Source organism: Pseudaminobacter soli (ex Zhang et al. 2022), assembly GCF_014595955.1.
GTDB classification, from domain to species: Bacteria; Pseudomonadota; Alphaproteobacteria; order Rhizobiales; family Rhizobiaceae; genus Kumtagia; species Kumtagia pseudosoli.
Window position 1 is genome coordinate 112,292 of sequence record NZ_JABVCF010000004.1, and the last position, 48,429, is coordinate 160,720.

General features: G+C 59.5%; 78 protein-coding genes, 25 tRNA genes and 1 other RNA gene (2 of these 104 only partly in view). 39 read left to right on the forward strand and 65 right to left on the reverse strand.

Annotated features, from left to right (window positions below):
- From HUI96_RS08800 to HUI96_RS08900, 21 genes are all read right to left on the reverse strand, one after another.
- A protein-coding gene (locus HUI96_RS08800; protein WP_188254289.1) for a hypothetical protein crosses the window boundary here: on the reverse strand, positions 1-235 show its start. It extends 914 nt beyond the left edge of the window; 235 of the gene's 1,149 nt are visible here — the first part of the coding sequence; the start codon lies at positions 233-235; its stop codon lies beyond the left edge, outside the window.
- Positions 236-293: 58 nt separating this feature from the next.
- Positions 294-536 carry a hypothetical protein gene (locus tag HUI96_RS08805; RefSeq protein ID WP_188254290.1) on the reverse strand — a complete coding sequence of 81 codons (243 nt, stop codon included), beginning with the start codon at positions 534-536 and terminating at the stop codon, positions 294-296.
- Positions 537-619: 83 nt separating this feature from the next.
- A complete protein-coding gene (locus tag HUI96_RS08810) occupies positions 620-1,528 on the reverse strand; it encodes a hypothetical protein (protein WP_188254291.1) in 909 nt (302 codons plus the stop codon).
- A 73-nt stretch (positions 1,529-1,601) separates the two neighbouring features.
- On the reverse strand, positions 1,602-2,741 hold the full coding sequence (locus HUI96_RS08815; protein ID WP_188254292.1) for a hypothetical protein: 1,140 nt from the start codon (positions 2,739-2,741) through the stop codon (positions 1,602-1,604).
- Between the two features lies 1 nt (position 2,742).
- Positions 2,743-2,967 carry a hypothetical protein gene (locus HUI96_RS08820; RefSeq protein ID WP_188254293.1) on the reverse strand — a complete coding sequence of 75 codons (225 nt, stop codon included), beginning with the start codon at positions 2,965-2,967 and terminating at the stop codon, positions 2,743-2,745.
- Positions 2,964-3,176: a hypothetical protein gene (locus HUI96_RS08825; RefSeq protein WP_188254294.1), complete on the reverse strand. Its 213-nt coding sequence runs from the start codon at positions 3,174-3,176 to the stop codon at positions 2,964-2,966. Before HUI96_RS08825 ends, HUI96_RS08820 begins: the two co-directional genes overlap by 4 nt.
- Positions 3,177-3,298: 122 nt before the next feature.
- Positions 3,299-3,937: a 3'-5' exonuclease gene (locus tag HUI96_RS08830; protein WP_188254295.1), complete on the reverse strand. Its 639-nt coding sequence runs from the start codon at positions 3,935-3,937 to the stop codon at positions 3,299-3,301.
- Between the two features lie 77 nt (positions 3,938-4,014).
- Entirely contained in the window at positions 4,015-4,365 is a 351-nt protein-coding gene (locus tag HUI96_RS08835) for a hypothetical protein (RefSeq protein WP_188254296.1), read from the reverse strand.
- Entirely contained in the window at positions 4,362-4,598 is a 237-nt protein-coding gene (locus HUI96_RS08840; RefSeq protein WP_188254297.1) for a hypothetical protein, read from the reverse strand. The genes HUI96_RS08835 and HUI96_RS08840 overlap by 4 nt, the downstream gene beginning before the upstream one ends.
- Positions 4,598-4,813 carry a hypothetical protein gene (locus tag HUI96_RS08845; RefSeq protein WP_188254298.1) on the reverse strand — a complete coding sequence of 72 codons (216 nt, stop codon included), beginning with the start codon at positions 4,811-4,813 and terminating at the stop codon, positions 4,598-4,600. Before HUI96_RS08845 ends, HUI96_RS08840 begins: the two co-directional genes overlap by 1 nt.
- A gap of 1 nt (position 4,814) precedes the next feature.
- The gene (locus HUI96_RS08850) at positions 4,815-4,985 is read right to left on the reverse strand and encodes a hypothetical protein (protein WP_188254613.1); all 171 of its coding nucleotides are present in this window, start codon (positions 4,983-4,985) and stop codon (positions 4,815-4,817) included.
- A 12-nt stretch (positions 4,986-4,997) separates the two neighbouring features.
- Positions 4,998-5,177, reverse strand: a complete 180-nt coding sequence (locus tag HUI96_RS08855; RefSeq protein WP_188254299.1) for a hypothetical protein — start codon at positions 5,175-5,177, stop codon at positions 4,998-5,000.
- Between the two features lie 6 nt (positions 5,178-5,183).
- Entirely contained in the window at positions 5,184-5,393 is a 210-nt protein-coding gene (locus HUI96_RS08860) for a hypothetical protein (protein WP_188254300.1), read from the reverse strand.
- A 1-nt stretch (position 5,394) separates the two neighbouring features.
- The gene (locus HUI96_RS08865) at positions 5,395-5,682 is read right to left on the reverse strand and encodes a hypothetical protein (RefSeq protein WP_188254301.1); all 288 of its coding nucleotides are present in this window, start codon (positions 5,680-5,682) and stop codon (positions 5,395-5,397) included.
- A 3-nt stretch (positions 5,683-5,685) separates the two neighbouring features.
- Positions 5,686-5,961: a DUF3850 domain-containing protein gene (locus HUI96_RS08870; protein WP_188254302.1), complete on the reverse strand. Its 276-nt coding sequence runs from the start codon at positions 5,959-5,961 to the stop codon at positions 5,686-5,688.
- Positions 5,958-6,488, reverse strand: coding sequence for an HNH endonuclease (locus HUI96_RS08875; RefSeq protein WP_188254303.1), 531 nt, complete (start codon positions 6,486-6,488; stop codon positions 5,958-5,960). The genes HUI96_RS08870 and HUI96_RS08875 overlap by 4 nt, the downstream gene beginning before the upstream one ends.
- Entirely contained in the window at positions 6,488-8,581 is a 2,094-nt protein-coding gene (locus tag HUI96_RS30040) for a DNA polymerase (protein WP_188254304.1), read from the reverse strand. The genes HUI96_RS08875 and HUI96_RS30040 overlap by 1 nt, the downstream gene beginning before the upstream one ends.
- On the reverse strand, positions 8,574-9,203 hold the full coding sequence (locus HUI96_RS08885; RefSeq protein ID WP_188254305.1) for a hypothetical protein: 630 nt from the start codon (positions 9,201-9,203) through the stop codon (positions 8,574-8,576). Before HUI96_RS08885 ends, HUI96_RS30040 begins: the two co-directional genes overlap by 8 nt.
- The gene (locus HUI96_RS08890; RefSeq protein WP_188254306.1) at positions 9,203-9,925 is read right to left on the reverse strand and encodes a hypothetical protein; all 723 of its coding nucleotides are present in this window, start codon (positions 9,923-9,925) and stop codon (positions 9,203-9,205) included. The genes HUI96_RS08885 and HUI96_RS08890 overlap by 1 nt, the downstream gene beginning before the upstream one ends.
- A 93-nt stretch (positions 9,926-10,018) precedes the next feature.
- On the reverse strand, positions 10,019-12,325 hold the full coding sequence (locus tag HUI96_RS08895) for an SNF2-related protein (protein ID WP_188254307.1): 2,307 nt from the start codon (positions 12,323-12,325) through the stop codon (positions 10,019-10,021).
- 1 nt (position 12,326) lies between these two features.
- Complete coding sequence (locus tag HUI96_RS08900; RefSeq protein ID WP_188254308.1) at positions 12,327-12,533, reverse strand: hypothetical protein; 207 nt, start codon at positions 12,531-12,533, stop codon at positions 12,327-12,329.
- Between the two features lie 361 nt (positions 12,534-12,894).
- Between HUI96_RS08900 and HUI96_RS08905 the strand changes: the two genes are divergently transcribed.
- On the forward strand, positions 12,895-13,551 hold the full coding sequence (locus HUI96_RS08905) for a tyrosine-type recombinase/integrase (RefSeq protein WP_188254309.1): 657 nt from the start codon (positions 12,895-12,897) through the stop codon (positions 13,549-13,551).
- Between the two features lie 80 nt (positions 13,552-13,631).
- The gene (locus HUI96_RS08910; RefSeq protein ID WP_188254310.1) at positions 13,632-17,381 is read left to right on the forward strand and encodes a hypothetical protein; all 3,750 of its coding nucleotides are present in this window, start codon (positions 13,632-13,634) and stop codon (positions 17,379-17,381) included.
- A gap of 34 nt (positions 17,382-17,415) precedes the next feature.
- Here the strand turns inward: HUI96_RS08910 and HUI96_RS08915 are convergent, their stop codons facing one another.
- The 4 genes from HUI96_RS08915 to HUI96_RS08930 form a co-directional block, all read right to left on the reverse strand.
- Complete coding sequence (locus HUI96_RS08915) at positions 17,416-17,613, reverse strand: hypothetical protein (protein ID WP_188254311.1); 198 nt, start codon at positions 17,611-17,613, stop codon at positions 17,416-17,418.
- A 92-nt stretch (positions 17,614-17,705) separates the two neighbouring features.
- Positions 17,706-18,017: a transfer-messenger RNA gene (ssrA, locus tag HUI96_RS08920) on the reverse strand.
- A gap of 30 nt (positions 18,018-18,047) precedes the next feature.
- Positions 18,048-18,347 carry a hypothetical protein gene (locus tag HUI96_RS08925; RefSeq protein ID WP_188254312.1) on the reverse strand — a complete coding sequence of 100 codons (300 nt, stop codon included), beginning with the start codon at positions 18,345-18,347 and terminating at the stop codon, positions 18,048-18,050.
- Entirely contained in the window at positions 18,347-19,081 is a 735-nt protein-coding gene (locus HUI96_RS08930) for a hypothetical protein (protein WP_188254313.1), read from the reverse strand. Before HUI96_RS08930 ends, HUI96_RS08925 begins: the two co-directional genes overlap by 1 nt.
- Positions 19,082-19,234: 153 nt before the next feature.
- Here HUI96_RS08930 and HUI96_RS08935 point away from each other — a divergent pair, with 153 nt between their 5' ends.
- From HUI96_RS08935 to HUI96_RS08970, 8 genes are all read left to right on the forward strand, one after another.
- On the forward strand, positions 19,235-20,428 hold the full coding sequence (locus tag HUI96_RS08935) for an RtcB family protein (RefSeq protein ID WP_237684043.1): 1,194 nt from the start codon (positions 19,235-19,237) through the stop codon (positions 20,426-20,428).
- Between the two features lie 185 nt (positions 20,429-20,613).
- The gene (locus HUI96_RS08940) at positions 20,614-20,790 is read left to right on the forward strand and encodes a hypothetical protein (protein WP_188254315.1); all 177 of its coding nucleotides are present in this window, start codon (positions 20,614-20,616) and stop codon (positions 20,788-20,790) included.
- Positions 20,790-21,200 (forward strand): hypothetical protein, encoded by a 411-nt coding sequence (locus tag HUI96_RS08945; protein ID WP_188254316.1) that lies wholly within the window; start codon positions 20,790-20,792, stop codon positions 21,198-21,200. The genes HUI96_RS08940 and HUI96_RS08945 overlap by 1 nt, the downstream gene beginning before the upstream one ends.
- Positions 21,193-21,354: a hypothetical protein gene (locus tag HUI96_RS08950; RefSeq protein WP_188254317.1), complete on the forward strand. Its 162-nt coding sequence runs from the start codon at positions 21,193-21,195 to the stop codon at positions 21,352-21,354. Before HUI96_RS08945 ends, HUI96_RS08950 begins: the two co-directional genes overlap by 8 nt.
- Position 21,355: 1 nt before the next feature.
- A complete protein-coding gene (locus HUI96_RS08955; protein ID WP_188254318.1) occupies positions 21,356-21,817 on the forward strand; it encodes an NUDIX domain-containing protein in 462 nt (153 codons plus the stop codon).
- Between the two features lie 48 nt (positions 21,818-21,865).
- On the forward strand, positions 21,866-22,033 hold the full coding sequence (locus tag HUI96_RS08960) for a hypothetical protein (RefSeq protein WP_188254319.1): 168 nt from the start codon (positions 21,866-21,868) through the stop codon (positions 22,031-22,033).
- Positions 22,033-22,275, forward strand: coding sequence for a hypothetical protein (locus tag HUI96_RS08965; RefSeq protein ID WP_188254320.1), 243 nt, complete (start codon positions 22,033-22,035; stop codon positions 22,273-22,275). The genes HUI96_RS08960 and HUI96_RS08965 overlap by 1 nt, the downstream gene beginning before the upstream one ends.
- Before the next feature lie 34 nt (positions 22,276-22,309).
- A complete protein-coding gene (locus HUI96_RS08970) occupies positions 22,310-22,516 on the forward strand; it encodes a hypothetical protein (protein ID WP_188254321.1) in 207 nt (68 codons plus the stop codon).
- On the opposite strand, the gene HUI96_RS08975 is transcribed toward HUI96_RS08970, so the two are convergent.
- The 7 genes from HUI96_RS08975 to HUI96_RS09005 form a co-directional block, all read right to left on the reverse strand.
- Positions 22,517-22,789, reverse strand: a complete 273-nt coding sequence (locus HUI96_RS08975) for a hypothetical protein (RefSeq protein WP_188254322.1) — start codon at positions 22,787-22,789, stop codon at positions 22,517-22,519.
- Positions 22,773-23,258 carry a hypothetical protein gene (locus tag HUI96_RS08980; RefSeq protein ID WP_188254323.1) on the reverse strand — a complete coding sequence of 162 codons (486 nt, stop codon included), beginning with the start codon at positions 23,256-23,258 and terminating at the stop codon, positions 22,773-22,775. Before HUI96_RS08980 ends, HUI96_RS08975 begins: the two co-directional genes overlap by 17 nt.
- Positions 23,242-23,832, reverse strand: coding sequence for a hypothetical protein (locus tag HUI96_RS08985; RefSeq protein WP_188254324.1), 591 nt, complete (start codon positions 23,830-23,832; stop codon positions 23,242-23,244). Before HUI96_RS08985 ends, HUI96_RS08980 begins: the two co-directional genes overlap by 17 nt.
- A 104-nt stretch (positions 23,833-23,936) precedes the next feature.
- Positions 23,937-24,347, reverse strand: coding sequence for a hypothetical protein (locus HUI96_RS08990; RefSeq protein WP_188254325.1), 411 nt, complete (start codon positions 24,345-24,347; stop codon positions 23,937-23,939).
- A 270-nt stretch (positions 24,348-24,617) separates the two neighbouring features.
- Positions 24,618-26,036 (reverse strand): nicotinate phosphoribosyltransferase, encoded by a 1,419-nt coding sequence (locus HUI96_RS08995; RefSeq protein WP_188254326.1) that lies wholly within the window; start codon positions 26,034-26,036, stop codon positions 24,618-24,620.
- 2 nt (positions 26,037-26,038) lie between these two features.
- A complete protein-coding gene (locus HUI96_RS09000) occupies positions 26,039-27,052 on the reverse strand; it encodes a bifunctional nicotinamide-nucleotide adenylyltransferase/Nudix hydroxylase (RefSeq protein ID WP_188254327.1) in 1,014 nt (337 codons plus the stop codon).
- Positions 27,053-27,140: 88 nt separating this feature from the next.
- Positions 27,141-27,680: an HD domain-containing protein gene (locus HUI96_RS09005; protein WP_188254328.1), complete on the reverse strand. Its 540-nt coding sequence runs from the start codon at positions 27,678-27,680 to the stop codon at positions 27,141-27,143.
- Positions 27,681-27,790: 110 nt separating this feature from the next.
- Between HUI96_RS09005 and HUI96_RS09010 the strand changes: the two genes are divergently transcribed.
- Both HUI96_RS09010 and HUI96_RS09015 read left to right on the forward strand, forming a co-directional pair.
- A tRNA-Cys gene (locus tag HUI96_RS09010) sits at positions 27,791-27,865 on the forward strand.
- Positions 27,866-27,879: 14 nt separating this feature from the next.
- The gene (locus HUI96_RS09015) at positions 27,880-28,104 is read left to right on the forward strand and encodes a glutaredoxin domain-containing protein (protein WP_188254329.1); all 225 of its coding nucleotides are present in this window, start codon (positions 27,880-27,882) and stop codon (positions 28,102-28,104) included.
- Here the strand turns inward: HUI96_RS09015 and HUI96_RS09020 are convergent.
- The 12 genes from HUI96_RS09020 to HUI96_RS09075 all read right to left on the reverse strand — a co-directional run bounded on the left by HUI96_RS09020 (position 28,097) and on the right by HUI96_RS09075 (position 31,723).
- Positions 28,097-28,564, reverse strand: a complete 468-nt coding sequence (locus tag HUI96_RS09020) for a hypothetical protein (RefSeq protein WP_188254330.1) — start codon at positions 28,562-28,564, stop codon at positions 28,097-28,099. The two genes, HUI96_RS09015 and HUI96_RS09020, sit on opposite strands and share 8 nt — an antisense overlap.
- Positions 28,565-28,847: 283 nt before the next feature.
- Positions 28,848-29,165, reverse strand: a complete 318-nt coding sequence (locus tag HUI96_RS09025) for a hypothetical protein (protein WP_188254331.1) — start codon at positions 29,163-29,165, stop codon at positions 28,848-28,850.
- Positions 29,166-29,504: 339 nt separating this feature from the next.
- A tRNA-Tyr gene (locus HUI96_RS09030) sits at positions 29,505-29,589 on the reverse strand.
- A 355-nt stretch (positions 29,590-29,944) separates the two neighbouring features.
- Positions 29,945-30,019 (reverse strand) — tRNA-Met (locus HUI96_RS09035).
- Positions 30,020-30,496 (reverse strand): hypothetical protein, encoded by a 477-nt coding sequence (locus HUI96_RS09040; RefSeq protein ID WP_188254332.1) that lies wholly within the window; start codon positions 30,494-30,496, stop codon positions 30,020-30,022.
- Positions 30,496-30,879, reverse strand: a complete 384-nt coding sequence (locus tag HUI96_RS09045; protein WP_188254333.1) for a hypothetical protein — start codon at positions 30,877-30,879, stop codon at positions 30,496-30,498. The genes HUI96_RS09040 and HUI96_RS09045 overlap by 1 nt, the downstream gene beginning before the upstream one ends.
- Before the next feature lie 72 nt (positions 30,880-30,951).
- Positions 30,952-31,025: transfer RNA gene (locus HUI96_RS09050), tRNA-Gln, on the reverse strand.
- Positions 31,026-31,035: 10 nt separating this feature from the next.
- A tRNA-Gln gene (locus tag HUI96_RS09055) sits at positions 31,036-31,108 on the reverse strand.
- A gap of 91 nt (positions 31,109-31,199) precedes the next feature.
- Positions 31,200-31,285: transfer RNA gene (locus HUI96_RS09060), tRNA-Asn, on the reverse strand.
- A 9-nt stretch (positions 31,286-31,294) separates the two neighbouring features.
- Positions 31,295-31,382: transfer RNA gene (locus HUI96_RS09065), tRNA-Lys, on the reverse strand.
- 173 nt (positions 31,383-31,555) lie between these two features.
- A tRNA-Lys gene (locus HUI96_RS09070) sits at positions 31,556-31,643 on the reverse strand.
- 6 nt (positions 31,644-31,649) lie between these two features.
- Positions 31,650-31,723, reverse strand: a tRNA-Thr gene (locus HUI96_RS09075).
- An 85-nt stretch (positions 31,724-31,808) separates the two neighbouring features.
- Here HUI96_RS09075 and HUI96_RS09080 point away from each other — a divergent pair.
- Complete coding sequence (locus HUI96_RS09080) at positions 31,809-31,991, forward strand: Flp family type IVb pilin (RefSeq protein ID WP_188254334.1); 183 nt, start codon at positions 31,809-31,811, stop codon at positions 31,989-31,991.
- Positions 31,992-32,311: 320 nt separating this feature from the next.
- On the opposite strand, the gene HUI96_RS09085 is transcribed toward HUI96_RS09080, so the two are convergent.
- The 20 genes from HUI96_RS09085 to HUI96_RS09180 all read right to left on the reverse strand — a co-directional run bounded on the left by HUI96_RS09085 (position 32,312) and on the right by HUI96_RS09180 (position 38,256).
- A tRNA-Arg gene (locus HUI96_RS09085) sits at positions 32,312-32,388 on the reverse strand.
- A 3-nt stretch (positions 32,389-32,391) separates the two neighbouring features.
- Positions 32,392-32,466: transfer RNA gene (locus HUI96_RS09090), tRNA-Gly, on the reverse strand.
- Between the two features lie 187 nt (positions 32,467-32,653).
- Positions 32,654-32,731 (reverse strand) — tRNA-Arg (locus HUI96_RS09095).
- Between the two features lie 446 nt (positions 32,732-33,177).
- Positions 33,178-33,252, reverse strand: a tRNA-Arg gene (locus HUI96_RS09100).
- Positions 33,253-33,809: 557 nt separating this feature from the next.
- A tRNA-OTHER gene (locus HUI96_RS09105) sits at positions 33,810-33,889 on the reverse strand.
- A gap of 5 nt (positions 33,890-33,894) precedes the next feature.
- Positions 33,895-33,970: transfer RNA gene (locus HUI96_RS09110), tRNA-Asp, on the reverse strand.
- A gap of 91 nt (positions 33,971-34,061) precedes the next feature.
- Positions 34,062-34,133: transfer RNA gene (locus HUI96_RS09115), tRNA-OTHER, on the reverse strand.
- Positions 34,134-34,138: 5 nt separating this feature from the next.
- Positions 34,139-34,220, reverse strand: a tRNA-Leu gene (locus HUI96_RS09120).
- Positions 34,221-34,369: 149 nt separating this feature from the next.
- Positions 34,370-34,452, reverse strand: a tRNA-Leu gene (locus tag HUI96_RS09125).
- A gap of 121 nt (positions 34,453-34,573) precedes the next feature.
- Positions 34,574-34,652 (reverse strand) — tRNA-Leu (locus HUI96_RS09130).
- Positions 34,653-34,710: 58 nt separating this feature from the next.
- Positions 34,711-34,787, reverse strand: a tRNA-Trp gene (locus HUI96_RS09135).
- 640 nt (positions 34,788-35,427) lie between these two features.
- A tRNA-Glu gene (locus HUI96_RS09140) sits at positions 35,428-35,502 on the reverse strand.
- Between the two features lie 4 nt (positions 35,503-35,506).
- Positions 35,507-35,586 (reverse strand) — tRNA-Glu (locus tag HUI96_RS09145).
- Between the two features lie 77 nt (positions 35,587-35,663).
- Positions 35,664-35,739: transfer RNA gene (locus HUI96_RS09150), tRNA-Val, on the reverse strand.
- A 4-nt stretch (positions 35,740-35,743) separates the two neighbouring features.
- Positions 35,744-35,817, reverse strand: a tRNA-Ile gene (locus HUI96_RS09155).
- Positions 35,818-36,100: 283 nt separating this feature from the next.
- Positions 36,101-36,179, reverse strand: a tRNA-Met gene (locus HUI96_RS09160).
- A 131-nt stretch (positions 36,180-36,310) separates the two neighbouring features.
- Positions 36,311-37,162 (reverse strand): prohibitin family protein, encoded by an 852-nt coding sequence (locus HUI96_RS09165; protein WP_188254335.1) that lies wholly within the window; start codon positions 37,160-37,162, stop codon positions 36,311-36,313.
- Positions 37,163-37,281: 119 nt separating this feature from the next.
- Positions 37,282-37,560 (reverse strand): hypothetical protein, encoded by a 279-nt coding sequence (locus HUI96_RS09170; RefSeq protein WP_188254336.1) that lies wholly within the window; start codon positions 37,558-37,560, stop codon positions 37,282-37,284.
- Positions 37,561-38,067, reverse strand: a complete 507-nt coding sequence (locus HUI96_RS09175) for a hypothetical protein (RefSeq protein ID WP_188254337.1) — start codon at positions 38,065-38,067, stop codon at positions 37,561-37,563.
- A gap of 12 nt (positions 38,068-38,079) precedes the next feature.
- A complete protein-coding gene (locus HUI96_RS09180; RefSeq protein ID WP_188254338.1) occupies positions 38,080-38,256 on the reverse strand; it encodes a hypothetical protein in 177 nt (58 codons plus the stop codon).
- A gap of 115 nt (positions 38,257-38,371) precedes the next feature.
- On the opposite strand from HUI96_RS09180, the gene HUI96_RS09185 reads away from it, so the two are divergent.
- From HUI96_RS09185 to HUI96_RS09310, 26 genes are all read left to right on the forward strand, one after another.
- Positions 38,372-38,602 (forward strand): hypothetical protein, encoded by a 231-nt coding sequence (locus HUI96_RS09185; RefSeq protein ID WP_188254339.1) that lies wholly within the window; start codon positions 38,372-38,374, stop codon positions 38,600-38,602.
- Positions 38,603-38,613: 11 nt separating this feature from the next.
- On the forward strand, positions 38,614-38,892 hold the full coding sequence (locus HUI96_RS09190) for a hypothetical protein (RefSeq protein WP_188254340.1): 279 nt from the start codon (positions 38,614-38,616) through the stop codon (positions 38,890-38,892).
- A 243-nt stretch (positions 38,893-39,135) separates the two neighbouring features.
- Entirely contained in the window at positions 39,136-39,312 is a 177-nt protein-coding gene (locus tag HUI96_RS09195; protein WP_188254341.1) for a hypothetical protein, read from the forward strand.
- Positions 39,309-39,686 carry a hypothetical protein gene (locus HUI96_RS09200; protein WP_188254342.1) on the forward strand — a complete coding sequence of 126 codons (378 nt, stop codon included), beginning with the start codon at positions 39,309-39,311 and terminating at the stop codon, positions 39,684-39,686. Before HUI96_RS09195 ends, HUI96_RS09200 begins: the two co-directional genes overlap by 4 nt.
- Before the next feature lie 189 nt (positions 39,687-39,875).
- Entirely contained in the window at positions 39,876-40,142 is a 267-nt protein-coding gene (locus tag HUI96_RS09205) for a hypothetical protein (RefSeq protein WP_210320107.1), read from the forward strand.
- Entirely contained in the window at positions 40,143-40,367 is a 225-nt protein-coding gene (locus HUI96_RS09210; protein WP_188254343.1) for a hypothetical protein, read from the forward strand.
- The gene (locus tag HUI96_RS09215) at positions 40,364-40,552 is read left to right on the forward strand and encodes a hypothetical protein (protein ID WP_188254344.1); all 189 of its coding nucleotides are present in this window, start codon (positions 40,364-40,366) and stop codon (positions 40,550-40,552) included. Before HUI96_RS09210 ends, HUI96_RS09215 begins: the two co-directional genes overlap by 4 nt.
- 3 nt (positions 40,553-40,555) lie before the next feature.
- Positions 40,556-40,783 (forward strand): hypothetical protein, encoded by a 228-nt coding sequence (locus tag HUI96_RS09220; protein ID WP_188254345.1) that lies wholly within the window; start codon positions 40,556-40,558, stop codon positions 40,781-40,783.
- A complete protein-coding gene (locus tag HUI96_RS09225; protein ID WP_188254346.1) occupies positions 40,784-41,092 on the forward strand; it encodes a hypothetical protein in 309 nt (102 codons plus the stop codon).
- Complete coding sequence (locus HUI96_RS09230; RefSeq protein WP_188254347.1) at positions 41,076-41,531, forward strand: hypothetical protein; 456 nt, start codon at positions 41,076-41,078, stop codon at positions 41,529-41,531. The genes HUI96_RS09225 and HUI96_RS09230 overlap by 17 nt, the downstream gene beginning before the upstream one ends.
- A 75-nt stretch (positions 41,532-41,606) precedes the next feature.
- Positions 41,607-42,125, forward strand: coding sequence for a hypothetical protein (locus HUI96_RS09235; RefSeq protein WP_188254348.1), 519 nt, complete (start codon positions 41,607-41,609; stop codon positions 42,123-42,125).
- Positions 42,125-42,364, forward strand: a complete 240-nt coding sequence (locus HUI96_RS09240) for a hypothetical protein (protein WP_188254349.1) — start codon at positions 42,125-42,127, stop codon at positions 42,362-42,364. The genes HUI96_RS09235 and HUI96_RS09240 overlap by 1 nt, the downstream gene beginning before the upstream one ends.
- The gene (locus tag HUI96_RS09245; protein WP_188254350.1) at positions 42,364-42,549 is read left to right on the forward strand and encodes a hypothetical protein; all 186 of its coding nucleotides are present in this window, start codon (positions 42,364-42,366) and stop codon (positions 42,547-42,549) included. The genes HUI96_RS09240 and HUI96_RS09245 overlap by 1 nt, the downstream gene beginning before the upstream one ends.
- 80 nt (positions 42,550-42,629) lie before the next feature.
- Complete coding sequence (locus HUI96_RS09250; RefSeq protein ID WP_188254351.1) at positions 42,630-43,217, forward strand: hypothetical protein; 588 nt, start codon at positions 42,630-42,632, stop codon at positions 43,215-43,217.
- On the forward strand, positions 43,214-43,576 hold the full coding sequence (locus tag HUI96_RS09255; RefSeq protein ID WP_188254352.1) for a hypothetical protein: 363 nt from the start codon (positions 43,214-43,216) through the stop codon (positions 43,574-43,576). The genes HUI96_RS09250 and HUI96_RS09255 overlap by 4 nt, the downstream gene beginning before the upstream one ends.
- Positions 43,566-43,871, forward strand: coding sequence for a hypothetical protein (locus tag HUI96_RS09260; RefSeq protein WP_188254353.1), 306 nt, complete (start codon positions 43,566-43,568; stop codon positions 43,869-43,871). The genes HUI96_RS09255 and HUI96_RS09260 overlap by 11 nt, the downstream gene beginning before the upstream one ends.
- Positions 43,871-44,095 (forward strand): hypothetical protein, encoded by a 225-nt coding sequence (locus tag HUI96_RS09265; protein ID WP_188254354.1) that lies wholly within the window; start codon positions 43,871-43,873, stop codon positions 44,093-44,095. The genes HUI96_RS09260 and HUI96_RS09265 overlap by 1 nt, the downstream gene beginning before the upstream one ends.
- Positions 44,096-44,320: 225 nt before the next feature.
- Positions 44,321-44,527, forward strand: a complete 207-nt coding sequence (locus HUI96_RS09270) for a hypothetical protein (RefSeq protein WP_188254355.1) — start codon at positions 44,321-44,323, stop codon at positions 44,525-44,527.
- Positions 44,524-44,718, forward strand: coding sequence for a hypothetical protein (locus HUI96_RS09275; protein WP_188254356.1), 195 nt, complete (start codon positions 44,524-44,526; stop codon positions 44,716-44,718). Before HUI96_RS09270 ends, HUI96_RS09275 begins: the two co-directional genes overlap by 4 nt.
- 7 nt (positions 44,719-44,725) lie before the next feature.
- A complete protein-coding gene (locus tag HUI96_RS09280) occupies positions 44,726-45,043 on the forward strand; it encodes a hypothetical protein (protein WP_188254357.1) in 318 nt (105 codons plus the stop codon).
- Positions 45,040-45,447, forward strand: coding sequence for a hypothetical protein (locus tag HUI96_RS09285; RefSeq protein WP_188254358.1), 408 nt, complete (start codon positions 45,040-45,042; stop codon positions 45,445-45,447). Before HUI96_RS09280 ends, HUI96_RS09285 begins: the two co-directional genes overlap by 4 nt.
- 6 nt (positions 45,448-45,453) lie before the next feature.
- Positions 45,454-45,720: a hypothetical protein gene (locus HUI96_RS09290; RefSeq protein WP_188254359.1), complete on the forward strand. Its 267-nt coding sequence runs from the start codon at positions 45,454-45,456 to the stop codon at positions 45,718-45,720.
- A 155-nt stretch (positions 45,721-45,875) separates the two neighbouring features.
- The gene (locus HUI96_RS09295) at positions 45,876-46,181 is read left to right on the forward strand and encodes a hypothetical protein (RefSeq protein ID WP_188254360.1); all 306 of its coding nucleotides are present in this window, start codon (positions 45,876-45,878) and stop codon (positions 46,179-46,181) included.
- A gap of 9 nt (positions 46,182-46,190) precedes the next feature.
- The gene (locus tag HUI96_RS09300) at positions 46,191-46,421 is read left to right on the forward strand and encodes a hypothetical protein (protein ID WP_188254361.1); all 231 of its coding nucleotides are present in this window, start codon (positions 46,191-46,193) and stop codon (positions 46,419-46,421) included.
- A gap of 6 nt (positions 46,422-46,427) precedes the next feature.
- Positions 46,428-46,706: a hypothetical protein gene (locus HUI96_RS09305; RefSeq protein ID WP_188254362.1), complete on the forward strand. Its 279-nt coding sequence runs from the start codon at positions 46,428-46,430 to the stop codon at positions 46,704-46,706.
- A 9-nt stretch (positions 46,707-46,715) separates the two neighbouring features.
- Positions 46,716-47,129, forward strand: a complete 414-nt coding sequence (locus tag HUI96_RS09310) for a hypothetical protein (RefSeq protein ID WP_188254363.1) — start codon at positions 46,716-46,718, stop codon at positions 47,127-47,129.
- Here HUI96_RS09310 and HUI96_RS09315 read toward each other — a convergent pair whose 3' ends face one another.
- On the reverse strand, positions 47,130-48,429 hold the 3' portion of the coding sequence (locus HUI96_RS09315; RefSeq protein WP_188254364.1) for a hypothetical protein. The gene runs 155 nt beyond the window's last position; the window shows 1,300 of its 1,455 coding nt (coding positions 156-1,455); its start codon lies beyond the right edge, outside the window; the stop codon is at positions 47,130-47,132.

Consider the following 48,429-nt stretch of genomic DNA (forward strand, 5'->3'; position numbering starts at 1 on the left):
CATGGTTGCGCCGATACTTGCGATCGAGCTTCTTCTTTTCCTCGGCCTGCGCCTCGAAAATAGCCTGCTCTGCGGCCGTTGGCTGAGACTTCGGCGTGCAGGAGGTCCAGCCGGACTCGACGGGTGTACCGTCAACAAGTCCGGAAATTCCGCGCCAGCGAGGGCCGTCAACCTGATACTGCCAGAAGCGCAGGTTGCCCTTGGAGTCGCGGGTGTAAATCTTGTCAGAGATCATCGGGAGCCCCGTGTGTTGGAGAAAAGGTCCCCGGCGTCGGGAGCCGGGGAGACGGGGATCAGGCGTTGATTTTCGGCAGCGTGGCGCGGAGAGCGCTTGCGTCCTTGGCCTTCTCGGCGGCGGTCGAAGCGGTGAGCAGGGCGCGGTCGGCGACTTTCTGCGCAGCGACTTCCTTGGCCTTCTCCTGCGCCTCCAGCTTTTCGATGTAGGCGTCGACGGAGGCGAGTTTGTTCACAGCCTTGTCGAAGGTCTTTCCGTCGATGAGGCCGAGACGGATCAGCAGTCTAACGATGAGGTCCATCGTGAATTACCTTTCAATGTCAGGGATTGATGGGCATGCGGACCGACCGGGGCTCTGAGCCCCGGCCACGCGGTTGACGCGCTTTAGAAGGAGCGACGACGGGTCGTGCGCTCGGCCGGCACCGGCTTGGTGGTGGTCTCGGCCGGAGGAGCCTCCGTGGCGGCGGCAGCCTGTTCGGCAGCAGCGGCCTTGCGGGCGCGAGCTTCCTCCAACTGCCGCATCAGAGCGGCTTCCTCGTCGTCGACCTCCGGCTCGGCGGCGGGAGCGGCCTGCTGCTCGATAGCCTTGGTCTCGCGCGGTGCAGACTTCGGCTTCTCCTCCTCGATGAGGTTCGAGTTGGAGTCGGACTCCGAGACGGTGCGGCCGTCGCCGTACTGGGCGATCAGGTCCTCCTCGGACATCCAGTCGACGATCTTGAAGATCGGGTAGTGCTTCTTCCCGTGCTTCTTCTCCTTGGGCATGTACGAGCCCTTGGTGAACTCCACGACCGGAAGCTCGCCCGGATGGTTCTTGTACTGCCGGCCGTAGTCCTTCAGCAGATCACCCAGCGGGCGCAGGGCCGACTTGGTGGTCGTCTTGTAGACGATCTGGACGCCGGCATGATCAGCGCCGAGCGGGCGAAGGTCGATCGCGAACTGCTCCGACCAGCCGTCCTGCGTGCCGTCAGCATGCTTCTCGTAAGGACCGTGGTCCGTGAGTTCATGCTTGCCGGGCGGCGGACCCTGAAGGATCGGGACCATGATCTCGTCGACCACCTCCTCATCCTTCCAGCAAATCCAGCCGCGACGGGCGTTCGCCACGTCGGCAACGAGGCGTTCTTCGGCCTCGATCTCCTGCGCGCTCTGCCCGTAGGAGAACTCGCCGGAGTTGCCGTTGAACTTGGCGTAGACGGCCGAAGAGCCACCAAGATCGTTACCGGCTGCCGCAAACGGATCGTAGGCGCTCTCCTGAGCGATCTCCGTCCGGGTACGGGTTGCAACTGCTGTACTCATTGTGTCTCCTTTCGTTCAGCAGGGTGTGCTTGACTTCCGACGCCCGGATGTCAAGAATTTCTGGACACGCAGATCACGCGTCTTCGTCGTCGAGGTCCTTGAAGGTGACCTTCAGGATTTCATACGGGTTACCGAGCTTCATATGCTCGGAGACATCGATGCCGGCCGCTTCGAGCGAGGACTTGTCGAGAGTCTGCCGGCCCTGTGCCATAGTGTAGGAAACCGACCAACTGTTTCCTTGCGCCTTGTTCGAGCCATGGCGACGCAGGACCTCCTTGATCTCCTCATTGAGGCGATCCAGTTCCTCCTTCGCCTTCTTCGCTGCCTTGGTCGCAGCGCGGCGGCGGAACAGGAGTTCGTCCTTGAGCAGATCGCCCACGAGCGCCGGGTCCGTCTGGCGTTTCTTGTCCGTCGTCTTGCCCGGCATCGCCTTCACCGTCGTGTCGAGGCACGACTGTTGGTAAGGGCAATACTGACAAGTGCCGTCGATCACACCTTCGCGATGAAGCTTGGACGGATCAGTCGTCTTGAAGACCAATTCCGCGCGATCCTGCGCAATCTTGAACTTCTTCTCGTCGAACTTGACGACGAATACTTCGATGTCATCCAAGAACGACGCGTTGATGTACAGGATCACAGCGTAGTTGGGCTTGAACGCCGTCGTCTGACGCATCAACCCCATCTGAATCTGGGTCTGGCCGTGGTGGATCGCCTTTTCCTCGGACAGGTCCACACGCGGGTCGATCGACTTGACCTCCAGCATGAAGCAGTCGGTGCCGAGATCGACGACGCCGTACTTGGCCAGAGCATTGCGGGCCACACCACGGATCAGACCGTCCGGTGTAACCGACAGCACGCCCTCCGGCCGGCCGTTATCGTCGAAGTCGTCCGGATCGCCGTCGAAGAGGGTGATCTGGTTCTCACCGCCCATCAGGAACTCGAACAGCTTGAGTTCCTTCGCGCCCCACTCCATGGCGGGGACAACGATGTGGTTCTCGATGATGTCGCCGCGCCGCAGCGCGCCCCACGACTCCTCGTATTCCGGATCGGGCTCGAAGCCGTTGCGCTTGTACCAAGCCTTGCGCAGGCAGCCGAACGCCTCCGAGCCGCCGAGCGTCTTGTTGCGGTCGTGACCCCACTTCTTGTTGGTGCCGTCGACCCACGACTGGAAGATCGCCTTGAAATCCAACGGCTCTTTGGTCGTAGTCAGCATGTCAGGACTCAATGGTGATGGTGCCGTAGAAGTCTTTCCAGCACTCAGGGATGAGGGTGTCGCTGTAGACGCCAGCGCGGCCGTGAACGGTCGTGGTGAGGGTGACGCCGGTCCGAGGGCCGGTGAACATCACGACGTGCGGAGGATCATCCGGGAGGCCTCCCGGAACACAGAGGCGCTTCAGGATCGGGTAGGGACGGGTGTTTGGTGTGGCTGTAGTCTTCACTGCGCGTCACCCTTCATGTCCTCGTAGCAGGCGCGGTAGCCGGCTTCGTAGGCATTGGTCAGCATCTCGGAGGTGATCTGCTCAGCCTTGGCGGCGATCTCCGATTCAGCATTCTTGCGGATGTTGGTGATGACGCTGGAGTTGGAAATGGCGGAGCGCTCCACCATAAAATCCAAATATTCCTTGTCGTTCGGTTCCATTGTCTGCATATCGCTTGGCTCTTGTCCAGTAATTCTTGACGCTTATCGAGGCAGACGGCCGGGTCGAAGAGGCAAACTCCCCGGCCGTCTGCCAAGCGCTGGTAACGAACAGCGCTAGGGGTATTGGTGGATCAGGCCGCGTCGGCGGGAGCGGGGCTTGGGAGGGCGATCGCACCCTGCTCCACCAATTTCATGAGCACACGCGCGGTGGCTCGGCAGTCGATGATGGCGTTGTGAGCGCCTTCCAGTTCCTCGTCGAAGAAGAACTTCATGCACTCGGCCAGCTTCGGCCACTTGTAGTCCTCGTTGTGCAGCGGGCGCTTGCCCTTCTTCTTCACGATCGGCGTCGCCGCCTTCATCGTGCAGACGATCGACTTGTCTCCGAACGGGTCGTCGCCGACCGCGCCTTCGAGCGCAAGCTGCACCATCGCCACGGCCCGGCGCATGACAATCGTGTCGAACGCCGTGTTGTGACACACGATCATGTCTGCCGCGTTCACCATGCCAAGGAACACGTTGATGACGTGGTCGAGATCGAGCCCGACTTCCTCGGCAATCTGCTGCGTGACCCCGTGGATCAGTGCGACCTCCTGCGGGATGTCCCACGAGGACGGAAACACGATCAGGTCCGCCGAGCCGAGTTCGCGGCCGGTATTCAGGTCGATCAGCAATGCACCAAGCTGCACGAGCTTGGGCTGCTGCGGGGCGATCGGGTCGGCCTTGAAGTCGGCCTTTCCGGTCGTCTCCGTATCGAAAATCAGAGCTTTCATCGGGAGGTCGTTAACCTTAATTTCTGGGTGGATTGTTAGATTATCTGGACACGAACGTCAAGAAAAAGTTAGGAACATCACCACAGCGGCCGGCCGGTCGGACCCATGCGGCACTGGCCCGTGTTGGGCTCGACGCCCACTGCGATATCGTCCCAGATTTCGATCGTGTCGAAGTCCTTCTCATTCGTGATCTTCAGCGGCGGGATGTCTAGTTTGGCCAACCACGCGTGCATAAGAGTTTGAAGAGTCTGGCGATTTTCCACATCGCACCAGCGCGCGGTGAAGATTCGAACCTCGACCCCATTGGCCAGCCAGCGCTTGATCCGATCGACCATGGGCATGATCGGCTCGCCAAGGTGGTTATACCCCTTCCAGCCGTTGTAGACGGCGAGCGTCCGGTCGAAATCGACGCCAATCCAACCACTCATAGATGCTCTCCTCGAACGATGCGTTTCTCAAATTCTGTCAAGCAATTCTTGACATCGCGGACCTCGGAAAGGAGGCGCTGCATGGGTGTCGTTTCGTCGATCGGCGAATGCGCGTGGAAGCCGAATCGGTGACCCTTGAAAATCTCCTTGATGACCTCGGAGCATTCCTCGCCGAGGCGGGCGATGACCTCCTCGAATGGCGCGGTATCAAGCGGGTATTTGATCAGGTCCATCAGAGCACCACGTCGGCGTAATCGTTCGGGAAGCTTCCCCGATCGGCGAGCCAGTCCATGTCGGGCTCGACGCTCTCCACCTTGGCGATCGTCTGGCCGGAGCCGACAAGCCATTCCAAGAGTTCCATCGGCTGGATTTCATGACCCTCCATCACCAGCTTGCCGTTGGCGTAGAGTCCGACCCAGTCGTCTCCGTTGACGTAGATGATATGCATTTCAGTTTTCCTCAGCGTCTTCCTGCCACTCGCGCAGGATGTCCATGGCGTGTTCATGACCATCCCAGTTGTCGACGCCGGCAGCCTCCAAGGCGTCCAGCTTCATTCCGTCCGCTACGAGCTTCTGGTATTCCTCCAGCGTGATCGTGATCGTTTCTTTTTCCATCTGCACTCAACCCTCCGATTACATCCACCAGCCCCGATCACCGGACATCGTGGCCGGCTGGTAGACGTGGTATTTCACGACGTGATGGTCTCCGATCACGAGGCCGCACTTCGGCTGGAATGGAAGATCAACCGTCTTCCAGACCCCATCCGCGTTGGGCTCGTTGTTCGGGACAAGCTTGACCTCGTACTTCGCCATCTGCACTCAACCCACCAAAGCCATGCCGAGAAGTACGAGACCGACGACGATCCCGGAGCCGAACATGAAGTAGAACATGACCCCACCGAAGATGAGCGCGCTGAGCCCATCCCCCTTCCTGTTCAGGAAGATCGTGAACCACGTCAGCAGCATCGACACGACGTACAGTCCGACAAGGTAGAGTGCAGAGGCACCGACGATTTCCAGACCAGTCATGTCAGTCTCCGATCATCTTGTCGTAGTAGTGGGGTGACGCGTACTCGGTGCGAGCGTCGGCGACCTCATCCAGAGCAGCCTCGGCGAGGTATTCGCTGAGCTTCGCGCCCTCTTCCGTGATGCTCCAAGGCACCACGATCACGCCGCCCTCACGCCCCTTGCGAAGCTCCTCGGGGAACATCTCCAGCATGGTGGCGATCCCGCCCATGATGCCGCGCATTTCCTTGGGCGCGACACGCATCGCCCAGAAGGACAAGAGGGATGAGAGCAGAAGACGGAGCTTGGCCATCGCTCAACCCAGATGCTTGAGGGACAGGATGCAGTGATCACGATCCAGCACCACGGAAGACATCGCGCAGGGCGTGTCGTTCGACGTGATGTAGGTGATCTCGAAGTCAGCCGAGCGGCCGGAGTAACCACCGCCGAACGGTTCGTACTCTTCGAGGCGGATCACCTGCCCGACCTTGAAGTCGCGGTCCTTCTTACGCACGTCGTGCGTCTTCTTGCCGGCGATCATCTCGCGAAAGAACGCCGGCCACGACTTCATGGTGTGTGCTGGAATGTTCATCGAATTTCCTCAACAAGAAAAGGGTCGTCCGGCTCGATCAGAGGAGCAAAACAATCAAGTACGACGGTTCTGAATTTCTCGGAAAGCGCAGGCATCGCCTGTGCGTAGAAACAGATGTAATCATAGACGCCGGAGAAATCGCCAGCCTCTGCGAGTGTCGTCAATTCTGCATAGTTGAAGCCGCGAGAAGTAAGGCGAACGAATATGTGGTCCATGTGCCCTTGATAAGTTGTCTGCTTGTTAGCGAACCAACTCCAATACATGGATTTATTGTACTGCTCAGCGAGCCCTTCACTCTCAATGTGACAGGGCGCACAAAGTACATGCAGGTTGTCAGGCGAGTTGTCGCCGCCATGCCAGATTGCGACGATATGAGCGCGCTCAAGGCGCGCCCCGTCACCACACGCCGCACAGCATACGTCTCCAGAGACCTCAAACCCTTGTTCCTCCAAGATTGGAAGCCAATGATCGTGAATGGCCTGCTTCGACGGCATCCCCTTCCGTCTCTGTTTCTGCTCCTTACTCATCAGTGCGTCTGAGCCCACGTTAGTCCAATCTTTGCTTCCGCATCGACCGGCGCGACATAGTTGAAGTGATGGCCGGCATCGGCGGCGGCGCGCTTGGCGATCTCGGCCGCGTGCTCGGCGATCTCCTTGGTCCGGCAGGCCGACTGGATTTCGTCGTGGACCCATGCGCAGAGCGTGAAGTCACCATCCCAGCCGAAACGGTAGCCGGCGTCTTCCATGTACTCGACGTAGAGGCAGACCCACTTCTTGGCGATCAGAGCGCCGTCCGACTGGAGCAGCAAATTCAATGCCGAGTGAGGCGACTTCACCCAGAGCTTGCGCCCGTCGAGGCCGGGCATCCAGCCCTGACGCGCCTGCTTGGCGACCCAGCGCATAAGCTCGCGGTACGCCGGCACGCCCTGCTGGAACTTCGCCTTCAGTTCCTTGCCGCGCGCCGCCATGATCTTCTCAGGCGTGCCCGGAGGACAGACGATCGAGCCGATCTTGGCGTCGCCACCACCGTAGAGGGTCGCGTAGATGAAGGTCTTCGCGTTGTCGCGGGTCGGCAGACCTGCGGCCTGCTGATTGGTCGTGTGAACGTCGCCGTTGAGGACGACTTCGAGATATGATCCCTCGTCCCAGCGGGCGAGATGGTGGCCGAAGCAGCGAAGCTCGATGCCCGACAGGTCGCAACCCATGAGCCACCACTGGTGGCCGTTGAGGACCGGAGCCTGAAAGAGGTTTCGGCACTCCCATCCATAATTGCCAGCGCGGCCATAGACGACCGCAGCCTTCTTGAGACTGCCGTCCGCCTTGTAGCACTGCGGTAGCCACTCACCATTCGCGTCGAGCAGCAGATTGTTCTTGGAGCCGTCCTTCAAGATCAGGTCGACGACCTTGACCTTCGGCACCTGCGCAATATTCGGGAACGAATGGCTGGCGCGGCCGGAGCGCGTGCCGCCTGCGTTCGTGCGAGCGTGAATGAAGCCGTCCTCGTCGACGAGCTTCATCCATCCGTTCTGACCCTTGGCGACCTGACCGTGCAGCTTGGCTAGGAAGAACAGTTCCGCCAGCGTGTCACAGATCGGCCAGTCGTCCGCGAGCTTGCGCAGGACCTCGTCATCAACCTGAGGATTGCCGGCCTCGGTGAAGTCGACGGGTTCCCAGTTGTAGACGACGCGCAGGCGATCGATGATCTGCGGGCGCGAGTTCGGATTGAAGTCCTTACGCTCGACCTTGCAGTACGGAGCGTCGGCGCTGAAATGGCACCAGACGCCGGCCGCGTCGCCTTCCTTCATCCGGACGCGCCGGGTCGCGCGCTTCTCGATCGTGACCTCGGCCCAGACCGAGCGGCTGTCGTCCTCGCCGAAGTGCTCGCGCGGCTCACCCTTGTACTTCTTCGACGGAGCCAGCCACCATCCAAAGTGCTCGATCGCGACCTTGGAAAGCTTTTCGTATTCGGCCGTGACCTCGTCTTCGAGCGCCTGTCCACCAATACGGTCGAACCAGAAGCCCGCCCGCTCTTGCAGCGCCATCAGGTGCGTGATCTGGTGTTCGAGGCGGATCGCCTCGTCGGACCACTGAACACCCTTGCACTTCATCCACAGGCGGTAGGTGACCTCGATGTCGTCCTCGCAGTAGGGGACGCCCGTCTCGAAATCGAAGTCTTTCCAAGGGTCGCGGCCGAGAGCCTGCATGTCCTTGGCGTAGGAGCCCTTGTAATGACCAAGGCGCTGACCCCACGCTTCAAGTCCGTGCCGGCCGATCAACTTGCCTTCCAACACGCCGCGTTCATGCAACTTGTAGTCTTTGTCCTTCTGGTTGGCGAAGATCATCTGCGACAAGGCTTGCGTGTCGCGGATGATCTGCCCTTCCTTCGGGTTGAAATCTTCGTAGAGCTTTTCGAGGACCAGAAGGTCGTAGCCGAGCAGGTTGTGGCCGATCGAAATGTCAGCCTCTTCGATGATGCCCACGGCGTCATCGATCTCGTCTCCGGTGTAGGAGAAGATCGGGCTAGGCTCGTCGTTCTCGATGATCATCAGCGAGATCACCCAGATGCGGGAGACCTCAGGCAGCAGACCATCGGTTTCGCAGTCCCAGATGACCTCACGCACGTGCGTCACCTGTGACGATCGTCAGCTTCGGCTTCAGGGCGTAGTGGACCTCGGCCGCGCGATTGCCCGCGCCGGGACTCCAGATGAACCACGCGTAGTTGTGTCGGGGAGAGCCGGTGCTGTCGGCGATCCAGCGCGGACGCCAAAGCAGTGACAGCTTCGTGTCGTACTGCGCACAGTCGAGGAAGAACTTACGGCGGGTGATCGCGCTGTCGACTTCGTTGCGCATCAGCATCGCGCATGTGACGCCGTATTCGCGGGCGAACGTCACGCACTTCGCCATAAAGGCGTCAATCACGTCCCGCTTGTAGGGCGGGTTGGTGATGATGTAGTCGATCGGCTCCTCGACGCCGATCACGGCCGTGGTGAAGTCACCGACGACTGCGTTCTTCGTTTGCGGGGCGATGTCGGACTCGATCACTTGCGCGCCGTAGAGGCGACACACCTTGGAGATGTGCCCCTGACCGGCAGCCGGCTCCCAGACGAGCTTGTCGAGAACGCCGCGACCCTGCGCCTCAAGGAAGCGCAGGAGCGCATGCGTGCACTCAGCCGGCGTCGGGTAGAAATCGTTCTCGACACGCTCGTGACCCGACGTGCCAAGCATGGCATTGTCGGAGCGCATCAGAAGTAGGTCTCACCCGAGCGAAGGAGGGCCGGAAGGGGATTTCGGTAGCTGTCATCAACCGGATTCTGGCTGAGCGGTCCGCCAGCCACGTCGTCGGTCATGACATCGATCCGACCGGCGCGTTGCATCAAGCGTATGAAGCCGGCGACCACGGCCGCAAGCCGATCGTCTTCATGGTCCCAGATGACATCATCGTTCAGAAGACGAGGCGTGTTCGGATCGACCCATTCGAACTCGGTGTCCTCCTCGGTGCCATCCGCGTGTAGGTAATAGCCGTCGATCTGGAAGCGCAGCGCCTCCTCGACGACCGCCTGCCGGTCGGCCCACTGGAGCAGATCGTCATACTTCTCCATGAGGCCGTGCAGATCGAAGCGCTCGACTACGGCCGCGAGAACACGTGCCTCGATCTGCTTGTAGACATCACCGAGCAGTCGCTTCAGCGGCGTCGGCACGTCGACAACAGCAAACTCCGGGAAATCGTGAACGAGGCCGACGATGCCGGCCTCGGCGATCTCGACATCCGACATGCCAAGGCCGCTCGCGCGCTCCATCATCAGGTGCGCGACTTCGCAGATATGCTGCCCAACTTTCAAAGGCGAATGTCCATTGAATCTGGACACGCGGGACAAAGAGTTGGCGATGTCGAAAAGGGTAATCTGCGTGGGGTCGGGATTGAGAAAATCAATCCGCCGCCCGGTGCCGGTTTTGATCCACGACATCGGCCGCTCCTGATTTTTGGTGTGTCCAGTTATTCTTTACGATTAGGTCGAGAAATGGTTAACAGTCAAGAAGATGTTAGGAACGTCGCGTTCCTAACCATCGAGCGCCTGATCGATAATCTCTTGTTTCCCCACGATCTTTCCGAGCAGACTGTCGTCGAGAGAACCTTGCACGACCAGATGTTGTGCTATGACGTGGTCCGTCTGTCCGAAACGGTGAGCGCGGTCTTCGGCCTGACACAACTCGTGTGGCAGCCACGTCAGTTCGGCGCAGACGACAAAGCGCGCGGCCGTCAGCGTGTAGCCGGTGCCAGCAGCGGTGTACTGACCGATAAACGGGTTGCAGTCCGGGTCGTCCTGAAAGCGATCTGCCTCGGCCTGCCTGTGCTTCGTCGGCGTACCGCCATAGATGCAGGCTGCGGAGTTGTCCCAGCGCTTCTTCAGCGCCTCGATCACCGCCCGGTGGTAGGCAAAGACAATGACCTTCTCGCCCTGCTCCATCAGGCTCTGGACGTGCTCGATGATCATCGGCACCTTCTCCAGCGCCAGTTCGGCGCGGGCGATCGCGAGCTTGTTCAGTGGCGTGTCCGGATCGAGGCTGCCGTCGACCGTCTTGGCGTAGTCGTCGAACATCTGCGGTCTGGCGTTCATCACCAGTTCTGCGATGTCGGCGTCTGGCATGTCCTTATGGATGCCGAGATGGGCTTCGTACTGAGCCAGCAGCGCCTTGACTGCGCTCTTCTCAGCCGCGACCTTCTTGACCAAGCCTTCGGAGGAAAGCGGGATTACCTGCCGCGTCTTCGGCGGTAGGTCCTTCAGCACGTCGGCCTTGAGATGGCGGACCATGAAGCGGTCGCGCATGAGCTTGCGCAACTCGTCGAGGTTCGTCGCGCCGTTGTCGTCGAGCCCCATTGCCGTTTCATAGGCACCGCAATAGCGATAAGCGAAGGCGCGGTAGTTGCGGCCGAGCCCGTCCGGATCGCAGCGCCGGACCAGCGGCCAGATGTTTTTGACGCGGTTCGGGATTGGCGTCCCGGTCAGGTAAAGCTCACGCTTGGCACTGATCTCCTTGAAGCGGCGCTTCTTCTTTTCGCGCTGGTACTTGTTGTCAGCGTCTCGAAACTCCTCGGTGACCTTGATCTCCTTGCCGTAGGAGCCCATCACGTTGACGGTGCGGCGCGCGAGTTCGTTCTGGAGGTAGTGGGCCTCGTCACAGATCAGCACGTCCCACGTGCCGGCGCGGATTGCCTCATAGTGCCGGTGCAGGATGTCGTAGTTGATGACGACGCATTCGGTATCCGGGAAGAAGTCGCCCTCGGCGATGCCGACGCTGAGTCCGTGGATGTCCCACTTCTCGACGGCGCGCGCCCAGTGAATTTTATGGCTGGCAAGGCAGATGATCAGCACCGACCGGACTTCCGGCAGGTTGTTGCAGAAGCCGATGCCACTCACGGTGTTATGGGTAAGGATGAACTGATCGGTCAGGTACAGTCTGTCCGGAGCCTCGACCTCGATGCAGCGGACGAACTCCTGACCGCAGGGCAGGATTTGCGTGATCGAGCGCGGCGGGATGCCGGGCACGAAGTGTTTCCAGCGGCGATGGATGCGTGTGACGTTTGGTCGATAACCGACCAGAGACAGCCACAGATCGTCGGGCAGATAGATGTCGACCCGATTGTGCCATGGTAGTTTCTTGACCAGCGCCAGACCGCCGAGGCTGCGCGTGATCTGCACAATCGCCTCGATCAGGTCGGCGACCGGCTCGTTGTGATGTTTGATGAACAGGCGAATGTTCATGTCGCCGCGCACGCGGCCATGATTGCGGATGATGGCCGACAGGAACGCGATGCGCTGCCCCGGCGAGCCGTCGACATAGGCGAGCGGGTCGATGACGGGATAGCCTTCGATGCACGGTCGCATCAGATGTGCGCCGGCCAGTCTCGGCTCGATCTCGTAGGTCTTGGCCAGAAACTCGACCGGCTTGCCGACTACCGGAAGATCGAACTGATCACCCTTCAACAGCCGCGCCGCGATTTCCGTGGTGCCGATCGTCACGAAGTCGCCGGCCACGTAGTCGTAGACGGTCCACAGATGATCGCCGTCGACAACGACAGACGCGCCGTCGCTGGTCATGACGCGATAGACCGGCAGGACACCGCGCTCGTGAATTTTGATGATGCGGTTTGGAGAGCCGTCCGATCCGAAGACGTGGTCACCCTCACGCAGATCGCCGACCGGTCGGAATCCTGTCGGGGTCGGCAAAAGCTGCGTCAGGGGATGGCCCTTGCCAAGGCCCGGCTGGTCGGCAATCAGCGTCCGCTTGCGCCGAAGCGCGTAGCGGATGCTGTTATGCTGAAAGTCTAGGTAGTTCTCGCCCTCGGGGCGAATGAGGACTTGCACGTTAGGTTCCGGTGCCGGAACCCGGTGCGGTAAGCTCTTCGCCAGTCAGCATGTAGTCGAAGTCGTGGAGAGGGGCCTGCTCCTCGATCTTGGCGACGATGTTGTTGTGCATGGGATCGGAAGCGGCGAAGGCAAAGTTGCCGATGTCGGTGAACAACGCGACGCCGACACCCTCCTGCCGAACGGCAGCATATCCAAGCTGGGCCATGGGTACTCCTATGGTTAACGTCGGGCTGATAACCACAAGAAGCGCGAATGTCCAGATATTCTTAACAACGGCTCATGAGCCGGAGTACGAATCGGTTCGGGATCGGAGGAATGTGTGCTATGGTTTCCGCATGCGCCCAGACGATCCCGAAATGCTTGATTGCACCTGCGTCCACCGTGCGTTGACGCGCGAGGAAGTCATTGAATTTCTTTGCCCGGACGGGACAGGCTTCCGGGTCGCCAAGGACTGTCCAGTGCACGGGATGATCGATCATAAAAAAGAGGGCTCAACTCCGGAAACGTATTGACACGTCCAGAATTTCTGTCTAATTCTGTGCATGTCAACACAACGGAGTTAGGCCATGAACATCGCAGTCCGCATCCCACCGCGCAAGAAGACCCGGCTCACCCCGGTCGTCACCAAGGTGCAGCCGTCGCATAGCGGCGCGCATGGCAAGGCCAAGATTCTCACCCCTGACCAGTTGCAGACGGCGCTCGGCAAGTGCGACGAGTCGACGTTCCCGACGCGCGATCGCCTGATGCTGCTGCTGTCACACTATGCGGCGCTGCGTGCGCAGGAGATTGCCTATCTGGAGTATGAGGATATCTGCGACGTGGAAGGCCGGATCGTCGGCACGCTCCATGTATCGAAGAAGGCCGGCAAGTACGGCAAGGAGCGGGACATCCCGATGCATCCGGTCCTGCTCAAGGCGCTCAAGGCGTATTGCGCCGAGGCCGAGATCACCGATGGTCCGATCTTCTTCAGCCGCTTCGGTGAGCAGATGACGCCCAATGCGGTCCAGAAGCAAATCAAGGCGATCTACAAGGCCTGCAACTTCAAGGGCGCGTCGTCGCACAGCGGCCGGCGTGGTTTCATCACCCGGCTGGCAAGGTCGGCCGGTCAGGAGGAATGCTCGCTGGTCGACGTGCAGAAGTTGGCCGGTCACGCGTCTCTGACGACGACTGCGCTCTATATCGACGCCAGCCCGCAGGCCAAGCGTCTGGTGATGGCCCTGTGATGGGCCATCGCCAAGATTCACTTTACGATTCCGTCAAGATTTGGTAGACACCGGGTTCTCCCAACGATAAAGACCCCGGAATGCCCAGCGAACAGACCTTCCTCCAGACATGGCTCGGCGGAACCTTCGGCCACGTCGACGGTGACCTCGACTTCCTGAATGCAGATGGCTCAGCCATCGTCACGACCGGCGACTACGCCGAGATCGTCCAGTTTATCGAGGAGCAGGAAGAGGTCTTCATCGATCTGGTGGCCGGCGAACTGTTCGCCGGCTTCGCTCTCCAGTTCCCGGACGATGGAAATGTCGAGGCCGGCGTGTTCGCGCCGAGCTTCGCGATTCGAGGCAACGGCTATCGCTGGGATGTCTATCTTACCGACGCCTCGGACGGTGAGCTTCGTGGTCTGATCGACGAGCTTCAGCCGCAACAGGACGACACCTATACGGTTGAACGCCTGATCCCGCTACCCATCAACAATTTCGAGATGTCGGACGCGGACGCCGATCGCGCGACCGAAGGTTATCGGGTCTTCACTCTGGAGGAAATCGAGGCGGTCTTCTTCGCCCCTGTCGAGGAGCCGGCCGCGCCGGCGACCGAGCCGTCCGGCCACATCAACGACGCCGAAATCTGGGGCGACGTGACGCCCGAGATGCAGGCGCTCGAAGTCGCCATCTCCACCGCCAAGAATCGAGAGGCCAAGGAGTGGACGACCCACGACCCGAAGCCGTTCATGGACATCTTCCAGACCGTCTTCTCCAAGCACGTCGCCGGTAAGAAGGACGGCAACTCCGTCGTGCTGGGCGCGCTCGGGCAGCAGACCAAGCGGCGCACAAAGACCAACGTCATCCGCAATTCGATGATGGGGCTCGACATCGACTCGGGTGCGTCCATGGAGGAGACCTTCCAGCGCGTCCGCAAGATGGGTCTGGCCGCGATCTTCTACACCACGCACAGCCATGGCTCGACCGAGATCGAGATCGCCTACGACAAGTTCTATCGCTGGGCGCTCAAGAATGAGATCGAGCCGTCCGAGTCGACGGAACTGATCCGCCGCTACATGCGCGAGGAGACCAACTACGTCTCCGACGTGTGCGACCATTCCGAGTTCGTGGAGAAGCGTCACGAGGACGGCATGAAGCTGATCCTGCGCACCCGGCCGATCGACAAGTTCCGCGTGATCTTCCCGCTCAAGGAAGCCTTCGTCTACGCGCAGCAGCAAGGCGCGCATAAGGACGTGATCCATCAGTGGGAATTGAAGGTCCTCGGCATGGGCCGCTCGATCGGCGTCGAGATCGACCGCGTCGCGCGCGACCCGAGCCGCCTTTTCTACCTGCCGCGCCACGGTAAGGACTCTACCAACCATCGCATCATGCTGACCTGCGGTAAGCTGGTCGCCTATGAGGATGTCCCGGCCGCGTCCACCACCAGCCGCGTCTCTGACGATCCGTTCGATCAAGCCGCCGCGATCATGGGCGGCACCATGCGTGGCCGCACCATGTCACCGACACTCGGCCTCGATCTCGGTCAGTGGGCGAAGGACCACGCGCACGAGTTCGACATTGCCAGCGTCTTTCGCGATCATTGTTCGGATCGCATCCGCGTCGAGCAGACGCAGGACAAGCTAACGGTCGAGTGTCCGTTCGACGACGACCACTCCAATCCCGGTGATCCCGACGATCCCGGCTGCTTCATCCAGTCGGCCGGCATGGAGGCGGAGAGCTTTGCTTTCCATTGCAGCCACGCCGGCTGCGCCGGCCGCAACCGTCTGGTCATGCTCCAGAAGGCGATGCAGGAGGACTGGTTCCCCGACAACGTCCTCAACGACAAGGTCTATCTGGTCGAGAGCGAGGACGAGGAGGAGGAAAAGACCAAGGACGACGCCGGTCCGGATGCGGATGACGACGAGGTCGAGGACAAGGCCTATTCCGACCGTCATCAGGAGGCGGTCGAGGCCATCTCCAAAATCTCGAAGGAGGCCAAGCGCTCGCAGATCAAGGAGGTCTACGAACTGGTTGCGACACTCAACCGGTCGGACCGTGGTCAGTTGGCGAAGACGCTGGCGAAGAAGCTCGGACTCGTCAAGGATGACGTGATCGCCCACATCAACAGCCTGCGTTCCAGCGGCGCGGTCGAGGTTGATGACGAGACGCCGGACCCTGCCTCCGTGGTCAAGAATCTGAAGCGCAGGTACAAGGCGTTCAAGAACTCGAAGAAGCCGATCGTGCCGCAGATCGACGCCAACATGAAAGGCTCGATCGACTATTTCGTAGACACGGTCAGCACGGTGAACGATCAGAAGCCGATGCTCTTCCTGTACGGCTCGGAGAAAATCCGCTGCGTCCGGTCGACCAATAACGAGTTCCATCCCGAGACTCTGTCCAAGCCGGTGATGCGATCGGTGGCGATCGAGGAACTGGACGTGGTCGAGATCACGGCGGATGGGACCGTGAATCGAAAGGCCGTCAATGACGTGATGGCCGAGCAGGCTTGCATGTCGACCCGGTTGAAGCTGCACAAGCTCGACGGCTATTCCGACCTGCCCTACTTCACCCGTGAGGGCAAGCTGGTCACCACGCCCGGCTATGATCGCGACGGCCGGCGTATCCTGCGCCTCTCCGAGAATGCGGAAAGCGCCTATGCGCCGGACAAGTTGCTCCCGGTGACGGCCGAGAACCTGCGCTTGGCCAAGGATGAAATCCGCTACGTGTTCTCCGACTTCCCGTTCAAGGATGCGGAAGTCGGCGACGGCGGCGCGTCCTCCTATTGCCACCTTCTGGCAATGATGCTCCAGCCGCTGGTCCGATCCATGTTCGACGGCAACAGTCCGTTCTACATGGTCAACAAGCCGATGGCCGGCACAGGCGCGACGCTCATGGTCACCACGGCGATGCACATCGCCACCGGCACCAATCCTGGCACCGTGGCGATGTCGCACAATGACGAGGAGCTTCGCAAGGCGATCACGGCCCGGTTCCAGACCGGAACCAACGTCACCTTCTTCGACAACCTGACCCAGCCGTTGAGCAGTCCGCATCTGGCGAACCTCGCGACTTCGGCGGAATGGGAGGATCGCATCCTCGGCCAGACGACGATGACCAAGATTCCGAACCGGATGCAGGTGATCGTCGCCGGTAACAGCGTGCGGACCTCGGAGGAGAACACACGCCGCGTGCTGCCGATCTTCCTCGATACGCTCGACGATCCGACCGAGCGTAAGGGATTCAAAATCAACGACCTCAAGGGTTATGTCGAAGAGAACCGCGAGGAGCTTTTCAAATACCTTATCTTGTTGGTCCAGTATTGGCTCCAGAACCGCCCGGCCGGCTGGGACTATCGCAACTGGAAGGGTTTCAAGCTGCCGTCGTTCGAGCAGTATTGCGCCGTCATGGGCTCCATCATGGAGACGATCGGTGTCGAAGGCTTTGGCGTCAATTGCAAGTACGTCCGTGCCGAGAACTCGGACCGGCAGGCGTGGAACGTCTTCCTCGGCGAGGTCGCCTCGAAGGCCAAAATTACCGCACTCGTACCGTTCGTCGAGTCGAAGCCGTTCACCCAGCACCAGATGGCCGGCTGGTTCGTCGACTGGGAGAACAAGATGGAGCTTCGCGTCAACGGACAGGCGCGACCGCTTCAAGGTATCGACGTGGACGATGTCAACCGCGATTTCTCGCGTCTCGTGCCCGGCATCCAGAACAACATCTTCAAGATCATGTGGGAGGAAGCGCGCGACCACCATGTCGAGGTCAAGGTCCGCTTGCACGTCGGCAAGGACGCCAAAGGCGCGCCGCTCTTCACTCTGCGGCGGGTCGGCGAGAGCGCCGAGGCAGCCTAAAGAAAAGGCCCGGTCAATGCCGGGCCTTTTTGATTCATTCGCTCTTGAAGAGAAAAGCGCGGACCGCCGCGTCCTTGGCTTCGAGGAGTTTTCGGAGTGCCACGGTGCGCTCGGGGTTGCGCGGCAGCGTGTCGACGATGCTCTTGGCCATCTCGCCGAACGGGCGAGAGATGTCCTGCAAGTGCGCCGGAAGATGCTCGTAGGCGAAGAACTGAAGGATTGCTTCCTGCATAAAGACTCCGTGCTGATGTTGAAAAGAAAAAGCCCGGCTGGAGCCGGGCTTTCTTCCCCTGTTCTGTTTACAGGCCGGGGATGCCCAGTGGGTTACGCCGCGAGGCGGTTGGCCACAGGGAAATTGTCGTTTGCGACAGTTTCTAGGTTCGGACGATAACGGTGTACCTCACCGGGTCGCGTGTCCCCTTGCTCACAGCAGTCGATCCTATTTCGCCCCCATCATAACCACACTGAGCGCTGCCGTCTTGTGGAAGGCGCGGCCGTTGCCAGTGACGCCCACAGGCGTGATATCTAACCCCAAACGCGGGCCAGTGTGGTTATGGTGGAGGCGGCGGGTTCCGCCCCCGCGTCCTGCATGCAATCCAGTTTCCCGGATTACGACCATGCGACGTACATACTCCGAAGACCGAGGTGCTGTCAAGTGTTTCTTGCCTAGCCGGTCAAAATTTTCTGCGCCTGTGTGGTCAGGCCTCCATGCTCCACGATCGCCGCGAAGATGAAGTTGATGAGGTCCTGCGGATCAGTTTTTGGCTTCCGCTTCCCGAACTCCACCTGCTCGTACTCCTTCCAACGCTCATTGAGGGAGTCGGCGCAGGCCTTCGCCTTCGCCTGCGAAGCGAAGACGATCTCGACGCCGGGGAACTCCGCATCCTTCCAGAAGAGAATCGTGCGGCCCTTGCGATGGCAGAGCCGCCACGACTTGTCGTCATGCTGTCGCGCGCCGAAGGCCATCAGCCGTCCTCCAGTCCTGCCAAGGTCTCGCGAATCGTGGCGAGGCGCGTCGTGAAACCCAACGGCTCAAGAAACTCCTCGGATTTCCGCAGGTGGGTGACGATAGCCTCCTTCGTGATGGCTCCGTCCTTGATCCGCTTGTGGAAGTATTCGGCCGGCGTCAGGTTCTCAAGCGCGTGAGGACCCTTGGCCTGAGCGACGATCTGGAATCGCCTGAGCTTGATGTCCGCCTCCGAGGGAGGATGGTGATCGTCGATCCGATCGACCTCGACCATTTCCGGGAAAGCAATGACTTCATTTTCGTCCGACAGGAACAGCAGGACATTCGGCACCGGTAGGCGTCCGACCGTCACCGTGGGTTGGTGGGAGCCGGAGAGGTTGGCGAACTGCTCGGCGCGGGCACGCTTGGTCGTCCACGAGAAGCCTGTGTGGTTGAGTGCAGAGCCTCCGCGATAGACCTTCAGAGGGGCATCGCGCCGCGCCGCCCGCTTGATGAAGTCAAGCTCCTCGGCACTCATCGCCATGAACCGGGCCGGCGACTGGATGCGCGCCAGAGTCAGCATGTTCCTGATCTCAACTCCATGCAGGAAGAGAGATTCCGATTCACGCCAGACCCTGCGGAACAGGGACCAGAACGCCTCATCGGTAAGCTCCTCATGAATATCGTGCAGGGCGGAAACCCGCTCGAATTTGTCGTGCATCGTGAAGATGGCACGGACGAGATCGTCCAACATGTTTTTTGCCTCCCCGTAGAGTTTTGATTGACACAATCGGCAAGGAAATCTATACGGACTGCGATCGCGACAATCAATAGACTCTGTCGCGTTTTAACAAGGGATAAGTGGGGCAACATGTCCGATTTCGAGTTTATCGCCCAAGAGGGCAAGATGAGGTCCCATATCAAGGCGTGGAACAGGGGCGTCGAGTTCGACGAGGGCACCTATGCCCAACTTAGAAACATCGCCAGCCTGCCATTCATCCACAAGCATGTGGCCGCTATGCCAGATGCACATGTCGGCATCGGAGCGACGGTCGGTTCGGTCATCGCCACCAAGGGCGCAGTGATCCCGGCAGCGGTCGGAGTCGACCTCGGCTGCGGAATGATGGCGTGGCGCATCTCCCTGAAGGAGAGCGATCTGCCCGACTCGCTTGGCCACATCCGCGCCGAGATGGAGCGCGCGACGCCGCACGGTCGCACCAACAACGGTGAGAAGGGTGATCGCGGCGCGTGGGATAACGCTCCGACCTCTGCACTCAACCGCTGGAATGGTCTCTTCGATCGTTACGAACAGATCATCGCCAAGCACCCGAAGGCCAAGAGCTACAACGGCCTCAACCATCTCGGCACGCTCGGCACCGGCAACCACTTCATCGAGCTTTGCGGTGACGAGAATCAGGACCTCTGGGTCATGCTGCATTCCGGCTCGCGTGGCATCGGCAACAAGATCGGCTCCTACTTCATTGAGCAGGCGAAGAAGGAGATGGAGCGCTACCACGTCACCGAGTACCTGCCGAATGCGGACTGCGCCTATCTGGTCGAACACACCGAGCTTTTCCAAGACTATGTCGAGGCGGTTAGCTGGGCTCAGGACTTCGCGTGGGAGAACCGCAAGCAGATGATGCACCAGACCATTATGGCCCTGCGGAAGGTGCTGCCGCCGTTCGCTGTAACCCAAGAGGCGATCAACTGCCATCACAACTACATCTCTCGCGAGCATCATTTCGGCGAGAACGTGATCGTCACGCGCAAGGGCGCTGTCCGGGCGCGCGAAGGTGATCTCGGGATCATCCCCGGCTCCATGGCAACCGGCTCCTACATCGTGCGCGGCAAGGGGAATCACGATTCCTTCTGCTCGTGCTCGCATGGTGCCGGCCGGCGCATGAGCCGTGGTCAGGCCTTCAAGGCGATCAGCCTCGAAGACCACATCAAGGCGACCGAGGGGGTTGAGTGCAGAAAGGATGCCGACGTGATCGACGAGAGCCCGGCAGCCTACAAGGACCTCGGCGCGGTGCTCGCCGCCCAGTCCGATCTCGTCGAGGTCGTGCACCGGCTGCGGACGCTCGTGAACGTCAAGGGTTGAGTGCAGATGGGCGACCGGCTGCTCCTTGAGTGGAGCAAGAAAGGCATCTGGTACGGTTCGACAGACCCAAAGTACGTCGAACCGTACCGTGAATGGGCTCTGGAAGCCCTATCCAAAACATCCGAGCGCTACGTCTATCTGCACGGCAGGGCTCGGATTTCATTCTACGAGGGATGTTGACGGTAATGGAATCTGTTGTCGTTGAGTTCCCGACTGGGCGGCGCGAAGTCGCCGCCTATCTCGACACGTCGCGAAGGCGTGCGCTCCAGCTTCCAGTGGTCACGCCAGCACCGATTCCCGGCTATCGCTTCGAGCAGTCGATCGCCGGAGACTGGTACGCCTTTGAAACATGGAGGGACTAATGTCTGATCCTTCTCCGTGGGCCAACCCGCCTAAGAACGTTCCGGAACCTCGGCGTCCACAGGCCTTCGTCGCGATCTCATCAGTCGAATATGACCGGGTCTGTGAGCACCTGATCCGGGTGGCGGCTGGTCTTAGACGCCTTGCCGGTAAGAAGGTCGCCCTTGGTTTTGGCTGGACCACCATGCCGGCGTTGAAGCTCGACGATAGTCAATTGCGGGAGCGGGTCGTCATCAACAACGACATTCCGCAGCGGTACGGACGCCTTCTCGACGATAGGGGTGAATGGGCTGAAGCACCCCTTACCAATCTCTTTCCCTCGATCGAGGACAGGTCGAAGGAAGACGATGAGGTAGGTCAGTGGACCTACTTCTTTGTGGACTGGTTCGAAAGGCCGGCGTGCCATGGGTAGCGCGGCCGACGACCTGTTCGACGCGGTGCTGCGTGAGCAGGAGATGCGACATATCCTGCGCACCGCCTGCCCCTGTCACAATGAGAGCAACTGGTTCCGCAACGACGATGGCGTGATGGAATGCCGTCAATGCGGGGAAATGGTGGATGAATAGGATGAGTGCAGAGCCTCAATACAAGAACATTCCAACGGTCTGCGTCACCGTCGTGCCGTTGACCACTGACAACAGGTTCAGCGGCATATTGCTGGTGAAGCGCGGTCTCAAGGACGATTGGCACGGTAAGTTGGCGCTACCGGGCGGCTATCAGGAGTTTGGCGAGACGTGGCAGGAGGCAGCCGCGCGCGAAGTTCGCGAGGAGACCGGGCACGAGGTCGAGATCGCGAGCAGGCCTTTTGCAGTCATGACGGTTCCGTCCGGCCACAACCTAATTTTCGGCGTGGCTTATCCGATCCCGTTCGACCAGCATGCCAACTACGAGCAGGTCGAGACGCTGGAGATCATGGCCGGCCGGGAGCCGTTCGAGCTTGCCTTTCCAGCGCACACCCAGATTTACAATACGTGCCTGAGATTCCTCCGACAATCGCTGGACCTGAGCCACCTTTTCAGTAAAACTTGACAGATACGTCCAGAATATCTAACCGAGAACGTAAATGGGAGTGTACTCATGAACGCCTTCTTCGCCCTCGCCTTCTGGCTCACCATGCTCGCGTCGTGGCTGACGCACTTCTACGTCTCGATCGTCGACGACAGGATCGCCCTCCTCTTCCTTGGGACGTTTGTCCCTCCGATCGGCTGGCTGCACGGCCTCGGCGTCTGGGTGGGTCTCTTCTGATGGCCCAGCCGGTCGCGTTTGCCGGTCAGACGGACATCCTCGGCGCACCAAAGGGGAGTGCCGGCGTCAAGCCCCTCCCCTGCTATATGGACGGATCACAGGTGATCTCGGCGTGGCAACTTTCGCCTGAGGAGATCGAGGAGGTCCTGCGCACGGGCATCGTCTGGTGCTTCGTCATGAGCAGCAACCAGCCGCCAGTTTACCTTACCGGCACGAACCCGTTTCCCAAGACACAAAACTGACGACAATGAGCCTCTGTCATGCTATCTCTTTGACATGACAGAGATTCAGAAGCTTGAGCGCGCAATCAACCAAGTCCTCGCCGAGGCAAAGCCCGGTGACGTATTCCTGTGTTGCGCGCAGCACGTAGGCGACTGCCCGCACTATGCCGAGCAGACCTGCGACTGTCCCATGATCACGATCACCGAGGAGACGACGGCCGCTGAGGTCGTCGCCCTCTATCAGCAGCAGCCGAAGCACTGATCATTCCGTCGTCGTGAACTTGGTGCGGTGCTTGACACAGAACGGGCACTGCCATCCGTACTTGCGCGTTCTCTTGTAGCCACGCGCTCTCGCTTCCTCGGCCGATCGCTTCATCATCCAGTCCGGCCGCTGCCCAGTCCTGAACAGGAGACCTGAGTTTTCCGCGTCTTGCGTGGCGCACGACATCATCCCATAGGGCGGAGCCTTGCGCCAAATACTGTCCGGCACATCCTCAGCCGGCGTGTCGCAGTGTATTTCAATCCAGACAGCCATTCCAAATCTCCTCGGTATCAATGACCGGAAAACCCTGCTGGCGCGACCGGCAGACCATGTCGGCCGTCCCGGAGCCTCCGGGCATGGCCACGACGGCATGTGGGCGCGGCTGGCTGTCCAGTATGGCTTGGTTGCGGCGAGGCCCTGCGGCCTTCCTGAAGCGCTCCCAGTCGGCCTTGGTGATCGGCAGTGCACGCTCGCCGACTGAGTTCGATCGAGCCCAGAAGCCGAGCAGCTTGTCGGCACCTGTAGCGTTCCCGTGGGTGATGAAGCTCGGGTTGAGGATGGACTTGATCGGCTGCATCGAGAGATCGAGGAACTTCAAGTTAAGGAAATTCCGTCCACCGGTCCCGGCAATGACAATGCGTTGGAGAGGACCCCAGCGCTCGATGATCTCAGTTAGAGCGGCGCGCGCCTCGGCTATCAGCGCGCGCCGGTATCTCTCCAACACCTTATCCGTCGTCGTCATTGGACGCTTCGATCTGGAGCGGCAGCGGGCCGGACTGGAGAGCGGTGATGCCGGCGCGATTGATCACGTTCTGCATGTAGCCGTGTATTTCCTGTTTGGCCTTCTCGACGACCTCTTCCGTGTACTCGGCGAAGGATTTTGCGAGGAAAGGATAGTTGGCGGTGAGGTCCTGAATGACCATATCAAGAGCGTCCTTGATCTCAGCCGTCTTACCCTTCGGCAGGTTCATGCTGTCGATCCTCTCCTGCACCGTCTTGATGCGTCCGACCGTCCGCTTCGAGGCTTCCTTGAACTCCTCGGCAGACTGCTTCGTCCGAGCTTCCGGATCAGGAAGCGCAGGGATGATCTCTCCACCGATGTAACGGATCGTGCACTGAGTTCCGTCGCCGACGTTAGGCGACGAGATCAGCGTCGCCCACTGCGCCTCGGACATATCGATCTCGATCAACTGTCCACGAGCATGTGGTCGATCGTGATAGAGGCTGCGGTGAAGCTCGCTGCGCGCGATCCTGAGACGGATGGTGGCATTGTGTTGGAAGTCAGAGCCATAGAGGCTGGCACGCCCTCCGGTCATACGACTGACACCAACCTGCCCGAAGGCAGGATGTGTGGTGACAGTCTCTCTGTCTCTGCCGGGTCCCACGGCCGCTACGGTCTTCGGCTCTTCAACTGGTCTCATCAGAACAAAACCTCTCCCCAATTACGCCGCGACCTGATTGCGGCTTCGTCAATCATCGACTGTTTCCACTTGACCCGGCCGACGACTACCACGTCCTCGATCGGGTAACAGCATCCGGCCACGCCGGAGCCACAGACGTACTCAGCTTGGGTCTCGTCGCACCATGCAAGGCGCGTCTTACCCTTGCCTGTATCGAACTCGCGGCACGACTCTTCGAGGATGTCTGCGATGATGGCCTCGAATCCAGTCAGTTTCGACGGCTTTCGCACATGTGCCTTCATGTAGCCCGTGACGCGCCACGTGTAGGGTCGCTGTCGCCACTTGGCATCCTCCACCGCTCTAGGATGATCCTCGCGCAGTTGGATGATATCGCCGATCCGAGGCACAAAACGAACAAGGGCGGTGCCCATGAATCTATCTCCGTCGTGTTGACGTTGATAGATTTACTAGACACCACCCGTCAAGTCAATCTGGACAGTTCAGGCAAGGTTAATGCTGGACGCCCTGAACCTGTTTTCCGCAGCCGGGGCAGACGATATACCAGACGGTGTCTCTACCGCCACCGTAGTCGGTGTAGCTGAGGGTCTGGACTTCCGACCGGGTGTAACGGAGCCGGGAGGCGCACGAGCGGCAGGTGCATTCGAACACCTGCGACTCGTCCCGACCGACAATCTGAACCATCAAAGCCCCCTGTACTGTGCCCGCTCTCGAACCTCGGCGAAGTTCCAGTGCTTGATCATCGGCACGGTGCTACGATCATCCATCCGGTAGACCGTCTGGAGGAGATCGCCGGGGACGGTGTATGGTCCTTCCGTGGGGATGGTTACGATGCCTTCGGTGCCGGGCATCCGGATGACATGCTGCACGCCGGCCTTTGACGCCTTCGACGGGTCGGTCTTCGGCTTCTTCTGGACGCTGTACCACGAGCCATCCGTGCGACCGATCGCCGAGGCCTTCATGGCGAAGCGCAGCGTGTCGCGGTTGACGTGCTGAAGCAGGCCGGCACCCATGCCGAAGGCGACGTTGTCGAGCGACCAGCCGTTTCCGATCATGGCGTCGACGATCTCGGTCAGGCTCTCGCGATCGATGCCGTCGCCCTGAATGAGGCGGACCTTCGGGTGCAGGACCTTGTAGCCCTTCGAGTTGGTGGTGAAGCCCCATTCGTCGGCAAGCATCTCCAGCGACGACAAGACCAGATCAAGCGGATCGCCGCTGTCCGGGCGGATCACCAACGTCCCCTCGCGCGCATTCACGAGAGCACTCAGGTCACGACTCCAAATCTTCTGGAGTGCGTTCCAGTAGTCGTAGCTGTCGGAGACGACGGCGACGAGTCCACGCGGGAACTTCTCCAGCATGTTGCGATAGGCGTCGTTCTCGCGATCCGCACCCCACGACGTGATCGTGCTGTGCTCGGCGGCCGGGATCGAGAAGCCAGCCATGCCAGCATGGTAGTAGCGCTGGGCGAAGTACGCACCCATCATGGTGTCAGTGCCCTTGAAGTTCACCAGATGCGCCGCGCCGCCGATGCCGGCCTGCTCATTTGCACCCGTACCACGCGCGCCGAAATCATGGAGCTTGAACGGGGCCTGCCCGGCAGGATCATCGGACGACCGCATCAGCGCGTCGACGATCACCTTCTTGATCTCGCGCGAGTTGGTGGCCACGGTCGACGGATACCAGACCGCGCGCAGCAGCGCCGTCTCGACGTAGCTGGTCAGCCACGGCAGGCGCGGATCGGTGTTGACAACCTGCACCATCGGAGTCCCGGTTGGCACCACCGTGCCCTCGGAAAGCGCCTTGATCTCTAGTGGTAGATATCCGTCGTATTCGTGAGCGATGATCTCCCAGCCGGTGCGATTGAACGGTACGCCGTGCGCCTCGCAGAAGGCCTCAGCCTCATCGATCACATTGGCGGTGACCTGCGGACCCCACAGCAGATATTCCTTGATGAACATCTGGAGGCCGAAGAAGACGACCTCGTCGTAGCCCTCCACCGGCCGCGCCTCGATGTAAGAGTTCACGAAGGCCGTCTCAGGCGGGTACTGGAGGAAGTGCGAAGTCTTGTAGCTGTCGGTATTCAGAATCGGATTGATCTTCATGATTACAGTCCCAACATGTCCTGAATGATGCTGAAGTGATCTTCGAAGAACTCACCGCGCTCCAGTGAGTCGACCGGGTGCCAGTTGGCACTCTCGGCGTCGTCCGCGCCGTTCACCCGCCACAACGGCTTGGCGTCCGGCAGACGGAACAGGAAGGCGTGCGTTACCGTCCGACCGCGAGTTGACCGATAGGGATTGTCGAAGACCTTGCTCTCGGTGATGTACGTGTCTAGCCGGCCGGGAGGGATGCGTCCGCGCCCGTCCGCGATCTCCGTCTCCTCGCGCAGTTCACGCACGGCCGCTGTACGGATGCGCTCGTACTGGTCGATGAAGCCGCCCGGCAGTGCGAGCAGACCCTTGCCGGGATAGTCTCCGCGCCGGATCAGGAGGATGTGGCCGGACTGGACGACGACGGCGTCGACCGTGATGAAGGTCGGCGGGAAGGGTGCCGCCTCCCACGAGCGCCGGTAGCGCGAGATCGACTCGTGCTCGTAGTGGAGATTCCAATAGAAGTCGGAACTTACCCAGTCGTTCAGATATTGCCCGACTTCAGCAGGCATGGCCGTCGCGTCGATCTTCTTGAGGAAGGAGAAATAGGCGTTACGAATCGTGGTCGCGTCGAGCGTTCTGCGCGTCGACTGGATGTCGAGCGAGCCCCAGTCCGGGAAGAGCTTCAGATAGAAACTCGACTGATCCTTCGAGTAGCCGACCAGAACGATGTCGTCGCCATAGGCGTTTTCGTTCACGCTGTTGCGGACCTCAGCGATCCAGCGCTCATCGCTGGGATAGTCGCAGATCGGCAGGAACTCGACCCGGCCGATCTCCTCGTCGGACAGGGTGCGGCTGATCATCTGCACCCGTTCATGGAACAGCCACGGGTTGCGCGTCGACCGCGCCGCGCCGGCCGAGCCGACGAGGATCAGAAGTTTGTCGAGTTGGGAAAGAGATTCGCGGACGATCTGGAGATGGCCGCAGTGAAAGGGCTGGAAACGCCCTATAAAGACGCCAGTGCGCATGAGACACCCTCATGATGTTGAAGAGGTCACGCCCACCGCGTGACCATGCTCTTACTACTCCGATCGGAGTCGTTTGTCAAGAATTAGTTTACATCGCCAGAACAGGACTGAGTTCGGCAAGCCGCTGCAACGGCATCCGCTGGTCGGCGATCATGCGGTAGAGCGGCATCTGTTCGCGACCACCTTGGAAGAAGGTCATCATGAAGAAATCGAACTCGTCGATGTGCTTGCCGGCCCAGATCGGATCGCGCGTCAGAAGGTCATGCTGGTGGTGGCAGTAGCGATCGGCGAGCTTGACCAGCGACGCCCGTGGATCGGACGCAGCGCGCGGCAGTGAGATGGCCTTGGCTTCGCTCCGGGACAATCCCTCGGGATCGGTCACGAGGTCGACGATCCGCGCAATCTCGTTGCCGTAGGCGTAGCGGATGTCCTCGCTCTCGACATCGGTATCCTCGACGATGTCGTGCAGCCACGCCGCCGCGATGGTCTCCTGATCGGTCGTGAACAGTGCCACCATCCCGGCGACGGCCGTCAGGTGGTGCGTGTAGGGAAGATTGCCGTAGGTCTGGTTGCGGTGATGCTCGACCGCGAGCGCACGCGCCGTATCGGCGACAGTTCGGTTTTTCATACAGGTCTCCTTGAGCCGGTCAGAGGTAATCCTTGACCTCCCGGACTGTCCAGAGTATCTGTCCAAGACTGCGCGACTGTCAAGCGTATCTTTTCACTCTTATGGTTAACGACGTGGTGGCGGAGTGGCTTACGCGCCGGATTGCAACCCCGGTCACGCCGGTTCAATTCCGGCTCACGTCTCCAACTCCCCTGAGCAAATGCGGCATTTCAAGATCATCACTCAAGACGACTGCAAATACTGTGACCGCGCGAAGGCGCTGATTCGGGAGATGGGTGATACCTTCTCCGAGATCAATCTTTCGACATTCACTGAGGAGGCGCGGGGCGCGTTCAAGAAACGCTACGGGACCGTTCCGCAGGTCTTCCTCGAAACGGTGCGCATTGGCGGCTCCGACGATCTTGCGGCATGGTACGCTACTTAGCCGACTCCTTGACGTGGTAGGCGTCGCCTTCCTTGTCCTTGACCAGTATTCCCCTCTTGGCCATCTCGGACAGAGCGGCCCATACCGTCTGCTTGCGGATACCATCACCGAGCGCTGCGATGATCTCGGCGCTCGTCATCGGACGTTCCTGACCAATTAATATGGTTGTGATTTGCTGCTTTATCGGCGGTTTTTTCTCGATAACGGCCGACATGAAATCCTTTGCGGCGCGCTTCGTAGATGGTGGGTTTACCGGGCCATTCGATTTTCGAGTCTTGGGAGCGGCGTGCGATTCCGTTTGTCGTTGCTGGTCGGCTTTCTTGAAGGAGTGGTAGGCCCCGGCCTCGATCGGCTCTCGGAGAGATTCGATCGTGTTTCTGACATCCTCCAATTTGTTTATTCTGATTTTTAATGCTTCGATCTCGCGGTCGATCTGGGCGCACATCGCATCGATGTCCATTAACGACTCCCTGTCCCCTTGGTTTGTTGTTGCTGCGGTTCTCCGCAGACGATTACCTCACCCAAGGTCAGACCTTATCTGAAATATGGCATCATGGGTATAACTCGTGCGTTAAGGAGGCTGGAAATTAACGGACGAAATCATAAGTCATTATGTCGCATAATTCGTCGGCTTTTAAGCCGGGTGGGTGCACCATCTAGGGTGCTTTCTGAAGGCGGGCAAGCGACTCATACGTGTACGCATGAAAAAGCCCCGACCGCTATCGGCCGGGGCTCTGTACTCATCACATTTTGTCGAAATCGACAGCGTCATTGACCGGGATTAGAAGCTCTTCGAGATCGAGCATCACGTCCTCGTACTTCTTGATGAAGGCCTTGGTCACCTGCACGTCCGGGAGCGCGACGCTGTTGGGCTGGGCGTAGAGGGTGCCGAGCCCATCGACGTAAGCATCCTTGTTGACCTGCCTGACGCGGAGGGTCGTGTCACCCTTCGGGCGCTCATGCTTGAACCAGTTCCAGAATGCCTTGTCGACATCCTCGGCCTTGCCCCACGAATTTCCTCCGACCACGATAAAGTGGTTGAGCGGCTGTTGCTCACTCATGTTGACACTCCTATAAGGTTTTCAAAGAACATTCCGCCTCATTGGCAGCATCTATATCATAGCATATCTGGTTGATATTGCAACAACTTTGTTCTTTGTAAGAATACTTGCGAGACAAGACTAGGTTGAGTGCAGACTAACTTTGAATACTACTGCAAACACGAAAAAGGCCCGGTGGGAGACGGGCCTTGATGGTTAGGGGTTGAGTGCAGAGACTAACATCGCAGGAATGATGACGATCTGGAGGAGAGCGGCTGGTCTTGATCCGCAGACCTCTCCCGAGGTCCCAACCGTTTTCGAGACGGTGCCGGCGCGCCTGTCCGGTTCACTCTCCATAACTGGTCCGAGGGGAGAGAATTTGCACTCCCACAGTCTAAGACGGCCGCTTTACAGGCGGTTAGGCTCACTCGTGCCCAGCCCTCGGATGCGCGATCGCGTATAAAGCGAGTTTATCCGGAATCGCGTATAAATGGCGGAAGGCGGTGGCCCTGATCCACTAACCCGTGCGGGTCTCATCCGTTTAGCAAACGGAGCCGGCCCGAGCCGGTTCACCTTCCAGAAATGAAATGGAGGAGACGGAGAGCAGGCCAGTATCGCTCGCGCTCGATTACGGGCGCGCCGGCCTGTCTCCTAGCCCTCTTACTCGCGCCATCCTATCGAGCCAACAGGACCGCTTCGGCAGGGCATCTTGGCGGAGAGCGGAGAACTCGAATCCCACACCTTGCGGTGCGCTTCGCCTTCCAAGCGGGCCGGGAACCTATCCCGTTCACTCTCCATACTGGTCCCAGCGGCAGGATTCGAACCTGCGACCTCTCCCTTATGAGGGGAAAGCACTACCGCCGTGCTCCACTGGGTTAATCGCGTCGGACCACCTGAATGGGGCCGTCCGACAGAATGTCGTGCTTGATGCAGACCTCGACGGCGCGCTCGGCCGTCGCGCCCATCTCCAGAGCACCCACGGCGATCATGTCGCCGGAGCCGAAGACGTGCCATTCGCTCTCGACCTCGTAAGGTGGATCGTCCCCCTCGAAGCGGATGCAGACGCCGTCCGGCTTGATCACGAAGCCGGTGCAGTTGTCGTCCTTCCCAGTCGGCTCGATCCGAGGACTGCTGTACTCCAGATTCTGGAGGAACTTGGGGAAGTTGTCCGAGCGGCACCAGCGGATGAACTTGGCGACGTAGGGCGCTTCGCCGGTCCCACCGACGAGGTAGGCTTCACCATCGACATCGACGCGAGCGATCTTCTCGGCGTGGCCGAGCACGTTCCAGTTGCGTCGGATCAACTGAGAATCCGACGCAAGGACACCGTCACGATAGACGAGGACAGTCATCAGTAGCGCGCCGCGCCGAGCGAACGGGAAGGCGCAGCGCCCAGACCGGTCTCGGTGGACTTCTTGCCCTTCTTCTTGTTGTCGTCGAAGAACTTGTCGAGCGACTGGACCTGCACCGCCTTGACGATCAGGCGAACGATCGCGACCGGGTAGGTATTGGCCGAGGCCGAAACATCTCCGAAAGTGGCGATCGACGACTCGGTGTCGCCATTGCCGATCTTCCCGCCGACATCCCCCTTTCCGAGGATCGAATTGACGGCCGCAGCCGCCTTGGTCACGTCGGTGAGGTCGGTGCCGAGGAGATTGTTCGCTGCTGCGAGCGCCGCGTCCTCGTCGTTGAGCTTGCTGATTTCGACCAGCTTCTCGAAGTCGTTTCTGTCCATGCCCGGAACTCCCTTGTGGTTAGGCTTGCGGGATTCCGTTTAGGGGTTCTTTACGGCAGTGTCAAGAAAAACTGGATGCCCTGCCACGACTCGAACGTGGACTCATCGCTTCAAAGGCGCGCGTCCTACCTTTAGACGACAGGGCAGGAGTGAGGGTGGCTCGGCAGGTACGGGTCGAACGTACATCGGCTGATTCAGAGTCAGCGTGCTTACCATTAGCGACTGCCGAATAAACTGGTGCCAAGGGGAAGTTTCGAGCTTCCGACCTCCGGGGTTTCAATCCGGCGCTCTAACCATCTGAGCTACCAAGGCATAAAAATTGGCTCGCGAGGGAGGGATCGAACCTCCGCCCCCTTCGGGGTCCACCGGTTAACAGCCGGGAACATTACCACTCTGCCACTCGCAATCATAACACTGGAGAACCGGGTGGGGATCGAACCCACGGTGGGCTTTCGCCATCGGATTAAAAGTCCGCGCCCTTCGACCAACTTGGATACCGGTTCACGATCTGGAGCCCTGCTCGGGGACCGCACCCGCTTCTACCGCTTACAAGGCGGCTGCTTCACTCTCAAAGCTTTCAGGGCATTGTCTGGAGCCTCGGTCGGGAACTGCACCCGCTTCTGACCGGTACGAACGGCCTGCTTCACTCGCAAAGCTTTCGAGGCATAATAAATAATGGAGTACCCGGCTGGATTCGAACCAGCGGTGTGCTTTCGCAGGCGGATTAAGAGTCCGACGCCATCGACCAACTCGGCCACGGGTACATTAGCTGGAGCCGACACGTGGAATTGAACCACGGCTCCGTCCTTACCACGGACGGCGTCTACCACTGACATATATCGGCAAAATTTAACTGTCTCGATTAATCGAGCCGCAACTTGTCCTTGCTACAACCGCTGTGCTGATCACAACACCACGAGGCAACAGACATGATGAAACTGCTGAAGCGCTTCCAGAGCGATGAGTCTGGAGCAACTGCAATCGAATACGGCCTGATCGCTGCTTTGATCGCGCTGGCGATCGTCGTCGGCGCTGGCGCACTCGGCGAGAACCTGAACGCCAAGTTTCAGGCAATCAGTGACCAGTTGGCGGGTACGCCGGAGGGAGAATAGAGTTCCTTGTCCGCGTTACAGCAACGACAAGCAACTGACCGCCCTCCGGGGCGGTTTTTTTTTTTTGGTGGAGACGGTGAGAATCGAACTCACAACAGCCTGCTTGCAAGGCGGGCTCGCTAACCCTTAGAACATGCGTCCCCAAACTCTGAAAAATGATCCGGCAGGCGGGCGAGTGTCCCCGCGTCATCTCCCCGGCTAGACAGCACCGAGGTTTTGCAGCCACGCCTTGTCTAAGGGCGGGTCGCTATGTCCGGAAGGTCACGTTATTCCACGCCAGACCATCCGCTGCTCGTCGCGTTCTGAGCTACTGCCGAAACTGGACCTTCCGGCTGGGATCGAACCAGCGCCCTCCAGCTTCGGAGGCCGGCGCTCTTGTCCGCTGAGCTACGGAAGGAATTGGAGCGGGTAGCGAGGGTCGAACTCGCGCCTCTAGGCTGGCAACCTAGTGCTCTACCAACTGAGCTATACCTGCAATTTCGCGGGGTGGGGCTCAGGTCATCACTCCTGTCCCCTGAGCGGGTGATGATCCGGTTTGGGGCCGGTCCCTCTCCCCCTGCTCGGAGAGCCCGAAGGCTCAATCCTTGGAAACTCTCGACAGGGGTCACCTGTCGCTAGGCAAGGCTCTGAAGGTTGACGAGACCTTCGCCCTTGCGTGCCTATGGCCTCCCCGGAGAGATTCGAACTCCCGACACGGGAGGTAGAAGCTCCCTGCTCTAGGTCCACTGAGCTACGGAGAGGAGATCGCTTTTGGAGGGAGGCCAGCAGGCCATCGTTAGATGGAGTGTCAACACAACGGAGTCGCAAGACTTGCCGAAGCTGCCGACCTCCCGCCAAAGGCGATCTAGGTGCCGAAAGCGTGAGACTACCGCTTTCGATGACGACCTTCCCGCATTATCCGACGCCTTGCGAGCGTGGTTCTCGGGATGTCCACGCCGAGCATATTGCTATGTCTCGACGTATTCGTCAATGCCGCCTTTTTTAGCGCGTGGCGTTTCGCGCGTCGCTGCGTGCTATTCGGCGTCTCGTCGACCGTGAGCCTTGCGGGCTCTTCGCGGCTGCTACACCGCTACGATCTCTTCCTCACCGACACCCTCCAGCTTGCGACCTTCAGGTGACCCAGTTCCCCGCAGGGCTGGGCATTAGGCATCTTTCACACGCAACCGGGACAGGCTTTGCGTTTTGTTATCGTGAGGCCGGATTTGAACCGGCGACCGATGGCTTAGAGGGCCATTGCGCTACCAACTGCGCTACTCGCAACCCACCGAGACGTGCTGCCCCAGTTGCTCCAAGCCCTTTTGGGACCCAGAATACAACACGCCTGCTGCTACCTTTCGCGCTGCTAACGCTACTCGATCATGCTTCGAGATCACGGGTCATTTCAGCCCGAGACCTTGCCACATTGCCAGACGCCCTCGGCCGCTAAGCCTCGAACCTTCTGACTACCCTTCATCATCGGCCATCGATCAGTTTGCGTGCCGGGCGCGCTTTGCGAGCGCTTGAGGGCCACCATCGGCTACCCTCTTATCCAACCTTGCGGGTCGGACCCTGCCTGATCTTCGGGCCTAGCCCACCTTCCGGTAAGCCGGGTGTCCCCGTGACTGGGCTTGCATGGCTGGACGCGGTTACCCGCGTGGAGGTTTATGGGAAACCCTCCTTTGGGCCGGTTGCCCGGCTTACCCTGACGACGCCATGCCGCCAAACTCTGCTCCGGTTCTCGTCGCCGATCGCCGTCGCCTTGTTGTCCTCTAACTACTTCACGACTGCGCCGCCCGTCAAGCATTAATTTGCAATCGTGTTAAGATTTTTTCGACATACTGGAGCGCACGGCAGGGGTCGAACCTGCATCTTCCTCCATTACCTTACTCTCGGTTCGTAGCCGAGGGGGTTACGTGCGCATAAATGGCGAGCCATAAGGGAGTCGAACCCTCCTTCTCCGATCGACAGTCGGAGCCCTTCACCACGACGGGAAATGGCCCATTGAAAATGGAACTGGGAGCCCGGCTCGAACGGGCGATTCCGGGGACACAACCCGGCCGGTTACCTCTACCGTCATCCCAGCATAGTGTTTGGAGCGGACTGCCGGGATCGAACCGGCCTTGGGAGATTGGAAGCCTCTTAACTCACCGAGAGCAAGCCCGCATGTCTGGTACGCCTAGCAGGACTTGAACCTGCACGCCGAAGCACGGGCATCTCAGTCCCGCGTGTCTACCTTTCCACCATAGGCGCATGTTTGTTTGGCGGGGCCGAACACCTGTCGACCCGATCCGGACGCGATCCCGGACCCTGCACGATTACCCTCTCGCCGATCGCGCGGCCGTTCATGACCGGCCTTTGTTCTCGGGCGATTTTGATGAAGAGAGTCGCCGTCGCCAATCTGGTGTCCGAGGGGAGACTTGAACTCCCACGCCGAAGCTCTGCGGTCTGAGCGCAGTGCGTCTTCCGATTCCGCCACTCGGACATGTCTGGTGGAGTGTGACCGGATTTTTACCGGAGCCCATAGGGACAGGTGTACGGCCTGTTCGGGATAGGCAGTCCCGCTCGCAGACCTCTAGCGGTCCGCTTAATCACAACTCCATAGATGGTGCCTCGCCCCGGATTCGAACCGGGAGGATGTCGCCGGGTTTGAGCCGACCGCGTCTTCCGTTCCGCCAGCAAGGCATTGATACGTTTAGAGGTATAGAGCGCGCGGCTCTATACGTCTAAAGGTATCAGATCGTGGCAAAGGCTGAGAGATTCGAACTCCCGCCGCAGGGTTTTGGAGACCCGCATGCTACCGCTACAACAAGCCGATCCACGAGCCCCGGCCGGACGGATTCCCGGCCGGGGTTTCTGATGTCATCATTCCTACGATGTCAAAGAACGGGACCCTAACTAAGGTCCAAATGCAAGAAGGCCCCGGAGATTTCTCGCCGGGGCCTTCTGATCGATCCGAGGATGGTACTGTTAGAATACAGTACCTCCGTCGCCAGAAGACCCCATGATACCGAACAGATTGGTATCAAGCAGACGCAAGGAGGCGCGGCGCGACTGCGCCGTCCCACTCGTCATTTGATGCCAATACTGCTGTTTCACAGCGGTCTTCCTTGTTCACGTCCCTCAGGAGAGCGGATATCCGCTGGTCGACTCCGAGGGCTCATTCCGAAATTCTGTTGCGGTCCCCATACGGTGAACCTGAGAGCGGCGTCAGCCAAGCTCAGCGCGAATGATGAACAATCCTGAGACGTTTGTCAAGCAAGAAAATCATCCGTCTCAAGAAAAAGTTTACATCGGAAAAGGTTGACGATCGAGTCACGAGGGCTAGATGTCGGGCTGTTACGAAGTCGGAGCATGGTGCTCTGATCATTTTTGAGAGGGAGCAATCTCAAGAGTGAAAGTGGACTCTTCCCAGACTTGACCATGAGTCTAGCCCGCTTCGGCGGGCTTCTTTTTTGGATGGCAGCCCATGACGGTTTCGATCCGTCTTCTCCTGATTGAGAATCAGGTGTCCTATCCACTAGACGAATGGGCCAAATTGGTCGGGCGGACGGGGCTCGAACCCGCATCGCAACGCTTGAAAGGCGCGCCACCTAGTCCAGTTTAGAAGGACCGCCCGTGGTCCTCGACCGTGGTTTCGATCCACGTGCCTCCGGCGTGTCGTGCCGGCGCTCTCCCGAGTGAGCTAGTCGAGGTTGGTTGACCCTGCCGGTTTCGATCCGGCTGCCTCCTGTGTGTAAGACAGGCGCTCTCCCGAGTGAGCTAAGGGTCTGAACTGGTTGTCCCACTGAGAATCGAACTCAGATCAACCGCTTATCAAGCGGACGCTCTACCGTTGAGCTATGGGACGACACCGGGCCGAGGCTTGCGCCCCGACCCGATGGGGCTTGTTGGTCTGGGTGCGGAGTTCCGCCCTCCGGCATCCGGCTTCCAAGGCCGGTACTCTTCTGCACGAGCTTCACCCAGTTATCAGGCAAAAAAGAAGGCCCGGTTTTCACCGGGCCTTTGAAGTTGCCAACAGAACTCTTGATTGGTTCAGTCGCGCAATACCTTCCGGCCCGATTCCTCGGTCGGTTCAATGATCTCCACGACGGGGACGATCAGGTTGCGCACTGGTGTTCTCCTAACGAAATTGGTTGCGGCGGCTGGATTTGAACCAGCGATCTTCTGGTTATGAACCAAACGAGATTGACCGGGCTTCTCTACACCGCATCAGTCGGAGCGAACTCTCTCACAGGTCGGAGGTTGTGTCAACTCTTTTTTAGCGGCTCAATAAACTTTTTCTGGACACACAAAAGCCGGCGAGGGTGTCGCCGGCTTCTTTAGTGAGGGTTGAGTGCAGATCAGTTCGGAGAGAGATTGACGAACGGCAGGGCTCCGCCCGGCACCATGGTGGCCGGAAGCTGGCCGTTCCACGTCTCCACCTTCACGAGATCGATGACAGTCGGATTGTCGCGCAGCGCCTTGCCGCGTGCCGCGATCGCCGAGGCGTCGGCGTCGCCCTTCAGTCGGATCGCATCGGCATCGGCCTGCGCCTTCTTACGAATCGCGTCGGCATCAGCCTGCGCCTTGGCGACCGTAATCTCGTTGCGTTCGGCCTCCTGCTTCTTCTCCTGCTTGAGGCGTTCGACCTCATTCTCGGCGAGCATGCGCTTCTCGATCGACTTCTCGTAAGCGTCGGAGAAGTTGACATCCTCGATCTGAACCGACTCGATCAGGATGGGGCCGGCGATGTTCTCGGTCATGGCCTTGGCGACTTCGACGCCGAGACGTTCGCGCTCGGTGATGGCGGTCGCGGCCGTGAACGTGCCCATGACCTCCTTCAGTTCCTTCTTCACACGTCGGTCGACGAGTCGCGTCAGGACGCCCTCCTCGCCGCCATATTCGGAATAAATCTGCGCGATCTTGTCAGCCGCGAGCTTGTAGGTGACCGACACCGTCATCGTCGCCGCCTGTCGGTCGGCCGAATAGAAGGGCTCGTCCTGATAAAGCCGCGAGTTGGTCCGGATGGAAATCGACTTGACGCTGTCGACCAGCGGGGTGATGAAGTTCATACCCGGCTCGGCGATCGACGAGTACGCACCGTTGCGCAGGACCACGCCGCGCTCGCCCTCATCGATCGTCTCGATACTGAGGAGCGCGCCGAACATAACGACCACTGCGATCGTCCCAATTGCTGCAAAAATTCCCTTCATGCTATTTCCTTTTTCCCTTCTTCACAGTTACGTTCTCGACGACCCAGTAGACGCCGAATGCTACGAGCGCGACGAGGACGGCCGCGCCCAGTATTTTCAGTCCCATGACTTGTCTCCTTCTATGAAAGGACTTCCATGACGCCGCCCGGAACCAGACGGAGACGGACGATATTCTCGATCCAGTTGACGACCATCTGATCATCAAAATCCAGTCCGGGGAGGACGACGATCCGTTCGCAAGGCAGTGCTTGGAGCCCGCCGAACGTGCCGATCGTCCGCCACTCGGCTTCCGGCAGGCCAAAGGCCTTGCGGGCGCGGCGGGCGATCAGTTCGGTGCGGCCGACGATGAGTTTGAAGGTGCGGCGGCTCGGGACTTCGATGGGGCGATCGAGCGACATTCAGTCGACTCCCACCACGTCGAGGACATAGCGGACGCCCATGGCAGCGACCTGCAAGGCCTCGGTCTGGGCCATCCGCGTACGTCCTTCATCGGGCCGCACCAGTTCCCAAAGCTCGTCGACCTCCTCGGCGATGACGCCGTAGGCCTCGAAGCCGGACACCATTGGTTTGTGCTTGAGAGTAGCCTTCCGGACTTCCTGCTCGACGGCGTCGAGCGCGACCTGAAGATCATCCTCTCCCGGCAGATGGGAGAGCGTGGTGAGATCGAGGACGTAGCGGACCGCCGCGCCGGACAGGTTGAGGCCATCGTGGAGTGGCTTCGTCGAGGAAGCGGCGGGATCGGTCACGCCCTTCCAAAGCTGCTCCATGGACGCGAAGATATAGGCATAGCCCTCATGCGGAGAGTTGAGCACCTTGGCCCGCTCGACCGCGTACGACACCTTCTTCATCACCTTGGCGAGATCGGCGTCCAGCAATTCTGGACACGCTTTATAGTCTTTGGCCATCCTGCCTCTTCCTCAGACCTTGAAGTTTCGCATGGCGCGATCCTCTAGCTCGCGGATGTGTCGGATCAGTTTGCGGCGCATGCGCCACGCCTTGATCTGGCGTGACCCTTCCTGCACCGCACGGATGCAGTGGGAAACGCCTACGCCGAGGCCAAACCCGACTACCGCTGCAAAGATCACGTCTTCCATATCCGGCTCATTAACCTTACCAAGCGGAAATGTCCAGAGGTTCTTTACAAAAGTTAGGAACGTTTCTTGACAGCATCGGAGGTCAGGTATAGGTCTCAACGAAAAGGAGTCTCGGATGGATTGGCCGATCGTAGTGAAGACCTTGCGCGCCAGCGCACAGAAGGATGCGTCGCGCTCCGCCGACATGCAGCGCACCGATCCGGCGTTCGCCATGGAGCTTCATCTTATGTCGCTGCTGTCGAACCGACTGGCGGAGGCTTTCGAGGCCGGGCATGTTGCGGCGGGGGTCGAGCCGGTTCCCGAGTCCGTGCCGGAAAAGCGCGGCCGGCCGCGCAAGGTCGCTTGAGGAGGAGTCCGATGCCTAGACATACCTACGAACAGGCACGTACCGATCACGAATATCTCTGGGCCTATGGCCCGGCCAACGACATGACCGGTGGGTATGTCGATCAGACTGATTTGGCGAAGCTCTTGAAGAAGCCGACCAAGACGACGGCTCGCAATTGCTACATCGACCAGATCGAATACTGGTTCCAAGTCGGTCCGGATCGTAATTTTCAGGGGATGTCGAAGGAATTAATCATCGAGACTGATCCCGCCGTCCGCGAAATCGGCGAACGCTATGGGTGCCTCTGATGAATAATGAGAGACCAGCCACCACTAAGAAGCGATGCCCAAAGTGCCGCTCTCGCTCCTTCTACATTCACGAGACACAGGAAGTGCACCAGACATGGCGGGTCGAGGGCGGTAACCTCGATCGCACGCCCGGTGACACCATGTTTGGTAGCTTCGTCGGCGTCTCCGGTGAGTGTTTACACTGTGACCACCGTTGGACATTTCGCGCTCAGCAGATCGACGACTTAGTGACGGAGAACGACGATGGATGAAGCGCTGATCAGGCTTGTGTCCCTTTGGGACGATGTCGACAACGCTGCCGCGCGCGTCGAAACGTCCTTGCCCTTTCAGATGTCAGAAGCAATCGCCCGGTTGGAGGAGACCCGCAAGGTCTTTCGGATCGCGCTTCAGAGCTATGCCATGAGCAGGAATAAGCCATGAACAACATGACGCTGGAAGCGATCCTCGAAGAGCTTTGCCGCTACGGCCTACCGTCTCTGCATCCGTTCATGGCGGACCCCTACGATCGAGATCAAACCAAGCCAACTAAGCCCGGTCTGTGGGACTGCCACATTCAGGTGCCCTACAACGACGCCTCCTATGAACTCAACCCGTATCGCCACGGTGAATGCTCGGGGACGCGGGCATACGCACGCAAGTTCAAGCAGCAGGTCGGCTTCAATGGACGCGGCAAGACGGCGCGGGAAGCTGCGCAGCAGTGCCTCGATCGGGTCCTGCTCTATCAGGAATATGGCTGGCACTATCTGTGGCCGGCCGAAAAGAAACCCGCAGGAGTGCCCGACATTGCCGCGTAAATTGACCGTGACCGAAGCCCTTGCAGAGATGAAACAGAACGTGATCGACTGTGACGGCATTGAAGTCTTCAAGGCCGATTGGCCTCTGGGTGACAAGCTCGTCGCAGCCGGGGAGTGTGAGTGGATCGGCGATCCTCGCGGTCCCTATTTAGCGTGGAAGCGCCTCGGACTAGCAGGGAGTGTCCAGTCTTGAAGACCTTTGAGATCGAAGTCCGCCAGACCGTCAAGGTCACGCTCGACGAGTCCAAGTTCACTGAACCGTTCATGGAGGAGTTCCGGGCGCACTTCTTCCCGTTTTATGACGTGGAAGACCACGCCAAGCACATTGCTCAGCTTACCGCCCGCGAGGTCGCCGACTTTGGCCACAACCGGCATGAGTTCGTCGAAGGTTATGGGCCGATCGGCGACTTCGGCATCCGCGCCGAGGTCACCGACACCGAGATGGAGGTTCTGTAAATGAGTGCAGCAACCTCAGCAGCTACGGCAGCAACCACCGCGTGTCTTGCAGTGATTCTGATCGAGGAAGATCGGCGTCGCCGGGAGAAAGAGGGAGAAATACCCTACTATCCTTATTATTCGAGCGACTACGTTGCGCCTTCACCGTGGTGGTGGCGTTTGTTTGTGCTCACGATGATCCTCTTCTGTGTTGGCGTGGCCGGCGTCGTCTGGGCCTTGTCATGATCGACCCCGGAGAGCACGAACTGGTCACCATCGAGCAGCCTTATGACAAGGTCGAAGAGGGGCTGCTGAGGAGGATTGAGGACCTGCGGCAGGAGTACATGCAGCGGATACAGCCTTTGGTCGACGAGTTCGTCGCACGCAGGGCCACAAAGGTGCCGAAGTATATTTTGGTGAGGAAGGGTTGATTGATGGCATCGGTCAACGTTTCAGAAGCTGAGTTCATGGTCGTCGCACACGCTGCCTACGAGGCTCATGCGCATGGTGACACGGATTCGGCCAAGGTGTTGGATAAGCTCGCCCGCAAGATCAATGCGGCGCTGTCCAATGAGACCACGTCAAGGGCCACTCCTTTCGCCCGCGTGACAAAACCGGCGTCGTGGAAGGACATGCCGTCGACATTGGATAGGGAGGGTTGAGTGCAGATGAAGTCGATCCTGAGCCCACGTGAGACCGAATTTCTCGTCGATCTCTTCCGCAAGTCGAAGGGCGAGCCGTGGGAGCCGAACAATCCCAAGCACCCGTTCTTCGACAAGGCGATCAAGGCCGGTTACCTGCGGCGTGCAGACGGACGCTGCGGCTTCGAGCGGTTCAAGGACTCCTTCGTCGCGTGGACAGAGGCCGGGCACAATGCTCTAACCCTGTCCGAGGCGGTCATGGAGCCTGTCCGTCGCCAAGAGATCATTAGACACCGAGCAATGGGGATCGTGAATGCAGCTACCAATTGACGTGGCGCGGCAAGCGCCATTCAAGAAGCCAAAATACATCGACGAAGAGACGCCGATGCTCTCGCGATGGATGGTCTTCGGCTTCCGGCCCGAGGATCAGCACAAGCCCTACGCACATCAACGCGTCGACGTGACCGATCCGAACGGCAGTGACATCTTCACGAACGTCACCGGAAAGCAGGCAGACGCGATCCTAAAGGCGCGAAACGACTTCGTCGACGCGATCCTCAAGATCATCAATCATCGCGTTCCTGAGGCGTGGCGGGTTGGGATGCGGGTCGAGTATATCCGCCAAATCTCGTGGGGACCAAGTACCGGCGACAAGGGAACGATCGTCGAAGTCAACGGCGTGAACGACTTCATCGTCATGCCCGACGAAAACGAGTCCCATCGGTTCTACACCACCACCGACGACGTGACGTGGTTGCCCGACGATTAACCATGTCCAGTTTTTCTGTTTGATTTTGTCCAGAATCGGTGTAATTCTGTCTTCGTCAACACACGGAGATTACGCATGACGGACCTGCTCAAAGAACTCGCCGACGCTGAGGCTGAAGCTGCCCAGCGCGTCAGGCTGGAGAAGCGGCCGAAGCCCCAGTTCGGATATCGCAACATGTACGCGGTCATGATCGACGGCGTGTACCGGGGCTTCGTTGCCATGCGGAACGGATGGGGCGGTCGCTGGGACTATCTGAACATCTATCAGCGGCGTCCTCAGAGCGCATTTCTTCCCTTTATCTACGACAAGGAAGGTGCGCCTCGACGCATCCTTGAAGCCTACACGAAGTATCCAAACGAATCGTTCTGGCGCAGCGTTGAGGAGATCGAGGCAGCGGAGTCCAAGAAGAAGGAAGAGGCCGAGCAGCGTGAGCAGGCTTGGAAGAAGGCTGCCGAAGAGCGGCGAGAGAAGAACGCGGCGACGCTGGAAGGTCTTATTTCCCTGCGCGACAATCACGACAGCCGGCGCTATACCAATCAGGAGTTCGCGGCGATTGTTGCGGCGATCGACTATTTCAAGGGGCAGGTAGGGTGATGGCCGGCGATCAAAACTACGAGCGGTATCTGGAGGGTCGGCAGCTACGCCGCATGAAGGCCGACGATCGCTGGCTTGCCCGGCGCGAGCGGCTTGAGGCCAAGGCCGATCGGATGATCGGCGAACTCTGTCGCGACGGTAAGACCGTCCACTACGTCTTTCCAGTTGGCGGACGCTACAAGGAAGGAACGTGGGGAGAACTGGTCGACTACCTGATCCGTAACAAGTGGGTGCACTGATGGGATACCCAAACGTCACCGCATTCTGCAAGGCTCTCGGGCATCATGGAGTGTGTCCCGAGGGTCTGGAGGTCATGGGTAAGGTCGCGCACTTCCTCGACGAGGAGACGCGCGAGGAATACGACCAGATCATGCGCGATCTCCGGGCGATGTTCGCGCCGGTAGGCGAGTCGTCACAGGACTGACGTTAACCACGTCCAGTTTTTCTGTTTGATTTTGTCCAGAATCACTGTAGATATGTGTACGTCAACACACGGAGAGACCAATGACCAACGAACCGAACATGCGCTCGATCGCGGACACCATCAACAAGGCGCAGGAAGGCTTGAGGGGCGTCCATGTGAATGCCGTCCCACGCATGTCAAAGCTGCCTGAAATCACGATCAAGTGTGATTCCTTCGGATATACCTTCGAGCACGCACGATTCACCGCTAACTGGACGGAAGGGGACGCTCGTTTCCACGTCTGGATCAACAGCGACGGCGAAGTCGAAGAGACGATCCACAAGAATAGCATCGCGGACATGTGGATGGACACGCCGGACGGCCGTCGCGTGCACAATCCGGCGTATTATCCACATCGCACGCTTGACCTCACTGCGAAGAAGAATCAGCCCATTCGCGAAGCGATCCTCGAACTCATCAAGGACGGTGAAGTTCTACGATCCCTTCACGCGGCTGCCAAGCAGAAAAAGGACGATGAGGAGGCAGCCAAGCAGTCTGCCTACGCCGAGAAGATGCGCAACGCGCTCCTGACCGAAGGCGCTACCCTCGGCGACGAGTTTGCGTCCTTGGTCAAGTCCCTGAGCGAGGAGCAGTTGCATACGCTCGCGAAGATAGTGCATTCAGCATGAGCATCAGGAACATCATCGCCGGCCTCTTCGGCTATGGCAAGGCGAGGGTGAATGTCGCCCTCGCCGACGCCTTCAAGAACTGGGAGCGGCCGGCTGATGCCGGCGAGCTTCCCGACGATCAGTTGCGCTATATCTACGACGCCAGCAAATGTCCCTACTGCAAGTCCAAGCATGGACTTTTCGAGGGTCCACGCGGCGGCGCGAGCGTCAACATGTTCTGCGGTGATCCGGACTGCGACAGCCGATTCAACGTCGTCGACGGGAAGATTTGGGGCTTTATCCCGTGGGGCGAGTTCACCGGCCGCTGTCCTCCTGAGTTCATCGAGCAGCGCCGGAAGGAGATCGCCAATGTGGTATGATCAGTACCAGAACAAGCTCGTCGGCTTCGTCGTCGAGACCCGTCGCGGCATGTTCAAGCCGCTGATCGGGAAGTGCATCGAGAGCGACGGCGATGACGATTGCTTCATCAGTGTGATTGGCAACCAGCCGCCGCAGGAGACGCTTGATCAAGCGCTCGCTTTCTTTGCACCTGATCAGGACAAGTTTGTCCGCGTCTTCACCAAGCCAAACAAGTCGGGCGGGATGATGGGGCATTGGCTGTGGGCGTTGATGTTCAATGAGGATGGCGTCAACCCGAGGAAGATCGCGACCTGATGGACGACCTCGACCGCTTGATCCACCACATCCAAGGCACCTGCCTGTCGATCGAGCAAGCCGTCGAGAGTCTTGAACTCGATCCCTCGATCGACTGGAAAGACAAGCTCCTCGACCGCAACATTGAATTGTGCGGCGTCTGTAACTGGTGGCACGAGTCCGGGGAACTGGAGTTCGATGAGCAGCGGAACTTCGGTGTCTGCGAACAGTGTCTCGACGATTAACCATCGTCAAGATTTGCTTGACAAACCTCTTGCCGAGGAGGCGGGAGGCGTATAGGTTGGCGGAAAGGTTGAGTACAGATGCAAACTCCTAGCCTCATGGATATCATCAGGGCCAACAAGAATGAGCCCTCGGGTCCGGAAAAGCCACTTAGTTTCGGAACGCATCTTCTGGGTTCGAGGGGTTGGGCCATTCTCGAAATCACAAGAATGGAGCCGGATTGGGCGATGACCAAGGTGGTCGACGCCTCGCGCGCCGACTGTATTGGCAACGTCATGCACATATCGGGGAACACCGGCTTCATCAAGCGCGCCCGCGCCAGCAGACGCGAGGATTTGAGGACCTTCAAGGTCGGCACCCGGATCACGATCGCGATGACCTATCGCGATAAATTTGGTCATCGTCTGGCCGAGATCGAGAAGGTTGAGGGATGAGCATCCAAGATGACATCTTTGACGTTGAGCATGCCCTGCGTCGCAATCCGGCGATGAAGAAGGCATTCGAGCGCATCGTCACACACCTTGCCGCCGTCGAGCGGAGAGAAGAGCAGGCACGGACACATCTGCTCCGTCTTGCTGATGGTGCGAAGGCCTTCAAGGAACTGGTCGATCTAGGTCGGGGTTGAGTGCAGAATGAACCGCAAGGACCGCACCATAGCAGCCGGTCTGGCGGCGCGCTGGGAATGGGGAAGCACGAGCAGCGGTCCTGAGGCAGCGGCGAAGTATGCCTGCGCCAAGGACCTGATCGAGGAGCTTGCGATCCCGGCCGAGGACCTGTCCTTCGCGCGCGCTTGGGAGATAGCCGAGCGCATGCAGATCAAGGACGACGAAGCGCTGATGGATGTCCTGAATGACATGGTGGACGACGACTACAAGGCCGTGGTCGACATGATCGAGGACTTTGGTTTCGACGGCCTGAAGCATGAGATCACGAAGAGGGCGACGGCATGATTGTCGAGTGGGACAAGGTCGACGCCGACTACCTGCGCAAGGTTCTGGCCGAGAACGATCCGGCCGCGTTCCGCAAGCTCTATCTGTGCGAGCCGGTGCCAGAGCCTTTTCCTGAGGTCTACTGGTTCTTCGCGCCGAGCTTCCGCGTCGCCGAGGCGGTCCTGTGGTCCGACTATGACATCCACCCGAAGCTACCGATCATCAAGATCGTGACCAAGTCTATAGACAGTCTGCGTAGCCTCAAGGCCGGATCGACCGTGACGATGTTTGATGACCCTGAATTTTCAGAGCGCATCCGCATGCGAGACCGTGAAGAGTTCTGGATGCTGGGCAGATATCGCGGCTGGCGTAACTGGGACAAGCGCGACAGGGATTACCTTCGAGCTTTGACAAGACAGGGTTGAGTGCAGATGACGGATCAGGCTAAAAGCACGCGCCTATTTACGTTTCCAGACAAACTTCTCGTGGCGACGAGCCTTATGGAGGCACGTCGAATCAAGCGCGTGCTTGGCCTCGGCGACGATTGGCGACCGGTTGGGTTGTACCAGAACATGGCTGGATTCCGTGCTTCCAAGATCGTGGTGATCGGCGTCAAGTTCTATAGAGGACTGGAGGTCGACTTGGTCGAGCAGCTTCGGTCGCGCCTGCGGCCGGGCGGTGATTTGGAGACCATTTGAGATGACCACGGAAGAAGAGGTTGAATGGTGGGCTCCGATGCTCGCTTACCATAACGGCCGTAAGCATGCAGCTTGGGGCTGGCCTCGGCGGTATGGAGCCAACTGGCACCAGAAGCAGAAAGACGCCTACGATCGTGGCTGGAAAGAGACGGTGAATGGCCGAGGAAGCTGAAAGCGAACGCCTGCGCCGACTTGGCTGGGACTGGCTGCGAAAGACACGTCGGGACATCAGAGCCCGCGAAGCTGCCGAGGCTTTGCAGACCGACGCCGGTCTCCTGAAAGCCCTGCCGGCGATGATCCAAGTGCACCGCACGATCGCCGAGAACACGGACAACAACTACTATATCCGCGACCTGTCGGCGAAGACCTATCAGGTGATGGAGCACGCGGAACGGCGACTCAAGGAACTGCTCAAGGACGAGGCCCTGCGCCAGTGGGGAGAGTCCTCGAACTTCTCGTGATGGGTTGACATGTCTAAGCTGACACAGCGCCTACTCAACAGAGCCGCAGACCTCGCCGAGCTTCAGTCGAAGGTCCAGTCCGATCTTACCGAGGCCTTCCGAGAGCGCTACGGCACCACCTACTCCGATGTCAACGCCGACGAAATCATAGATGTGCTTGACTATCATGGCGGACATATCACACTCAGTGATGTCGACGAAATCATGACAAAGGCCGGGTATCCGCCGCGAAAGGGTTGAGTGCAGATGGGTAGCTACACACTCCTCGAAAAGAACGGCCTCATGGTCGACCTCGACGAGGCGAAGAAGGACTTCACCTTGGCGATCGTCGCCGAGGAGCCAGCCATGCTCAAGGTGAGCACGCACTATCACCACCACGTCGAGATCATCGACCCGATGCTCTCGCCGGAGGACCTGATTCAGATCGGCATGCGGCTGATCAAGGTCGCGGCCGGACGGATGTCGCCGGAGGCCATCAAGGAGGCGGCTGGTGAGTTCGAGAAGATACTAGCCGTCAAGGAGTGATCGCCGGCCATGATCGCTCACTACATCCTGCGCGATCGCGAACCGGTCCCGGCCGAGTTGATGGAGTGGGCGCGGTGGTTCGAGACGGCCGATCGGCACGTCGCGCTCGCCGACACCCAGCTTCACACGGTCTCGACGGTCTTCCTCGGCATCGATCACAATTTCAGCCGCCACGGCCGGCCGCTGCTCTTCGAGACGATGGTGTTCGAGCGCTGGAAGGGGGAAGACCGACAGGATGAGCCCGAGCGCGACGGTTTACCAGACCGGGTCATCGACTGGATCGAGACTCTTGGCATCTGCCGGCGCTACCCGACATGGGGCGACGCCGAGGAAGGTCACCGCAAGGTCGTGGCCGAGGTCCTGCGCACTGAGATGGACGCCAATCACCAACTGTTCGAAGCGATCCGCAAGCCCGCTCGCTGATCACCGGACCTGATATTTCCGGTTTGCCTCATCCATCTCACGCTGGCGCTTCTGCCGGCTGCGCTCCCACATCACGTCCTCGACATCCTCAGGGCAGAATAGGTCGAGCGCTTCCTGCGTCAGCCGGCGATCGTAGGTCGTGACCTTCTCGATCCACGTGCCCTTGCCGTCGCCATAGCCTTTCGTCTCCCTGTTCAGACGCATGCGCGCGTAATGCGCGTCCGGGATCGTGCCGTGGAATTTCTGCCAATCCGGATGGAAGTCCCTGATGTCCTCCATCATCCCGTTGAAGGTGAAAAAGGCATCCGGGCTGACCTGCTGGCGGAACGCCTGCCGGCGCATGAACTCGTAGAACCAGTCGACCAGATAGTTCTCCTTGACATCGTAGTCGTGGAAAGCCTGCCGGCGCGGCCGGTAGAGTCCGTAACGCACGCGCTCAATTCGCGCTTCTCGATCGGTGTCGTCCGCACCCTTGCTCTTGGTTCGCCGCCAGCGTTCGAGATGGGTATCGATCGTGTGTGGGTTGGAGGGCTCACCGAAGACCTCGGGATCGGCCGTCATCCTGACCACGGTCTCTCGATCGAAGACGGGGAAATGCTCCAGCTTGAGGAGGATGTCCTTCCACGTCCACATCCGCTCATTGCGCTTGGCCGAAAGCTTCTCGATGTTGAAGGCGGCGCGGCGCTCGCGGAACACGTCATAGACATCCGACCGGTTGATCCTGTCCAGAATCTCCGGCTGGATCATGAACTGGCCGGTCGATTTCGGCATGCGGCCGTTCGGAAGGGTCCGATGCTTGGCGAACATCTCCGCCTCGATCGGCGCAATCATGTGACGGGCCGACTCGATCGTATGTGGAGTGAACAGATACTTCTTGGCAACGCGTCGGAAGAATGGCTCGCTCGGGTGATAGAAGGTCCGGCTCGGGTCCACGTCCATGGCGTAACGACCCATGGGACCGACACCCAACGTCTCGATCATCTCGTCGGACCGCTCCAGCTTCTTGCGATATCCCTCGGGATCGGCGTCGAGATGGAACACGTCGGTGAAGCAGGAGGAGAAGAGCTTGCGGGTCATCCACACCGCGCCCGGCCGGAAGTCGCGCTCCTGACTGTCGCGGGTGATTGTGAACGGGTTGCCGTCACTGTCGAGCACAGGCTTGCCGTCGATCAGGTATGGCGTCTCGATCGGCGGGTGGTAGATGCCCTTGTGATCGGTGTAGCCATAATACTCGCGCCGGGTCGCGGCCGGGAAGGGTGTCGCCCGGAGATAGGCGTCGCAGACCGCGCGCATCCATATC

Coding starts and splice junctions, on each gene's coding strand:
- HUI96_RS08805 (WP_188254290.1), bottom strand. CDS start 536: ATGGACCTCATCGTTAGACTGCTGATCCGTCTCGGCCTCATCGACGGA.
- HUI96_RS09300 (WP_188254361.1), top strand. CDS start 46,191: ATGTCTAAGCTGACACAGCGCCTACTCAACAGAGCCGCAGACCTCGCC.
- HUI96_RS09015 (WP_188254329.1), top strand. CDS start 27,880: ATGCGGCATTTCAAGATCATCACTCAAGACGACTGCAAATACTGTGAC.
- HUI96_RS08830 (WP_188254295.1), bottom strand. CDS start 3,937: ATGAAAGCTCTGATTTTCGATACGGAGACGACCGGAAAGGCCGACTTC.
- HUI96_RS09275 (WP_188254356.1), top strand. CDS start 44,524: ATGAGCATCCAAGATGACATCTTTGACGTTGAGCATGCCCTGCGTCGC.
- HUI96_RS08835 (WP_188254296.1), bottom strand. CDS start 4,365: ATGAGTGGTTGGATTGGCGTCGATTTCGACCGGACGCTCGCCGTCTAC.
- HUI96_RS08990 (WP_188254325.1), bottom strand. CDS start 24,347: ATGGGCACCGCCCTTGTTCGTTTTGTGCCTCGGATCGGCGATATCATC.
- HUI96_RS09005 (WP_188254328.1), bottom strand. CDS start 27,680: ATGAAAAACCGAACTGTCGCCGATACGGCGCGTGCGCTCGCGGTCGAG.
- HUI96_RS09175 (WP_188254337.1), bottom strand. CDS start 38,067: ATGGCCAAAGACTATAAAGCGTGTCCAGAATTGCTGGACGCCGATCTC.
- HUI96_RS08965 (WP_188254320.1), top strand. CDS start 22,033: ATGGCCCAGCCGGTCGCGTTTGCCGGTCAGACGGACATCCTCGGCGCA.
- HUI96_RS09260 (WP_188254353.1), top strand. CDS start 43,566: ATGTGGTATGATCAGTACCAGAACAAGCTCGTCGGCTTCGTCGTCGAG.
- HUI96_RS09080 (WP_188254334.1), top strand. CDS start 31,809: ATGATGAAACTGCTGAAGCGCTTCCAGAGCGATGAGTCTGGAGCAACT.
- HUI96_RS08840 (WP_188254297.1), bottom strand. CDS start 4,598: ATGGACCTGATCAAATACCCGCTTGATACCGCGCCATTCGAGGAGGTC.
- HUI96_RS08885 (WP_188254305.1), bottom strand. CDS start 9,203: ATGCGCTCCGACAATGCCATGCTTGGCACGTCGGGTCACGAGCGTGTC.
- HUI96_RS08900 (WP_188254308.1), bottom strand. CDS start 12,533: ATGGCCCAGCTTGGATATGCTGCCGTTCGGCAGGAGGGTGTCGGCGTC.
- HUI96_RS09020 (WP_188254330.1), bottom strand. CDS start 28,564: ATGGACATCGATGCGATGTGCGCCCAGATCGACCGCGAGATCGAAGCA.
- HUI96_RS09270 (WP_188254355.1), top strand. CDS start 44,321: ATGACCAAGGTGGTCGACGCCTCGCGCGCCGACTGTATTGGCAACGTC.
- HUI96_RS08970 (WP_188254321.1), top strand. CDS start 22,310: ATGACAGAGATTCAGAAGCTTGAGCGCGCAATCAACCAAGTCCTCGCC.
- HUI96_RS08910 (WP_188254310.1), top strand. CDS start 13,632: ATGCCCAGCGAACAGACCTTCCTCCAGACATGGCTCGGCGGAACCTTC.
- HUI96_RS08945 (WP_188254316.1), top strand. CDS start 20,790: ATGTCTGATCCTTCTCCGTGGGCCAACCCGCCTAAGAACGTTCCGGAA.
- HUI96_RS08890 (WP_188254306.1), bottom strand. CDS start 9,925: ATGTCGTGGATCAAAACCGGCACCGGGCGGCGGATTGATTTTCTCAAT.
- HUI96_RS09230 (WP_188254347.1), top strand. CDS start 41,076: ATGCAGCTACCAATTGACGTGGCGCGGCAAGCGCCATTCAAGAAGCCA.
- HUI96_RS09045 (WP_188254333.1), bottom strand. CDS start 30,879: ATGGACAGAAACGACTTCGAGAAGCTGGTCGAAATCAGCAAGCTCAAC.
- HUI96_RS08860 (WP_188254300.1), bottom strand. CDS start 5,393: ATGACTGGTCTGGAAATCGTCGGTGCCTCTGCACTCTACCTTGTCGGA.
- HUI96_RS08985 (WP_188254324.1), bottom strand. CDS start 23,832: ATGACCGGAGGGCGTGCCAGCCTCTATGGCTCTGACTTCCAACACAAT.
- HUI96_RS09255 (WP_188254352.1), top strand. CDS start 43,214: ATGAGCATCAGGAACATCATCGCCGGCCTCTTCGGCTATGGCAAGGCG.
- HUI96_RS08855 (WP_188254299.1), bottom strand. CDS start 5,177: ATGGCGAAGTACGAGGTCAAGCTTGTCCCGAACAACGAGCCCAACGCG.
- HUI96_RS09210 (WP_188254343.1), top strand. CDS start 40,143: ATGAGTGCAGCAACCTCAGCAGCTACGGCAGCAACCACCGCGTGTCTT.
- HUI96_RS09280 (WP_188254357.1), top strand. CDS start 44,726: ATGAACCGCAAGGACCGCACCATAGCAGCCGGTCTGGCGGCGCGCTGG.
- HUI96_RS08930 (WP_188254313.1), bottom strand. CDS start 19,081: ATGTTGGACGATCTCGTCCGTGCCATCTTCACGATGCACGACAAATTC.
- HUI96_RS08940 (WP_188254315.1), top strand. CDS start 20,614: ATGGAATCTGTTGTCGTTGAGTTCCCGACTGGGCGGCGCGAAGTCGCC.
- HUI96_RS09025 (WP_188254331.1), bottom strand. CDS start 29,165: ATGAGTGAGCAACAGCCGCTCAACCACTTTATCGTGGTCGGAGGAAAT.
- HUI96_RS09265 (WP_188254354.1), top strand. CDS start 43,871: ATGGACGACCTCGACCGCTTGATCCACCACATCCAAGGCACCTGCCTG.
- HUI96_RS08810 (WP_188254291.1), bottom strand. CDS start 1,528: ATGAGTACAGCAGTTGCAACCCGTACCCGGACGGAGATCGCTCAGGAG.
- HUI96_RS08815 (WP_188254292.1), bottom strand. CDS start 2,741: ATGCTGACTACGACCAAAGAGCCGTTGGATTTCAAGGCGATCTTCCAG.
- HUI96_RS08865 (WP_188254301.1), bottom strand. CDS start 5,682: ATGGCCAAGCTCCGTCTTCTGCTCTCATCCCTCTTGTCCTTCTGGGCG.
- HUI96_RS09250 (WP_188254351.1), top strand. CDS start 42,630: ATGACCAACGAACCGAACATGCGCTCGATCGCGGACACCATCAACAAG.
- HUI96_RS09295 (WP_188254360.1), top strand. CDS start 45,876: ATGGCCGAGGAAGCTGAAAGCGAACGCCTGCGCCGACTTGGCTGGGAC.
- HUI96_RS08925 (WP_188254312.1), bottom strand. CDS start 18,347: ATGGCCTTCGGCGCGCGACAGCATGACGACAAGTCGTGGCGGCTCTGC.
- HUI96_RS08875 (WP_188254303.1), bottom strand. CDS start 6,488: ATGAGTAAGGAGCAGAAACAGAGACGGAAGGGGATGCCGTCGAAGCAG.
- HUI96_RS08975 (WP_188254322.1), bottom strand. CDS start 22,789: ATGGCTGTCTGGATTGAAATACACTGCGACACGCCGGCTGAGGATGTG.
- HUI96_RS08845 (WP_188254298.1), bottom strand. CDS start 4,813: ATGCATATCATCTACGTCAACGGAGACGACTGGGTCGGACTCTACGCC.
- HUI96_RS09215 (WP_188254344.1), top strand. CDS start 40,364: ATGATCGACCCCGGAGAGCACGAACTGGTCACCATCGAGCAGCCTTAT.
- HUI96_RS08870 (WP_188254302.1), bottom strand. CDS start 5,961: ATGAACATTCCAGCACACACCATGAAGTCGTGGCCGGCGTTCTTTCGC.
- HUI96_RS08995 (WP_188254326.1), bottom strand. CDS start 26,036: ATGAAGATCAATCCGATTCTGAATACCGACAGCTACAAGACTTCGCAC.
- HUI96_RS09185 (WP_188254339.1), top strand. CDS start 38,372: ATGGATTGGCCGATCGTAGTGAAGACCTTGCGCGCCAGCGCACAGAAG.
- HUI96_RS09190 (WP_188254340.1), top strand. CDS start 38,614: ATGCCTAGACATACCTACGAACAGGCACGTACCGATCACGAATATCTC.
- HUI96_RS08950 (WP_188254317.1), top strand. CDS start 21,193: ATGGGTAGCGCGGCCGACGACCTGTTCGACGCGGTGCTGCGTGAGCAG.
- HUI96_RS09245 (WP_188254350.1), top strand. CDS start 42,364: ATGGGATACCCAAACGTCACCGCATTCTGCAAGGCTCTCGGGCATCAT.
- HUI96_RS08905 (WP_188254309.1), top strand. CDS start 12,895: ATGAACATCGCAGTCCGCATCCCACCGCGCAAGAAGACCCGGCTCACC.
- HUI96_RS08935 (WP_237684043.1), top strand. CDS start 19,235: ATGAGGTCCCATATCAAGGCGTGGAACAGGGGCGTCGAGTTCGACGAG.
- HUI96_RS09180 (WP_188254338.1), bottom strand. CDS start 38,256: ATGGAAGACGTGATCTTTGCAGCGGTAGTCGGGTTTGGCCTCGGCGTA.
- HUI96_RS08825 (WP_188254294.1), bottom strand. CDS start 3,176: ATGCAGACAATGGAACCGAACGACAAGGAATATTTGGATTTTATGGTG.
- HUI96_RS09285 (WP_188254358.1), top strand. CDS start 45,040: ATGATTGTCGAGTGGGACAAGGTCGACGCCGACTACCTGCGCAAGGTT.
- HUI96_RS09040 (WP_188254332.1), bottom strand. CDS start 30,496: ATGACTGTCCTCGTCTATCGTGACGGTGTCCTTGCGTCGGATTCTCAG.
- HUI96_RS09165 (WP_188254335.1), bottom strand. CDS start 37,162: ATGAAGGGAATTTTTGCAGCAATTGGGACGATCGCAGTGGTCGTTATG.
- HUI96_RS09220 (WP_188254345.1), top strand. CDS start 40,556: ATGGCATCGGTCAACGTTTCAGAAGCTGAGTTCATGGTCGTCGCACAC.
- HUI96_RS08980 (WP_188254323.1), bottom strand. CDS start 23,258: ATGACGACGACGGATAAGGTGTTGGAGAGATACCGGCGCGCGCTGATA.
- HUI96_RS09000 (WP_188254327.1), bottom strand. CDS start 27,052: ATGCGCACTGGCGTCTTTATAGGGCGTTTCCAGCCCTTTCACTGCGGC.
- HUI96_RS09240 (WP_188254349.1), top strand. CDS start 42,125: ATGGCCGGCGATCAAAACTACGAGCGGTATCTGGAGGGTCGGCAGCTA.
- HUI96_RS08955 (WP_188254318.1), top strand. CDS start 21,356: ATGAGTGCAGAGCCTCAATACAAGAACATTCCAACGGTCTGCGTCACC.
- HUI96_RS09170 (WP_188254336.1), bottom strand. CDS start 37,560: ATGTCGCTCGATCGCCCCATCGAAGTCCCGAGCCGCCGCACCTTCAAA.
- HUI96_RS09290 (WP_188254359.1), top strand. CDS start 45,454: ATGACGGATCAGGCTAAAAGCACGCGCCTATTTACGTTTCCAGACAAA.
- HUI96_RS09310 (WP_188254363.1), top strand. CDS start 46,716: ATGATCGCTCACTACATCCTGCGCGATCGCGAACCGGTCCCGGCCGAG.
- HUI96_RS09195 (WP_188254341.1), top strand. CDS start 39,136: ATGGATGAAGCGCTGATCAGGCTTGTGTCCCTTTGGGACGATGTCGAC.
- HUI96_RS08960 (WP_188254319.1), top strand. CDS start 21,866: ATGAACGCCTTCTTCGCCCTCGCCTTCTGGCTCACCATGCTCGCGTCG.
- HUI96_RS09305 (WP_188254362.1), top strand. CDS start 46,428: ATGGGTAGCTACACACTCCTCGAAAAGAACGGCCTCATGGTCGACCTC.
- HUI96_RS08915 (WP_188254311.1), bottom strand. CDS start 17,613: ATGCAGGAAGCAATCCTTCAGTTCTTCGCCTACGAGCATCTTCCGGCG.
- HUI96_RS09235 (WP_188254348.1), top strand. CDS start 41,607: ATGACGGACCTGCTCAAAGAACTCGCCGACGCTGAGGCTGAAGCTGCC.
- HUI96_RS09200 (WP_188254342.1), top strand. CDS start 39,309: ATGAACAACATGACGCTGGAAGCGATCCTCGAAGAGCTTTGCCGCTAC.